The organism is Rhizorhabdus antheiae (assembly GCF_049889055.1).
In the GTDB taxonomy this organism is placed as follows: Bacteria; Pseudomonadota; Alphaproteobacteria; order Sphingomonadales; family Sphingomonadaceae; genus Rhizorhabdus.
On the sequence record NZ_JBLTWO010000001.1, the window covers coordinates 395599 to 450365 of the forward strand.

At 66.2% G+C, this 54767-nt stretch carries 57 protein-coding genes (2 of these 57 only partly in view); 33 read left to right on the forward strand and 24 right to left on the reverse strand.

Features of this window, described 5'->3' with window-relative positions; genetic code table 11:
- A protein-coding gene (locus ACNI3R_RS01770) for a carboxymuconolactone decarboxylase family protein (protein WP_426179398.1) crosses the window boundary here: on the forward strand, nt 1-539 show its 3' portion. It extends 22 nt beyond the left edge of the window; 539 of the gene's 561 nt are visible here — the last part of the coding sequence; the start codon falls outside the window, past its left edge; it ends in the stop codon at nt 537-539.
- Here the strand turns inward: ACNI3R_RS01770 and ACNI3R_RS01775 are convergent, their stop codons facing one another.
- Nucleotides 540-1505: an alpha/beta fold hydrolase gene (locus ACNI3R_RS01775; RefSeq protein WP_426179400.1), complete on the reverse strand. Its 966-nt coding sequence runs from the start codon at nt 1503-1505 to the stop codon at nt 540-542. It abuts the gene before it with no gap.
- A 1-nt stretch (nt 1506) separates the two neighbouring features.
- Nucleotides 1507-2361: a LysR family transcriptional regulator gene (locus tag ACNI3R_RS01780; RefSeq protein WP_426179402.1), complete on the reverse strand. Its 855-nt coding sequence runs from the start codon at nt 2359-2361 to the stop codon at nt 1507-1509.
- Nucleotides 2362-2467: 106 nt separating this feature from the next.
- Here ACNI3R_RS01780 and ACNI3R_RS01785 point away from each other — a divergent pair, with 106 nt between their 5' ends.
- Nucleotides 2468-3541 (forward strand): Rieske 2Fe-2S domain-containing protein, encoded by a 1074-nt coding sequence (locus ACNI3R_RS01785; RefSeq protein ID WP_426179403.1) that lies wholly within the window; start codon nt 2468-2470, stop codon nt 3539-3541.
- A 72-nt stretch (nt 3542-3613) separates the two neighbouring features.
- Here the strand turns inward: ACNI3R_RS01785 and ACNI3R_RS01790 are convergent, their stop codons facing one another.
- From ACNI3R_RS01790 to ACNI3R_RS01825, 8 genes are all read right to left on the reverse strand, one after another.
- Entirely contained in the window at nt 3614-5149 is a 1536-nt protein-coding gene (locus ACNI3R_RS01790; protein WP_426179405.1) for an AMP-binding protein, read from the reverse strand.
- A gap of 78 nt (nt 5150-5227) precedes the next feature.
- Nucleotides 5228-6340 carry a Gfo/Idh/MocA family protein gene (locus tag ACNI3R_RS01795; RefSeq protein WP_426179406.1) on the reverse strand — a complete coding sequence of 371 codons (1113 nt, stop codon included), beginning with the start codon at nt 6338-6340 and terminating at the stop codon, nt 5228-5230.
- Between the two features lies 1 nt (nt 6341).
- Complete coding sequence (locus tag ACNI3R_RS01800) at nt 6342-7184, reverse strand: sugar phosphate isomerase/epimerase family protein (protein ID WP_426179407.1); 843 nt, start codon at nt 7182-7184, stop codon at nt 6342-6344.
- Entirely contained in the window at nt 7181-7939 is a 759-nt protein-coding gene (locus ACNI3R_RS01805) for an SDR family NAD(P)-dependent oxidoreductase (protein WP_426179408.1), read from the reverse strand. The genes ACNI3R_RS01800 and ACNI3R_RS01805 overlap by 4 nt, the downstream gene beginning before the upstream one ends.
- Nucleotides 7940-7966: 27 nt before the next feature.
- Nucleotides 7967-9184 (reverse strand): hypothetical protein, encoded by a 1218-nt coding sequence (locus ACNI3R_RS01810; RefSeq protein ID WP_426179410.1) that lies wholly within the window; start codon nt 9182-9184, stop codon nt 7967-7969.
- On the reverse strand, nt 9181-10434 hold the full coding sequence (locus tag ACNI3R_RS01815; protein WP_426179412.1) for a sulfotransferase family protein: 1254 nt from the start codon (nt 10432-10434) through the stop codon (nt 9181-9183). Before ACNI3R_RS01815 ends, ACNI3R_RS01810 begins: the two co-directional genes overlap by 4 nt.
- The gene (locus ACNI3R_RS01820; RefSeq protein WP_426179414.1) at nt 10427-11440 is read right to left on the reverse strand and encodes a zinc-dependent alcohol dehydrogenase; all 1014 of its coding nucleotides are present in this window, start codon (nt 11438-11440) and stop codon (nt 10427-10429) included. Before ACNI3R_RS01820 ends, ACNI3R_RS01815 begins: the two co-directional genes overlap by 8 nt.
- Before the next feature lie 78 nt (nt 11441-11518).
- A complete protein-coding gene (locus tag ACNI3R_RS01825; RefSeq protein WP_426179415.1) occupies nt 11519-12118 on the reverse strand; it encodes a TetR/AcrR family transcriptional regulator in 600 nt (199 codons plus the stop codon).
- A 320-nt stretch (nt 12119-12438) separates the two neighbouring features.
- Between ACNI3R_RS01825 and ACNI3R_RS01830 the strand changes: the two genes are divergently transcribed.
- Genes ACNI3R_RS01830 through ACNI3R_RS01915 form a run of 18 tightly spaced genes read left to right on the forward strand, consistent with a single transcriptional unit; the run spans nt 12439 to nt 28016 of the window.
- The gene (locus ACNI3R_RS01830) at nt 12439-13332 is read left to right on the forward strand and encodes a VOC family protein (RefSeq protein WP_426179417.1); all 894 of its coding nucleotides are present in this window, start codon (nt 12439-12441) and stop codon (nt 13330-13332) included.
- Entirely contained in the window at nt 13329-14219 is an 891-nt protein-coding gene (locus ACNI3R_RS01835; protein WP_426179418.1) for a CoA transferase subunit A, read from the forward strand. The genes ACNI3R_RS01830 and ACNI3R_RS01835 overlap by 4 nt, the downstream gene beginning before the upstream one ends.
- Before the next feature lie 10 nt (nt 14220-14229).
- Complete coding sequence (locus tag ACNI3R_RS01840) at nt 14230-15027, forward strand: CoA-transferase subunit beta (protein ID WP_426179420.1); 798 nt, start codon at nt 14230-14232, stop codon at nt 15025-15027.
- Nucleotides 15024-15461, forward strand: coding sequence for a Zn-ribbon domain-containing OB-fold protein (locus ACNI3R_RS01845; protein WP_426179421.1), 438 nt, complete (start codon nt 15024-15026; stop codon nt 15459-15461). The genes ACNI3R_RS01840 and ACNI3R_RS01845 overlap by 4 nt, the downstream gene beginning before the upstream one ends.
- On the forward strand, nt 15458-16639 hold the full coding sequence (locus ACNI3R_RS01850; protein WP_426179423.1) for a lipid-transfer protein: 1182 nt from the start codon (nt 15458-15460) through the stop codon (nt 16637-16639). Before ACNI3R_RS01845 ends, ACNI3R_RS01850 begins: the two co-directional genes overlap by 4 nt.
- A gap of 3 nt (nt 16640-16642) precedes the next feature.
- A complete protein-coding gene (locus ACNI3R_RS01855) occupies nt 16643-17722 on the forward strand; it encodes an NAD(P)H-dependent flavin oxidoreductase (RefSeq protein WP_426179425.1) in 1080 nt (359 codons plus the stop codon).
- Complete coding sequence (locus tag ACNI3R_RS01860) at nt 17722-18477, forward strand: enoyl-CoA hydratase family protein (protein ID WP_426179426.1); 756 nt, start codon at nt 17722-17724, stop codon at nt 18475-18477. Before ACNI3R_RS01855 ends, ACNI3R_RS01860 begins: the two co-directional genes overlap by 1 nt.
- 2 nt (nt 18478-18479) lie before the next feature.
- Nucleotides 18480-19631: an acyl-CoA dehydrogenase family protein gene (locus ACNI3R_RS01865; protein WP_426179428.1), complete on the forward strand. Its 1152-nt coding sequence runs from the start codon at nt 18480-18482 to the stop codon at nt 19629-19631.
- Between the two features lie 13 nt (nt 19632-19644).
- Nucleotides 19645-20631 carry an acyl-CoA dehydrogenase family protein gene (locus ACNI3R_RS01870; protein WP_426179429.1) on the forward strand — a complete coding sequence of 329 codons (987 nt, stop codon included), beginning with the start codon at nt 19645-19647 and terminating at the stop codon, nt 20629-20631.
- Complete coding sequence (locus ACNI3R_RS01875; protein WP_426179431.1) at nt 20624-21778, forward strand: acetyl-CoA C-acetyltransferase; 1155 nt, start codon at nt 20624-20626, stop codon at nt 21776-21778. The genes ACNI3R_RS01870 and ACNI3R_RS01875 overlap by 8 nt, the downstream gene beginning before the upstream one ends.
- Entirely contained in the window at nt 21778-22377 is a 600-nt protein-coding gene (locus ACNI3R_RS01880; protein ID WP_426179433.1) for a gamma carbonic anhydrase family protein, read from the forward strand. Before ACNI3R_RS01875 ends, ACNI3R_RS01880 begins: the two co-directional genes overlap by 1 nt.
- Before the next feature lie 13 nt (nt 22378-22390).
- Nucleotides 22391-23305, forward strand: coding sequence for an SDR family oxidoreductase (locus tag ACNI3R_RS01885; protein WP_426179435.1), 915 nt, complete (start codon nt 22391-22393; stop codon nt 23303-23305).
- Nucleotides 23305-24423, forward strand: a complete 1119-nt coding sequence (locus ACNI3R_RS01890; protein WP_426179436.1) for an acyl-CoA dehydrogenase family protein — start codon at nt 23305-23307, stop codon at nt 24421-24423. The genes ACNI3R_RS01885 and ACNI3R_RS01890 overlap by 1 nt, the downstream gene beginning before the upstream one ends.
- Nucleotides 24420-25202, forward strand: a complete 783-nt coding sequence (locus tag ACNI3R_RS01895; protein WP_426179437.1) for an SDR family oxidoreductase — start codon at nt 24420-24422, stop codon at nt 25200-25202. The genes ACNI3R_RS01890 and ACNI3R_RS01895 overlap by 4 nt, the downstream gene beginning before the upstream one ends.
- Complete coding sequence (locus ACNI3R_RS01900) at nt 25199-25666, forward strand: MaoC family dehydratase (protein ID WP_426179439.1); 468 nt, start codon at nt 25199-25201, stop codon at nt 25664-25666. Before ACNI3R_RS01895 ends, ACNI3R_RS01900 begins: the two co-directional genes overlap by 4 nt.
- A 1-nt stretch (nt 25667) precedes the next feature.
- Nucleotides 25668-26054 carry a nuclear transport factor 2 family protein gene (locus ACNI3R_RS01905; protein ID WP_426179441.1) on the forward strand — a complete coding sequence of 129 codons (387 nt, stop codon included), beginning with the start codon at nt 25668-25670 and terminating at the stop codon, nt 26052-26054.
- Nucleotides 26047-27246, forward strand: a complete 1200-nt coding sequence (locus ACNI3R_RS01910) for a thiolase family protein (protein ID WP_426179443.1) — start codon at nt 26047-26049, stop codon at nt 27244-27246. The genes ACNI3R_RS01905 and ACNI3R_RS01910 overlap by 8 nt, the downstream gene beginning before the upstream one ends.
- A 20-nt stretch (nt 27247-27266) precedes the next feature.
- Complete coding sequence (locus ACNI3R_RS01915) at nt 27267-28016, forward strand: SDR family oxidoreductase (RefSeq protein WP_426179445.1); 750 nt, start codon at nt 27267-27269, stop codon at nt 28014-28016.
- A gap of 228 nt (nt 28017-28244) precedes the next feature.
- Here the strand turns inward: ACNI3R_RS01915 and ACNI3R_RS01920 are convergent, their stop codons facing one another.
- The 8 genes from ACNI3R_RS01920 to ACNI3R_RS01955 form a co-directional block, all read right to left on the reverse strand.
- On the reverse strand, nt 28245-30404 hold the full coding sequence (locus ACNI3R_RS01920; protein ID WP_426179447.1) for a TonB-dependent siderophore receptor: 2160 nt from the start codon (nt 30402-30404) through the stop codon (nt 28245-28247).
- Between the two features lie 165 nt (nt 30405-30569).
- On the reverse strand, nt 30570-31724 hold the full coding sequence (locus ACNI3R_RS01925; protein ID WP_426179449.1) for an acyl-CoA dehydrogenase family protein: 1155 nt from the start codon (nt 31722-31724) through the stop codon (nt 30570-30572).
- Nucleotides 31721-32191: a nuclear transport factor 2 family protein gene (locus ACNI3R_RS01930; protein WP_426179451.1), complete on the reverse strand. Its 471-nt coding sequence runs from the start codon at nt 32189-32191 to the stop codon at nt 31721-31723. Before ACNI3R_RS01930 ends, ACNI3R_RS01925 begins: the two co-directional genes overlap by 4 nt.
- Nucleotides 32184-33275, reverse strand: coding sequence for a DUF1214 domain-containing protein (locus ACNI3R_RS01935; protein WP_426179453.1), 1092 nt, complete (start codon nt 33273-33275; stop codon nt 32184-32186). The genes ACNI3R_RS01930 and ACNI3R_RS01935 overlap by 8 nt, the downstream gene beginning before the upstream one ends.
- Nucleotides 33272-34048, reverse strand: coding sequence for an SDR family oxidoreductase (locus tag ACNI3R_RS01940; RefSeq protein WP_426179454.1), 777 nt, complete (start codon nt 34046-34048; stop codon nt 33272-33274). Before ACNI3R_RS01940 ends, ACNI3R_RS01935 begins: the two co-directional genes overlap by 4 nt.
- Nucleotides 34038-35279 (reverse strand): NADH:flavin oxidoreductase, encoded by a 1242-nt coding sequence (locus ACNI3R_RS01945; RefSeq protein WP_426179456.1) that lies wholly within the window; start codon nt 35277-35279, stop codon nt 34038-34040. The genes ACNI3R_RS01940 and ACNI3R_RS01945 overlap by 11 nt, the downstream gene beginning before the upstream one ends.
- A gap of 4 nt (nt 35280-35283) precedes the next feature.
- On the reverse strand, nt 35284-36045 hold the full coding sequence (locus ACNI3R_RS01950; RefSeq protein ID WP_426179458.1) for an SDR family NAD(P)-dependent oxidoreductase: 762 nt from the start codon (nt 36043-36045) through the stop codon (nt 35284-35286).
- Nucleotides 36046-36050: 5 nt separating this feature from the next.
- The gene (locus tag ACNI3R_RS01955; protein WP_426179460.1) at nt 36051-36842 is read right to left on the reverse strand and encodes an SDR family NAD(P)-dependent oxidoreductase; all 792 of its coding nucleotides are present in this window, start codon (nt 36840-36842) and stop codon (nt 36051-36053) included.
- Nucleotides 36843-37049: 207 nt separating this feature from the next.
- Here ACNI3R_RS01955 and ACNI3R_RS01960 point away from each other — a divergent pair, with 207 nt between their 5' ends.
- From ACNI3R_RS01960 to ACNI3R_RS01980, 5 genes are all read left to right on the forward strand, one after another.
- On the forward strand, nt 37050-37790 hold the full coding sequence (locus ACNI3R_RS01960; protein ID WP_426180242.1) for an SDR family NAD(P)-dependent oxidoreductase: 741 nt from the start codon (nt 37050-37052) through the stop codon (nt 37788-37790).
- 20 nt (nt 37791-37810) lie between these two features.
- Entirely contained in the window at nt 37811-38977 is a 1167-nt protein-coding gene (locus ACNI3R_RS01965; protein ID WP_426179462.1) for a sulfotransferase family protein, read from the forward strand.
- A complete protein-coding gene (locus ACNI3R_RS01970; protein ID WP_426179464.1) occupies nt 38974-39423 on the forward strand; it encodes a nuclear transport factor 2 family protein in 450 nt (149 codons plus the stop codon). Before ACNI3R_RS01965 ends, ACNI3R_RS01970 begins: the two co-directional genes overlap by 4 nt.
- On the forward strand, nt 39423-40223 hold the full coding sequence (locus ACNI3R_RS01975) for an SDR family NAD(P)-dependent oxidoreductase (RefSeq protein WP_426179466.1): 801 nt from the start codon (nt 39423-39425) through the stop codon (nt 40221-40223). Before ACNI3R_RS01970 ends, ACNI3R_RS01975 begins: the two co-directional genes overlap by 1 nt.
- 160 nt (nt 40224-40383) lie before the next feature.
- Nucleotides 40384-41130: a helix-turn-helix domain-containing protein gene (locus ACNI3R_RS01980; protein WP_426179468.1), complete on the forward strand. Its 747-nt coding sequence runs from the start codon at nt 40384-40386 to the stop codon at nt 41128-41130.
- A 36-nt stretch (nt 41131-41166) separates the two neighbouring features.
- On the opposite strand, the gene ACNI3R_RS01985 is transcribed toward ACNI3R_RS01980, so the two are convergent.
- The gene (locus ACNI3R_RS01985; protein ID WP_426179470.1) at nt 41167-41952 is read right to left on the reverse strand and encodes an SDR family NAD(P)-dependent oxidoreductase; all 786 of its coding nucleotides are present in this window, start codon (nt 41950-41952) and stop codon (nt 41167-41169) included.
- Between the two features lie 74 nt (nt 41953-42026).
- Nucleotides 42027-42239, reverse strand: a complete 213-nt coding sequence (locus tag ACNI3R_RS01990) for a hypothetical protein (protein ID WP_426179472.1) — start codon at nt 42237-42239, stop codon at nt 42027-42029.
- Here ACNI3R_RS01990 and ACNI3R_RS01995 point away from each other — a divergent pair.
- Genes ACNI3R_RS01995 through ACNI3R_RS02005 form a run of 3 tightly spaced genes read left to right on the forward strand, consistent with a single transcriptional unit; the run spans nt 42238 to nt 46290 of the window.
- Nucleotides 42238-44631, forward strand: coding sequence for a TonB-dependent receptor (locus ACNI3R_RS01995; protein ID WP_426179474.1), 2394 nt, complete (start codon nt 42238-42240; stop codon nt 44629-44631). The two genes, ACNI3R_RS01990 and ACNI3R_RS01995, sit on opposite strands and share 2 nt — an antisense overlap.
- Before the next feature lies 1 nt (nt 44632).
- Nucleotides 44633-45532: an SDR family NAD(P)-dependent oxidoreductase gene (locus ACNI3R_RS02000; RefSeq protein WP_426179475.1), complete on the forward strand. Its 900-nt coding sequence runs from the start codon at nt 44633-44635 to the stop codon at nt 45530-45532.
- Nucleotides 45529-46290, forward strand: a complete 762-nt coding sequence (locus ACNI3R_RS02005) for an SDR family NAD(P)-dependent oxidoreductase (protein ID WP_426179477.1) — start codon at nt 45529-45531, stop codon at nt 46288-46290. Before ACNI3R_RS02000 ends, ACNI3R_RS02005 begins: the two co-directional genes overlap by 4 nt.
- A gap of 33 nt (nt 46291-46323) precedes the next feature.
- On the opposite strand, the gene ACNI3R_RS02010 is transcribed toward ACNI3R_RS02005, so the two are convergent.
- Complete coding sequence (locus ACNI3R_RS02010; protein ID WP_426179479.1) at nt 46324-46752, reverse strand: nuclear transport factor 2 family protein; 429 nt, start codon at nt 46750-46752, stop codon at nt 46324-46326.
- A gap of 172 nt (nt 46753-46924) precedes the next feature.
- Here ACNI3R_RS02010 and ACNI3R_RS02015 point away from each other — a divergent pair, with 172 nt between their 5' ends.
- From ACNI3R_RS02015 to ACNI3R_RS02030, 4 genes are all read left to right on the forward strand, one after another.
- Nucleotides 46925-47818: a hypothetical protein gene (locus ACNI3R_RS02015; RefSeq protein WP_426179481.1), complete on the forward strand. Its 894-nt coding sequence runs from the start codon at nt 46925-46927 to the stop codon at nt 47816-47818.
- Nucleotides 47819-47990: 172 nt separating this feature from the next.
- Nucleotides 47991-48398 (forward strand): DUF350 domain-containing protein, encoded by a 408-nt coding sequence (locus tag ACNI3R_RS02020; RefSeq protein WP_426179483.1) that lies wholly within the window; start codon nt 47991-47993, stop codon nt 48396-48398.
- 9 nt (nt 48399-48407) lie between these two features.
- Nucleotides 48408-48827, forward strand: a complete 420-nt coding sequence (locus tag ACNI3R_RS02025; protein ID WP_426179484.1) for a hypothetical protein — start codon at nt 48408-48410, stop codon at nt 48825-48827.
- Between the two features lie 4 nt (nt 48828-48831).
- Nucleotides 48832-49977: a glutathionylspermidine synthase family protein gene (locus tag ACNI3R_RS02030; RefSeq protein ID WP_426179486.1), complete on the forward strand. Its 1146-nt coding sequence runs from the start codon at nt 48832-48834 to the stop codon at nt 49975-49977.
- 105 nt (nt 49978-50082) lie between these two features.
- On the opposite strand, the gene ACNI3R_RS02035 is transcribed toward ACNI3R_RS02030, so the two are convergent.
- Complete coding sequence (locus ACNI3R_RS02035) at nt 50083-51831, reverse strand: N-acyl-D-amino-acid deacylase family protein (protein WP_426179488.1); 1749 nt, start codon at nt 51829-51831, stop codon at nt 50083-50085.
- A 22-nt stretch (nt 51832-51853) separates the two neighbouring features.
- Complete coding sequence (locus tag ACNI3R_RS02040) at nt 51854-53605, reverse strand: N-acyl-D-amino-acid deacylase family protein (protein WP_426179490.1); 1752 nt, start codon at nt 53603-53605, stop codon at nt 51854-51856.
- Nucleotides 53606-53857: 252 nt separating this feature from the next.
- Between ACNI3R_RS02040 and ACNI3R_RS02045 the strand changes: the two genes are divergently transcribed.
- Nucleotides 53858-54316, forward strand: a complete 459-nt coding sequence (locus tag ACNI3R_RS02045; RefSeq protein ID WP_426179491.1) for a nuclear transport factor 2 family protein — start codon at nt 53858-53860, stop codon at nt 54314-54316.
- Here ACNI3R_RS02045 and ACNI3R_RS02050 read toward each other — a convergent pair.
- Nucleotides 54265-54767: the 3' portion of a cytochrome P450 gene (locus ACNI3R_RS02050; RefSeq protein ID WP_426179493.1), read on the reverse strand. It continues 730 nt past the right edge of the window; only the last 503 of its 1233 coding nucleotides appear in the window; the start codon falls outside the window, past its right edge; its stop codon occupies nt 54265-54267. The genes ACNI3R_RS02045 and ACNI3R_RS02050 overlap by 52 nt on opposite strands.

The following is a 54767-nucleotide window of genomic DNA, read 5'->3' on the forward strand; positions in this document are numbered from 1 at the left end:
CCCAGGCCCATGATCCCTATGGCTATGCCACCGAGAATCTCGCGCCCGAAATCATGAAGGCCGGCGGGGCCTTCAGTTTCGCGGTCTATCGCCATTCCAAGCTGTCGCTGCGCGAGTTCGAGGGCGCCCGCGCGCGGACCGCCGAGATCAACGGCTGCACCATCTGCCAGCAGTTCCGCGCGGCGCGCGATCTGGGCGGCATGTTCTCGGGCACGGGCACGCGCGGCACGGTGGTCGACAATGGCCCTGCCCCCGACGAGGCCTTTTACGCTGCCGTGACCGAATGGCGCACCTCGCCGATCTACAGCGACCGCGAACGGCTGGCGATCGAGTTCGCCGAGCGCTTCGGGACCGAGCCCAAGTCGCTCGCCAGCGACGAAGAATATTGGGCCAAGGCCCGCGCCGCCTTTTCCGATGCGGAGATCGCCGACCTGGCCAATTCGGTCGCCGCCTGGGTGGGTCTCGGCCGCGTCGCCCATGTCCTCGGCTTCGACGAGGTCTGCCTGCCCTTCACCGTGCAGGCCGAAGCCGCCGAGTAATCAGAGGCTTTCGACGAACTCCCGCATCAGCCGGCTGACCTCATCCGCCCGTTCGAGCTGGATGAGGTGGCCGGCCTTGGGCAGCATCTCGATGCGACGGACGTCGGAATATTGGCGGGGGATGGCGCCCAGCGGGTCATCCCCATGCCAGGCTTCCAGGTCGACGTCATTCTCGCTGCCGATGAAGAAGAAGGGCCGGTCGATCGGCCGGTGCCGCCAGGCCGCGCGCTGCGACCAGCGCAGGTCCATCGCCCGATACCAGTTCAGCCCGCCGGTAAAACCGCTCCGGGCATAGTCGGCGGTGTACCATTCGAGCTCCCATTCGGAGAACCACGCCCAGGGCAGCGGCGGCGTTTCGGGCAGCGCGTCGAGATAGGCCATGCCCCGCGGGTTCTTCCATACGTCGAGATAGTGGAAGTCGCCCGACAGCGCGAAGAGCACCTTGCGCAGAAACTCGCGCGGCGCAGCGTTCAGCGCCGCATCGGCGGGACCGACCGGCCGGAAATAGTCGATGTGGACGAAATGCTCCTGCGCCCATTCGGCCGCCTCGGCGAGCGGCGCCTTGTCCGGCGTGTCCGGATAGGCCGGATTCTCCAGCGCGATGATCGCGCGGACGCGCTGCGGGTGGAGATAGGCCAGATCGTAGATCGCAAAGACCCCGAAATCGAGCCCGGCGAACACCGCCTCCTCGAGCCCCAGATGATCGAGCAGGCCGGTCAGGTCGCCGACGATCGCGTGGACATCATAATGACTGTGGTGCTCCGGGCCTTCGGTCTGGCCCATGCCGCGCATATCGGGAACGATCACCCGCCATCCCGCCGCAGCGAGCACCGGGATCTGGTGCCGCCAGCTCAGCCAGATATGGGGGAAGCCGTGGCAGAGGACGATCGCCGGTCCCTCCCCCTGCTCCACCCAATGCATGGCGATGCCGTTGATCCGGGCATGGTGATGCGTCCAGTCGGCCACATCATCTCTCCTCGATGAACCGCGCGACGATCTCGGGCGCCGCGTCGATCAGGGCCGCGACCGCCGGCTCTACGGCCAGGTCTGCACGGTACACGATCCAGATGTCGGCCGAAGCCGCCGGCGGGGCAGCATCGGCCAGGCGTTCGAGCCGGTCGTCGGCCTCGCCCAGCCGGTCCCACAACCAACCGCGACCCAAGCCTGCCCCGACCGCATCATGCAGGGCCGACAGGCTGTCGACCTCGACGCAATTGCTCCCCTCGGGTGCGGCATTGAGCCGCGCCCAGGGCTGCGGGTTGGCGAGCATCATCGAATGGCCCCAGACGACCTGCCGCGCGGACTTGGTGCCGCGCCGGGCGAAGGGCGTCTGGACGAAGGACGACACCCGCTGGCCCGACAGGTCGCGCGGCTTGGTACGGGCGATCGCAAAGCCGATATCGGCCTGGCGCTGCTGAATGGCGGCAAGCGCATCGCGTGCGCCGACGACTTCGAGCGAGATGGCCGGATACCGGTCGAGAAAGGGGACGAAGGCCGGCAGCAGCAGCGACGCCAGCCCCGCCGTGCCAGCGACGCGCACCGGCCCGCCGATGCGTTCGCCTTCGGGCGCGAGATCATGGTCGAGTCGCGCCATCGCCCGCTCCATCGCCGCCGCCGCGCGCAGCACCGCACGCCCCGCCTCGGTCGGACGGTAGCCGGTAGCGGTCTGCTCCCACAGCGAACGGCCCGTGGCACGTTCGAGCCGGGCGAAGCGGCGGCCGACCGTGGTGCGGTCCATGTCGAGCTTGCGCGCGGCCGTGCTATAGTCGCCGGCACGTACCGCCGACTGGAACACGCGGACATCGTCCCATTCGATCGCCATGCCGTGCATCTTTGCACAGGCGGAGTGCGGCTTCCAGTCGAACATTGCATGATATTCTTCGGGCAAATGGCTTTCGACGGCCATGTCGACACAGGAGAGTAGATCGATGGCAACCACCGCCGAATATCGCCTCGGCTCGCACACCTTCGCGCGCGGCTGGCACATGATCGCCGATGCGACCAAGCTCGGCACCGCGCCGATGCCGGTGCGCTTCTTCGCCCGCGACATGGTCCTCTATCGCGGCGAGAGCGGTACGCCGCACCTCGTCGATGCCTATTGCCCGCACATGGGCGCGCATCTCGGCAAGAACGAGACCAGCTACATCGTGCTCGACAATGAGCGCATCGAGGGCGAGTCGATCCGCTGCCCCTTCCATGGCTGGCGCTTCGGCCCCGACGGCCGCTGCAACCACATCCCCTATTCGGATCAGAAACCGCCGGCCGCTGCGCAGATCCAGACCTGGCCGGTGGTCGAGCGCGCCGGCATCATCTGGATGTGGCACGATGCCGAGGGCAACGCCCCCGACCATGAGCTCCCGCCGTTCGAGGCGTGGGACAATCCCAACTGGGTCCGCTGGGTGATCGACGATCTGGGCGAGCTGCCGCAGCATCCGATCGAGGTCGTCGACAATATGACCGACTTCGCCCATTTCGTGCCGATCCACGGCTCGCGCGACATCGAATATTTCTACAACGAGTTCGACGATCATGTGCAGTGGCAGATGTTCGGCGCCGGGCACCGCACGCTGGTGCAGGAGGGCGAGGGCCTGCTCGAGCTCGATACCTGGTATACCGGCCCGGCGATCCTCCAGTCCTTCATGCGCGGCACCTTCCCGACGCATATGCTGATCGCGCACACGCCGGTCGAGGACGGCAAGATCCAGGTCTGGCACGCGCTGATGGTCGACATGGGCCGCGAGGCGACCGAGGCCGACATCCCGATGGCCCGCGCCTATCAGGAGGCGAGCCGCCTCGCCTTCGCGCAGGATTTCGAAATCTGGAGCCACAAGCGCCCCTGCTTCGCCCCGCTTATGGTGCGCGGCGACGGTCCGACCGACAAGTGCCGCATCTGGTACCGCCAGTTCTACAACCCGATCGCCCAGGCACCCGAGTTCCAGAAGCGCGTCAACGGCCGCCACACCGTGGTCGACAAGCGCGATCCGGCCAAGCAGGTCGCCTGATCGGCGCAAGAACAGATAAGGGCGGTCCGATCGCGTGTCAGGCCGCCCTTTTCCTTGTCCCGGATCCAAAGCCTATTTCAGCAGGAAGCGCTGGACCTTGCCGGAGGCGTTGACGGGCAATTCATCGACCCATTCGACCGTGCGCGGAACCTTGTAGTTGGCCATCTGCTCGCGGCACCAGCTGATGAGCGCCTTGTCGTCGCGCGCCGCGCCTGGCTTTGGCACGATCACAGCGTGACCGACCTCACCCATCCGCTCATCCGGACGGCCCACCACGGCGACGCGCGCGACTTCGGGATGTTCGAGCAGGCGCGCCTCGATCTCGGCCGGGTAGCAATTGAAGCCGCCGCAGATGAACAGGTCCTTGGCGCGGTCGGTGATGCGCAGATAGCCGCGCTCGTCCTGCGTGGCGATGTCGCCCGTCCGCAGCCAGCCGTCGGCGTCGATCGTCTCGGCGGTCGCCTTGGGATCGTCGAGATAGCCCTTCATCACGTTGAACCCGCGCACGAGCAGTTCGCCGGGCTCCCCGGTCGCAACGTCGCGATCGTCGGCATCGACCAGACGCACCTCGACGCCGGGGATCGGCCGGCCGCAACTCGACGCGACCAGTTCGACCGGATCGCCCGCCTGGGTCGCGCTGACGCAGCCCGAGCTTTCGGTGAGACCATAGGCGGTCAGCACCTCGGCGATGCCGAGTTCGTCATGCATGCGCCGGATCAGGATCGGCGGCACGCTGGCGGCGCCGGTGACGGCGAGACGAAGGCTGGCGGTATCGTCGGGCTTGCGCCCGGCTTCGTCGAGCAGCGACTGGAAGATGGTCGGCGGTCCCGGCAGGACGGTGATCTTCTCCTGCGCGATCGTCGCGAGCACCTTCGCGGCGCCGAACTGCGCAACGGGGAACATGGTCGCGCCCTGCTGCAGCGAGACGACCCAGCCGGCCTTGTAGCCGAAGGTGTGGAAGAAGGGATTCACAATCAGATAATGATCGCCTTCGCGCAGACCGACCGCATCGGCCCAACCCTGGAAGGTGCGCAGATTCTGCGAGTGGCTGCTGAGGACGCCCTTCGGACGGCCGGTCGTGCCCGAGGTGAACAGGACGTCGACGATATCATCGGGGCCGACCGCAGCGATGGCGGCGGATAGGGCCGCGTCGTCGGCACCGACGACAGCGCCGAGCCACGCATCGAACCCCTCATCGAGGAACACCGTCTCTTCCAGATCGGGCAGATCGCGGCCCGCCAGCATCCCGGCATAGTCGAACCCGAGAAAGTCGCGCACGGTGAACAGCCAGCGCACCTTGCCGCGACCCAATATGTCCTCAGCCTCGGCACCCTTGAAGCGGGTGTTCAGCGGGATCAGTTGCAGGCCGATCTGCGTCGCGCCGGCTGCCACGATCGCCCAGGTGCCGCTATTCGGAGCCCAGATCGCGATGCGGTCCCCCTTGCGGCCACCGCGTGCGAGCAGCGCGCCCGAAACGCGCCGCGCCGCCTCCCGGAACGCCGAGAAGCTCAGCGTGCGCCCATCCTCCTCCTTCAGATAGGGGCGGTCGGGCCAGCGCGTGGCGGCCGCATCGAGAAGTCCACCCATCGTCAGCAAGTCGGGAAGCATATACCTCGCCTTTTATCGATTTGCTTTGCGCATTAGAGAGTAATCATCCCTCCATCAATGCATTATGCGTATCGATTGTCACTCCACATCAACCCATTGCCCGCGCTGCGCAGAGCGGCGTGCCGCATCGAGGACCGTCTGGTTGACAAGGGCATCGTCGAAACTGCCCGCCTGCTCGCGATCGGTCACGGCCTCTCCCGCGATCCGGCGGCGCATTTCCGAAAAGAGCCGCGCATAGGGGATCACGTCGAAGCCCATCGTGTGCCAGCGGTCCTGCTCGGTCTGGATCAGGTCGGCGATCGGGAAAGGTTCGGGCGGGGGCAGCGCCAGATCGGCGGGCATGTCGATCCGCCGCGCACCGGCGGCATCGGACACCCATACCTCTTCGGGGTCACCGAACGCCGCACCCGACTGGATCCACGCACCGCCCCGGGTGCCGACGACCTTGGTCGCCATCACCAGCGGGCCGGGCGCCGCCATCGCCGCCATCAGCGTCCCCCGTGCGCCGCTTTCGCATTCGAACTCGACGACATAGCTGTCGTCCGCCGTCATGTGCGGGCGTCCCGGCGCAAGCGTCTGCAAGGTGCAGGACAGACGGCGGATCGGGCCGAGCATGTTGACCACCTGGTCGATCATATGCGTCCCGAAGGCGCCGAGGAAGCCGCCGCCCTGACCGGCATCCTCCCACCAGTCGCTGAGTTTTTCGGTGGGGTCCTGCAGCCCCGGCTGATGATAGATGCGCAGGAACTGGCGCGGCTCGCCGATCGCGCCGTCCTGCACTACACGCCGCAGCAGTGCCTGCGCCGCATCGAACCGGAACTCCGCACCGAGCATATGGACGACACCCGCCTTCTCCGCCGCATCACGCATCTCGCGGGCCTGGGCCGCATCGCGCGCAAAAGGTTTCTCGCACACCACATGGCGCCCGGCGGCCACCGCATCCATCACCACCTGGTAATGGGCGTGCGGCGGGGTCGCCACGGTGACCAGCACGGTGCGGGGATCGACCAGTGCCTCGGCGAGGCTGTCGGTCGCGAGCGGAATGCCGAGGGGCGCGGCCCGTTCGGCCGTGCGGGCACGATTCTGCCCGACGATCGCGCGCACCTCGAACCCCGCCTCGCGCAAAGCGCGGACATGGGTGAACAGGCCGAAGCCCGTTCCAACGACGACGGCACCATATGCATCGGCCATGTCAGGCTCCTTTCAGGATCAGTCTTGCCTTGTCGGCGCAGAGCCGGGCGATCTCGTCGACAGGTCGCGTTGCCAGCGTTGCGGAAAAGACCTCGACCGAGCAGGGCGCGGTCGTGCCGGTCGCGCGGAGCGCCGCGACGAAGCCCTGGAGGTCGAGGCCCCCATCGCTCGGCAGGAGGCGGCCCTGGATCATCTCGCTGTCGAGATCGTCCGAGGCAGTTGCGGGCGCATCGCAGATCTGGACGCTCTTGATCGCCCCGGCCGGCAGCGCTGCCAGCAGGTGGAGGCTCGAACTGCTGCGGAACTGGTGCCAGCTGTCGACCAGAAGGCCACCATTATCGCGTCCGGCAAGCCTGACGAGATCCCAGGCGGTGGCGAGATCGGGAATGGTCCCGGTCGGCACATATTCCAGCGCGACGTGCAGTCCCGCAGGGGCCGCCCTGTCGCAGATCGCGGCAAAGGCCTCGACGCCCTCGTCGACGGTCCAGGCAACGCCCTGCAATTCGCCGACGCTGACGCCCCGAGCACCGACCGCCTCGGCAAGGTCGATCAGCCGTTCGGGCGTCGAGCGTTGCAACAGCGCGGCGAGCCAGCCGGGATTGGCCTTGGTGGGCGGGCCCGGAAGCCAGCTACCGACGATCTCCACCTCGTGGATGAACAGGCCGGCATCGGCCACCCGGTCGCAGACCTCGCGATGCGATACGCCCCGCTGCTCCAACTGCTCCAGGTCCGCCGCGAAGATCGATATGCCGGCAAAGCCCGCATCGCGTGCCGGCGCAAGCCGATCGAAAAAGGGCACCGCCTGCACAGTGCCTGCCGCGAGCAGCAACTGGTCCAGGCTCATCCCGCCACCGTGAAGCCGCCGTCGATCGGCAGCACCTGCCCGGTGATCCATGAGGCGGCCGAACTCGACAGGAACAGCACCGCCCCCGCTATGTCCACTGGCTCGCCGAGGCGCCCCAAGGGCGTTCGGCTCAAGGTCGGCGCAGTCCATTCGGGCGCATCGAAGGTCCCCGCCGTCATGCGGCTGCGGGTGAGGCCCGCCGCGACCGCGTTCACCCTTATGCGCTGGCTCGCCCACTCGGTCGCGAGCACGCGGGTGAGGCCGAGGAGCCCCGTCTTGGCCGAGCCATAGCCGGGGATCATCCCTATGCCGAAATAGGAGGTCATCGAGGCGATGCCGATGATCGAGGAGCCGCCCGGACGTTCGCCCCGCGCCAAGGCCGCGCGGCAGCCATGCGCCATGCGGAAGGCCGAGGTCAGGTGCATCGTGATCGACCGCTCGAAAATCGCAGGATCCCATTCGTCGAGGCCGAGCGAGCCGAGCGCGAGGCCGGCATTGTTGACGAGGATGTCGAGCCGGTCGAAGCCCGCCGCCACGGCATCGATCTGCGCGCCGTCCTCGACGTCGAGCTGGCGATAGTCGAAGCGCGACAGATCCTCGTCATAATCGCCCGGCCCGCCGCGCGTGCCGGTGATGACGACCTCGGCCCCCGCATCGGCATAGGCGCGCGCGATCGCCGCGCCGATACCGCTCGTGCCCCCGGTCACCAGCACTTTTGCGCCGGCATAGTCGAAGCGCAGATCGCTCCAGCTCATGTCCCTCTCCCCTCTTTTGTCTGTCATTCAGTCGGTGATCTCGCCGCTCTGGATCGGCGGCATACTGTCGAGCAGGGCTCGCCCCTCGGCGCGCAGCCGCGCCAGCGGCACGCGCCACAGCGACACCGGCGGCGGCTCGCCCTGCGTCTTGATCAGGCGCAGGCTCATCCCCCCATGGGCATGGCCATAGGGATCGATCGCATTGCCGCCGATGCCCGCATCGCCCGAGGCGATGACGATCAGCACCGATCCGTCCCGCTCGTAAGTGGCGCGGTATTTCTGGATATGGCCGCCGCCATCCTCATAATTGTCGAGATTTTCCTGCCAGATGTTGCACAGCTGGAAGATCCAGTAGTCGCAGGGCGTCGGCGTGAAGCGCAGCACCAGCGCTTCGTCGCGCCCGCATTGCCAGGTGCCGAAGCCATGGTGGCGATCGGGAACGCCGCCGTTCGACAGATAGACCGCCCGGCTGAAGCGGATGCGGTTCGGCCGCTTGCCGAGATTGTCCTGCCACCAGCGGCGCACCAGTTCGGCATAGCCGAGCACGACCTGCCCCGACTTGGCGAGCGCATCGGCCATGTCGGACGGCGCGATCGGCCGCGGCGCGGCGCCGTCGGCGCGGTGGATCGTCATGCGCGGGGCGACCGTCTCCTCGCGCAGATGATAAACCGTGCGCACCAGCAGGCCGACGCAGCCATCGGTGATCGGCAGCCAGGGGCGCCCGTCTGCGGGACGCTCGCGCCCGACGAACACTTCGAAGTCGCCATTGGCATCGAAGGGGATCGTATCGCTCTGCAGGAAGCCGGTCGTGGTCAGCGTCGCGGGATCGAAAGCCTTGAGGCCGCCGACGCCCTGCGCCGCCCAGTCCTGCTCGCCCGGATGCTTCGGCTGCGGCGCAGTCCAGCTCGCCATGACGAAATAGGGGATGGTGCCGCGATTGCCGCGGATCACATAGTCGTGGCGCCCATCGACGAACTCGGCGAGCAGATGATCCTGGTCGGGCGACTGGAAGTTGATCGCCTGCCGCCACGGCGCATCGCGCAGACGCGGCCGCTCGGGCTCGCAATTCTCGACGAAGCGCTCGAACCCGTTGCGCATCAGCCGGGTGACGAAACGGTACCATTCGGCACGGTCGAGTTCGTCGACCTCGCTGCCGAACCGCTCCACCGTGCGCGCGGCCATCCGCACGGTTTCGAGATAGTCCTCGAAGGCGCGGCCGGTCAGCAGGCGCTCTGCGGCGGTCATGATGTCTCTCCGAGCACGGCTTCGCGGCGCACCGGGAAGCGATCATAATAGAAGGCGAAGCGCTCCCGGAGCGCGCCGACATCGACCCCGAAATCGCCGATCAGGTCATAGACCACCCGGCCATGTTTGTTGCGCGGGTTCGCGGCGAGGAAATGGTCGATCCGCGCTTCGGCCTCGGGCGTCATCTCCAGGTCCGCCAGCGCATAGACGCGCCGCACCGTCGCCTTCTGGTCGGCCATATAGTCGTGGAAGAGGATGTCGATCGACTGCCCCGAAGGTATCGCATCACGATCGCGGACGCAGCGGCGCAGCAGTACCTCGATCCGGTCGGTCCACCAGGCGGCGAGGGCGGGCAGGTCCTGCCGCACGCGCCGCGTCCGGTCGCCATAGGCGATCATCGTGATCGCCGACTGGAGCACCGCAACAGGATCGCGGTGCGTGACCGGGACGATCGCCTTCGGATGCACCGCGATCAGAGCGGGCAGATTCTCCATGTGCGGCGGCGACTTAACGACCCAGCGATTGGGCCCCTTGAGCCAGGTCAGCGCCTGCATCACCCGTTTGGCATAGGCATAATGCGGGGTCTGGTCGGTCGCCAGATACTGGTCGCGCCAGGCCACCGGACGGCTCAGCCATTCGGGCAGATAGGAGGAAAAGTCGGGGCCCTGGAGCTCGATATCCTCATGAACATGATCGGGCGCCATTTCGTGCATCGCCGGCATCAGCGGCAGCATCGCTTCGAACGCCCCCCACATCTGTGCGGTGCGGACATGGCGCGGGTCGGGATCGCCAACATCGCCGGGTCCGGGGATCGGCTCCATCGTCTCCCACAGCGGCGTCGAGCGCAGGCGCGGGTCGGCGGCGAGAATGTTGACCAGATGGGTCGTCCCCGACCGGGGCAGGCCCGCGACCATGATCGGCCGGTCGATCTCGACCTGCTCGATCTCCGGATGGCGGCGGATCAGATCCTCAATGCGCAGCCGGGCCGAGGCATAGCGTACGCATTCCCCGAACAGGGTCGCGCGTCCGAGCGTGGTCAGGTCGCGGTCCTCGTCATAGCTGCGCAGCCACAGCGCCAGGCGCGAACGGAAGTCGTCGGGCCCGAAATCGGACAGGCCGGTCGCGGCCCGGGCCGCCGCCAGCACCGCGTCCATCTCCATCAGCACGGGTGGACAGGCCTCGATCGCCTGCTGCTGGAGCGGGGTGAGGCGGGGATTGGCGAGATCGTCGATCCGGATGTCCTCAGGCATCGCAGGCCACCATGACCTTCGCCGACAATTCCGCATCGCGCGCGACCGCGAGTGCCTCGTCGAAGCGGCTGAGCGGAATGCGGTGGCTGATGAAGGCGTCGGCATCGAAGCCGGGCTCGGAAATCGCCGCGATCACCTCCGGAAACTCGTCCGGATAGGCCATGGAGGTGATGAAGCTCATCTCCTTGCCGAGCGCCATCTTCCAGTCGATCGCGATCGGCTCGTGGTGGACCGCAACCATCACCGCGCGCGCATGGAACGGCGCCATGCCGACGATCGAGGGCAGCACCGAGGGCGCCCCGGAGGATTCGAACCACAGGCTGCTGCCGACCGTCGGCCAGCCGAAGAGATCGGCGCGGCCGTGGAGCTCACCCAGCGCGGCGGCGACATCCTCCTGGCCGGCGTCGATGACATGGTCCGCGCCCAGCCGCTTCGCGCGTTCGAGACGCTGCCGGGACCGGTCTATGGCGACCACGGAGGCGACGCCCGACCGCTTCAGGAAGAAGACGATGCCAAGGCCGATCGGCCCCACGCCAAACACCGCAACCTTGTCCTCCGGCGTGGCGCCCGCGCGATGGACGGCATGAAGCGCGACGCCGAGCGGTTCGGCGAGCGCGGCCGCATCCCAGTCGACATGATCCGGAATGGGGTGGATCGCCCCACCGACCGTGGCATTCGACACGCGCAACAAAGGTGCGAAAGCGCCCTCGGGCAGGCCAGCACCGATTCCATTGCCATCGCCCATCGGGTTGACGACGACGCGCTGGCCGGGCGCGATGCCCGTCACGTCGGCGCCCACCGCCTCGACGACGCCGGACAGTTCGTGACCGATCCCGAAGGGCGCCTCGGCCGGGGCCGCGACCCCGCCCACCTTGATATAGCCGAGATCCGAGCCACACAGGCCGCAGCGCCGGACGCGGACGATCACGTCCCGAGGCCCGGGCCGGGGCTCCTCGATCTCGTCGACGCGAACATCGCCCGCGCCGTGGATGCGCACCGCCTTCATCACGCCCCTCCTATTTTCGCTTTGCGTTTTCGTTGACCGAATCGGCTACGCATTTAATCGACAATACATTTTATATTGTCAATTATCGATAACGAACGCCGCGACCTGCTCCGCCAGAACCGCCTCATAATCCTCGACATCGGCCAGCTCGGCGAACAGCGTGACCTCGGCGCTGATACGGTCGAGCAGCATGAAGAAGATGTCCGCCCTGGCGCGCTGGCGCCGCGCCTCCGCAGTGTCGCCGATCGCCCGGCCGAAGGCCCGGACCTCGGGCGCAAGCCGCTCGATCAGCCGCTGGCGATCGTCGCGCGCCCGCTGGTGAAAAGCCTGATCGGTCGCGGCGAGTCCGTGGATGAGGACCGAGATCTGCCCCTCCTCACGATAAAAGCCGACCGCCTGATGCGCCCACCACCGCGCCGACAGCCCGCCCGTAGCGACCTCGGCCAGACGCAGGAAATGCGGCATGGCGCGCTCGAGGGTCGCCTCGTAGATGCTCAGCGCGACATCGCGACGCGACTTGAAATGGCGATAGAAGGTGGCGCGGCTGACGCCCGAGGCGGCCAGTATGTCCTCGACCGGGATCTCGTCGAACGGCCGCGATCGGAGCAACCCGCGCATCGCCTCGACCACATCCTGGCGGCTGGCGACGACCTGACCCTGCTGACGGCCGGATCGCATACCCGGCTTCGGCCCGCGTTTCCGAACTTGCGTTTCAGCCTTGTCGGGCGCGGCCAGCATCATCCCCTCCTGACGCGGCCCGACCGCCCTTCGACCGATCACTTTCGCAGGGTGCGAAACCGCTTACCAATATTAAGGCGAGAGCGATGGGCACCGCAAGCGACATAGCTCCGCTTTTCCGCGAGCTACTGGCGTTATGCCTTTTCGCTAACAATGTGCGTACCAAATTCGAATTTTCATAACGTAAAGTGCTTGAAAGGATGCGGGTGCGCCGATAGACCCGAACGCGAAAGTAAGAGGTGCGGGGAGGGGAAAGGACGATGGCCGTACGATCGCTGGCCTATATTCGCGTCGAGACACGCGATGTCGGGGCCTGGCGCCGATTTGGCGAACAGGTGGTGGGGGCTGCCGCCACGCCCGATTCGACCGAAGACCGGCTGATGCTGCGGCTCGACGGACGCCCCTGGCGCTTCCGCATCGAGAAGGGCGAGCAGGAGAAATATCTCTGCGCCGGGCTGGAATGCCCCTCGGAGGAGGCCTGGGCCGCCGTTCTGGACAAGCTCGACAAGGCCGGGGTCGCCGTGGAGCGCGGGGACGCCGCTCTGGCCGCCGACCGCCATGTGCGGGGCATCGCCTCGCTCGCCGATCCGGCCGGCAACCGGATCGAACTGGTCTGGGGCAATGTAGTGGCGGGTACGCCCTTCGTGTCGCCCGTCGGCGTGCCCGGTTTCGTCACCGGTGAGATGGGCTTCGGCCATGTGGTCGTGCCGACCAGCTGCTATGACGACACCCGCCGCTTCTACAAGGAGCTGCTCGGCTTCGGCGACAGCGACGAGATGCGCGTGCATTTCCCCGGCGGCCCCGAAACTGGCCTGGGCATATCCTTCATGCATGCCAGCGGCCCGCGCCACCACACGGTGGCCGTCGGCGAGTTTCCCGCCCCGTCGGGCCTGATCCACACGATGGTCGAGGTGCCCTCGATCGACGATGTCGGCCTGGCGCTCGACCGCGCACTGGCCGCCGGCGTGCACATCTCGTCCACGCTGGGGCGGCACACCAACGACAAGATGATCAGCTTCTACATGCGGACGCCATCCGGATTCGACATCGAATTCGGCTGTGGCGGTGAACAGACCGTTGACTGGACCACCGTGACCCCGACCTTCACTATCAAAGAGGACCTTTGGGGCCACAAATGGGATTTCGGAGCGTGACGACCAAGACTTTCGACAAGAGAACATCTGCCGACGCCGTCATCGGCAAGCTCCGCGACGGGATGACGATCGGCATCGGCGGCTGGGGCCCGCGCCGCAAGCCGATGGCGCTGGTGCGCGCCCTGCTCCGCAGCGATCTGAAAGACCTGACCATCGTCACCTATGGCGGCCCCGAAGTGGGCATGCTGCTGGCGGCGGGCAAGGTGCGCAAAGTGATCTACGGCTTCGTGTCGCTCGACGCGATCCCGCTCGAACCCTATTTCCGCAAGGCGCGCGAAGCCGGCGGGCTCGAGGTGCTCGAGCTCGACGAGGGCATGCTTCAATGGGGTCTGAAGGCTGCAGCGCTGCGCCTGCCCTTCCTGCCGACACGCGTCGGCCTGGGCACCGACGTGTTCGAGCAGGGCGGCTTCAAGACGGTCGCCTCTCCCTATGACGACGGAGAGGTTCTGCTGGCGATGCCCGCCATCCCGCTCGATTTCGCGCTGATCCACGTCCACCGCGCCGACCGCATGGGCAACAGCCAGGCTCTCGGCCCCGACACATATTATGACGACTGGTTCGCCAAGGCGGCCAAAGAAGTCGCGATTTCCGCCGAGGAGGTCGTCGACCGGCTCGACCACAGCTATCCGGAAGACGCCAAGGCCAATCTGTTCGAGCGCTGCTTCGTCCAGCATGTCGTCGAGGCGCCGGGCGGCGCGCATCCGACCTCGATGCCGCCATCCTATGGCTGGGACATGGCCGCGCTGAAGGCCTATGCCGCCAGCGCCGCCGAAGAGGGCGGCTGGGATCGCTATCGCGACGAAAAGGTCGGCCCTGACGAGGCCCATTATCTTGCGCAGGCCGGTGGGATCGAAGCGATCTCCAAGCTGCCCTTCCCGATCTTCTGAGGACGACGCGATGACCGCGCCAGACCATACACTCGCCGAACTGCTGATCGTCGCCTGCTCCGAACTCTATCGGGACAATGGCGAGATCGTCGCCACCGGCATCGGCCCGGTCCCGCGCCTCGGCGCGAGCCTCGCCAAGAGCACCCACGCGCCCGAACTGCTGATGACCGACGGCGAAGCCTATCTCGTCGAGGACCCGGTGCCGATCGGCCCGCGCGACTATGAGGACCGCAAGTCCTCCGGCTATCTGCCCTTCTCGCGCTATTTCGACAGCGCGGTGTGGACCGGAAAACGCCATGCGGTGGTTTCGCCGATCCAGATCGACCGCTTCGGGCAGATGAACCTGTCCTATATCGGCGGCAGCTTCGAGAAGCCGAAGGTCCAGATGCTGGGCGCGCGCGGCTTTCCGGGCAACACGATCCACCACATCAACTCGATGTTCGTGCCCGCCCACTCGACCCGCATCTTCGTGCCCGGCGAAGTCGATTCGGTCTCCAGCGTCGGCTACAACCCCGCGCGGCGGCTCGCCGGTGCCGATTTCAGCGGGGTCGACCTCCGCTTCATCGTCACCAATCTCTGCGTCATGGACTTCGGCGGCCCCGACCATGCAATCCGGCTCGTGTCACTGCACCACGGCGTGACCGTCGACGAGGTCAAGGCCGCGACCGGGTTCGACCTGATCGTCGACGGCACCCCGCCGACCACGCCCGCCCCGACCGCCGAACAGCTGGAGATCATCGCCCGGCTCGATCCGCACAATATCCGCGCGACCGTGATCAAGGGCAATCCTTCGGGGACGCGCGGATGAGCGAAGCCGATCCCGTCCTGCCGGGCTGGTTCACCACCGGCCCCGAACCGCATCTGATCGGCAGCCGCTGCTCGGCCTGCGGCACCTATTATTTTCCGAAGCTGGAGACGTTCTGCCGCAACCCGGCCTGCGAGAGCACGCAGTTCGAGACGGTGGAGCTGTCGCGGACGGGCAAGCTGTGGTCGTTCACCGACGCCTGCTATACCCCGCCCGAACCCTATATCGCGGCCGATCCTTTCATCCCCTACGCCATCGCCGCAGTCGAACTCGACCGCGAGAAGATGATCGTGCTGGGGCAGGTGGTCGAAGGCGTCGGCGTCGACGCGCTGCGCGCCGGCCTGCCGATGGAACTGGTCGTCGAGACGATCCCCGACGCGGTCGACCCGAAGGGCAAGCTCGTCTGGAAATGGAAGCCGATGGAGGACGCGCGATGAGCGAGGATGTCGTCATCATCGGCGCCGGCATGCACCCCTGGGGCAAATGGGGTCGCAATTTCGTCGGCTATGGCGTCGCCGCCGCGCAGGAAGCGCTGCGCGATGCGGGCATCGACTGGCGCGACGTGCAGTTCGTGTCGGGCGCCGCCACGATGCGCTGCGGCTATCCGGGCTATGTGGCGGGCGCGACCTTCGCCCAGGCGCTGGGCTGGCAGGGTGCCGAGGTCCAGACCAGCTATGCCGCCTGCGCCAGCGGATCGCAGGCGCTGACGGCTGCGCGCTCGCGCATCCTCAGCGGACAGGCGGACGTGGCCCTCGTGATCGGCGCCGACACCACACCCAAGGGATTCCTTGCTCCGGCAAAGGGCGAGCGTCCGGACGATCCCGACTGGGTGCGCTTCCGCGTCGGCATCACCAATCCGACCTATTTCGCGCTCTATGCTCGTCGCCGCATGGAAATCTACGGCGACACGCAGGACGACTTCGCGCGGGTGAAGATTAAGAATGCGCAGCATGGCCTGACCAATGAACGGGCGCGCTATCGCAAGGCGTTCACGATGGAAGACGTCGCGGCCTCGCCGATGGTCGCCAATCCGCTGCGCCTGATGGACGTCTGCGCGACCTCCGACGGTGGCGCGGCGCTGATCGTCGCCAGCGCTGCCTTCGCCCGCAAGATCGGCAAGATTGACGCGCCGAAGATCGCGGCCATCTCCACGGTCACGCCCACCTTCGCGTCGGCGATCATCGAGATGCCCGATCTCGCGACCGACAGCGCCGTGGTCGCGGAAGCGCACAGCTTCCGTGCCGCCCTGCCCGCCAAGGCCTATGCCGAAGCGGGCATGGGTCCCGAGGACGTGTCGGTCGCCGAGGTCTATGACCTGTCGACCGCGCTCGAACTCGACTGGATCGAGGATCTGGGCCTCTGCGCGCGTGGCGAGGCCGCCGGGCTGACCCGCGACGGCGCAACCCGCATCGGCGGGCGCATGCCGATCAACCCGTCGGGCGGTCTCGCCTGTTTCGGCGAGGCGGTTCCAGCTCAGGCGATCGCGCAGGTGTGCGAACTGACCTGGCAGCTGCGCGGCGAGGCCGGCGAACGCCAGGTCGAAGGGGCGAAGGTCGGCATCACCGCCAACCAGGGGCTGTTCGGGCATGGCTCCTCGGTCATCCTGAAGCGGTGAGCCATGGCTGATCCGATCGACACCCCCCTCACCCGCTTGCTCGGCTGCCGTTACCCCATCGTCCAGACGGCGATGGGCTGGGTCGCCACGCCGCCGCTCGTCATCGCGACCTCGAACGCGGGCGCCTTCGGCTTCCTCGCGGCGGCGGTGATGACGCCTGACGAGGCGCGCAAGGCGATTGCCGAGGTGCGCGCCGGGACCGACAAGCCGTTCGGCGTCAACTTCCACTCCTTCCAGCCGGGCGCGGCCGAAATCGTCGAGGCGATCCTGGAGAACGCGCCGCAGGTCCGGGCGGTAAGCTTCGGGCGCGGTCCCGACGCGAAGATGATCGCCCGCTTCAAGGAAGCCGGCATCCTCTGCATGCCGACGATCGGCGCCGCCAAACATGCCCAGAAGATGGTGCAGATGGGCGTCGACATGGTCACCGTGCAGGGCGGCGAAGGCGGCGGCCACACCGGCTCGGTGCCGACGACGATCCTGCTGCCGCAGGTGCTTGACGCCGTGCAGGTGCCGGTGATCGCGGCGGGCGGCTTCGGTGACGGTCGCGGCCTCGCTGCGGCGCTCGCCTTCGGGGCGGCGGGCATCGCGATGGGTACGCGTTTCCTGATGACCCAGGAAAGCGCGCCGCCCGACAATGTGAAGGCGCGCTACGTCAAGGCCGGGACTGACGACATTACCGTCTCGACCAAGGTCGACGGCCTGCCGCAGCGGATGATCCGCAACCAGGCGCTCGACCGGATCGAGCGATCGAGCGGGATCGGCCTGTGGCGCCGCGCGGTGGAAAGCGGCCTGCAGATGAAGCGCCAGACCAAAGCGAGCTATGCCGACATGCTCAAGGCCGCCAAGGGCATGACCAGCCATGGCGGGCTCAGCCTGCCCCAGGCGATGATGGCCGCCGCTGCGCCGATGCTGATCCAGCGCGCGGTGGTCGACGGCGATGCCGATGGCGGGCTGATGGCGACGGGCGTCGTCGCCGGTCGGCTCGGCGACCTGCCGACCTGCGAACAGCTTATCGAATCCACCATGGCCGAAGCGCACCAGAGACTGGCCGCGCTCGCCTCCCTCTCCTCCGGAGCCCGCTGATGCCGATCACGACCACCATCAAGGACCGGATCGCCGAGATCGTCTTCGACGTTCCCCCGGTCAACGCCTTCGACAGCACCACCTGGAACAGCATCCCCGCGATGGTGACCGAGGCCGGCCGCAACCCGGAGGTCAACGTCGTCCTGATCCGCGCCGCCGAAACCGCGCGCGGCTTCTGCGGCGGCGTCGACATCAAGGAGATGCAGGCCCATCCCGAGCGGATCACCGTCCTTAACCGGGGCAATTACCTGACCTTCAAGGCGGTCCGCGACTGCGAGGTGCCGGTGGTGGTCGCCGTCCACAAATTCGTGATCGGCGGCGGCATCGGCATTTGCGGTGCGTCGGACACGATCTTTGCCGCCGAAGACGCCTATTTCTCGCTGCCCGAGGTCGATCGCGGCGCTATGGGCGGCGCCAGCCATCTGTCGCGCATGCTGCCGCTGCACAAGGTGCGCGCGGCCTTCTTCACCGGCGGAAACATCCCCGCCGCCGAGATGCATCGCCTGGGCGCGGTCGAGAAGGTCGTGCCGCGCGAGGCGCTGGTTGAGGAGGCGCGCGCCTTCTGCGCGGTCGTCGCGTCGAAAAGCCGCAAGGCGCTGGTGATCGCCAAGGAGGCGCTCAACGGCCTAGAGCCGCGCGACGTCGACCATGGCTATCGCTTCGAGCAGGGCTTCACCCTGGAAATGTACATGCACGAGGACTCGCAGAAGGCGCGCGACGCCTTCGTCGAGACCGGCAAGGCGGCGACCTTCTGACCATGGACCTGACCTACACGACCGAACAGCAGGCGTTCCGCGCCGAAGTCCGCGCCTGGATGCGCGCCCATGTGCCCGCGCAGCCGCTCAAGACGCTCGAAGGCCGCGAAGGCTATGACCAGCATGTCGAGTGGGAGCGCAAGCTAGCCTCGGGCAATTGGGGCATGGTCACCTGGCCCGAAGCCTATGGCGGGCGCGGACTCGACCTGATCCGCTGGCTGATCTTCGAAGAGGAATATTGGGGCGCGGGCGCACCGCTGCGCGCGAACCAGAACGGCATATTCCTGCTCGGCCCGACGATCATGGAATATGGCACCGATGAGCAGAAGGCCCGCTTCCTGACGCCGATGGCGAAGGGCGAACTGATGTGGGCGCAGGCCTGGTCCGAACCCAATGCCGGATCCGACATGGCGGCGATCCGCACTGTCGCGGTCCGTGACGGCGACCACTATGTCGTCACCGGCCAGAAGACCTGGTCGAGCCGCGCCTCCTTCGCCGATTGGGGCTTCGGCCTGTTCCGGACCGATCCGGACTCGAAGCGGCACAAGGGCCTGTCCTTCATCCTGTTCGACCTCAACAGCCCGGGCGTCACCCGCCGCCCGATCCGCCAGCTGCATGGCGAGCCGGGCTTCGCCGAGCTCTTCTTCGACGAAGTGTGCGTGCCGGTGGCGAACCGCATCGCGGGCGAAGGCGAAGGCTGGAACGTCGCCATGGCGACCGCCGGCTTCGAACGCGGCCTGATGCTGCGCTCGCCCGCCCGCTTCCAGGCGATGGCGAAGCGGCTCGTCGAGCTCTATCGTCAGCATCGCGACACCGCGTCGCCCCAGGCGCGCGAGGCCGTACTGCAGGCCTGGCAGGATGCCGAGGCCTATACGCTCAACACCTATTCGGTCGCGGCGACGGTCATGGCGGGCGGGCATATTGGCGCGGAAGCCAGTCTCAACAAGATCTTCTGGTCGGAGCTCGACCGGGCGGCGCATCGCGCGGCGATGAGCCTGCTCGGCGCCGGGGCCGAACTGCGCTCGCTCGCCAATGGCAGCGAGAATAGCTGGCTGGAGGGCTATATCTTCTCGCTCTCCGGTCCGATCTACGCGGGATCGAACGAGATCCAGCGCAACATCATCGCCGAGCGCCTGCTCGGCCTGCCGCGCTGAGGGGGACGGCCACATGGATTTCCGTCTTACCCAGGACCAGATCGACCTCCGCGAGGCGATCCGCGACTATCTGAGCGGCGAACATGGCCCCGAGGTGCTGCGCCGCCTCGACGCCGACGGCAATCGCGATCCCGCCATCTGGGACGGCCTCGTCGGCATGGGCCTGACCGGTCTGCTCGTGCCCGAAGCCCAGGGCGGCCTCGGCATGGGGCTGGTCGAAGCCGCGCTGATCGCGATCGAGCTCGGCCGCGCCAACGTCTCCGAGCCGCTCGCCGACAGCGCCCTCGTGGCCGTGCCGCTGCTCGACGAAACACAGCAGGCCGACGTCGCGGCAGGCAGCCTCAAGGTGGCGCTGGGCCACCCGATCAATCCGTGGATTGCCGATCTCGACCAGGCGGGCCTGCTCTATGCGGGCGGTATCGCCAAGCCGGCCCCGGAGGCCGGCACGCCGATGGAAACGGTCGATCCGCTCCGCCGCCTGTTCGCGGCCCCTCCGAGCCCCGAGGATGACGCGCTGCTCGACCGGGCCGCGCTGATCTCGGCTGCACAGCTGATAGGCGCTGCCGAGCGGATGCTCGACCTCGCGACCGACTATGCCAAGACGCGCGAGCAGTTCGGCCAGCAGATCGGCCAGTTCCAGGCGATCAAGCATCATCTGGCGACCGTTGCGGTCAAGCTGGAATTCGCCCGCCCCGTCGTCCTGCGCGCGGCCTTCGCGGCGCAGAACGAGCATGCGCGGACGCCGATCCACGTCAGTCACGCCAAGATCGCGGCGACCGACGCGGCGATGCTGAGCGCCGAGACCGCGATCCAGGTCCATGGCGCGATGGGCTATACCTATGAGGTCGATCTCCATTTCTGGATGAAGCGCTGCTGGGCGCTCGCCGGCGCCTGGGGCGATCGCGCCTTCCACCAGCGCCGGATCGAGGCGGCCGTGATCGACGGCGGCATGGCGATCGGGCCCGACATGACTTTCGAAAGCGAGCTGCACCATGGCTGAAGCCTATATCGTCGATGCGATCCGGACCCCGACCGGCAAGAAGAAGGGCACGCTCGCGGGCTGGCATCCGGCCGATCTGGGCGCGATCCCGATCCAGGAGATCGTCAAGCGCACCGGCATCGATCCGAACGCGGTGGACGACGTGATCTGGGGCTGCGTCGACGCCATCGGTCCGCAGGCCGGCAATATGGGCCGCAGTTGCTGGCTCGCCGCCGGCTATCCCGAAGCAGTGCCGGGCGTCACCATCGACCGCCAGTGCGGCTCGTCGCAGCAGGCGATCCACTTCGCGGCACAGGCGGTGCTGTCGGGCACGCAGGACCTGATCGTCGCGGGCGGCGTGCAGAACATGAATGCGATCCCGATCTCGGCCGCGATGATCGCCGGCCAGGCCTTCGGCTTCGAGACTCCCTTCTCCACCTCGCCTGCCTGGGCCGCCCGCTATGGCCAGGAAGAGGTCAACCAGATCTACGCCGCCGAGAAGATCGCGCAGCAGTGGGACATCAGCCGCGAGGACATGGAAGTGTTCGCCGCCGAGAGCAACCGCCGCGCCGAAGACGCGATCGACAGCGGCCGCTTCGCTGCGGAGACCGTCGCAGTCGGCGGTCTGGCCGCTGACGAGACGGTTCGCCGGGGCACCACGCTCGCGGGCCTCGCCAACCTCAAGCCGGTCCGCGAGGGCGGCCGGATCACCGCCGGCGTATCGAGCCAGATCGCCGATGGTGCCGCAGCCGTGCTGATCGCGAGCGAGCAGGCCGTGAAGGACCATGGCCTGAAGCCGCGCGCGCGCATCCATCATCTGACGGTGCGCGGCGACAGCCCCATCATGATGCTCACCGCGCCGATTCCCGCCACGCGCCATGCGCTCGAAAAGACAGGGCTCAAGTTGTCGGACATCGACCTGGTCGAGATCAACGAGGCCTTTGCCAGCGTCGCGCTGGCCTGGGCCAAGGATCTCGGCGCTGACCTGTCGAAGGTCAACGTCAATGGCGGCGCCATTGCGCTCGGCCATCCGCTCGGCGCGACCGGTGCCAAGCTGATGACGACCCTGCTCTACGAGCTCGAGCGTCGCGGCGGCCGCTTCGGCCTGCAGACGATGTGCGAGGGCGGCGGCCTCGCCAACGTCACCATCATCGAACGGCTGGGGTGATGCCGGTCTATGCGTTCGAGGGATCGGTGCCGGTGGTCGACCCCGGCGCCTTCCTCCATCCCACCGCGTCGCTGATCGGCGACGTGATCGTCGGTCCGGGCTGCTATATCGGCCCGGGCGCGTCGCTGCGGGGGGATTTCGGACGCATAATGGTCGAGGGCAATGCCTCGATCCAGGACAATGCCACGCTGCACAGTTCGGCCGAGACCGACTGCATCGTCGGCTATGGCTGCACCGTCGCACATGGCGCGATCCTGCACGGCTGCACGCTGGGGCGACATGTGCTGGTGGGGATGAACGCAGTCGTCCTCGACGGCGCGGAGATCGGTGACGAGTCGCTCGTCGCGGCGCTCAGCCTGGTGAAATCGGGGATGCGGGCGGCCGAGCGCACGCTGCTGGCCGGCAATCCGGCGCAGGCGGTGCGGACGATCGATGCCGACAAGGTGATGTGGCGGATGGAGGAGGATGGCGAATATGTCCGCCTCGCCCGTCGCTCGCTCGCCGAACTGACCGAATGCGAAGCGCTGACCGCGCCCGAACCGGATCGCCGCCGCCCTGCGGGTGGCGCCCGTGCCGTGCGCCTGTCGCGCGCCAATTGAGAGGAAGACGCTAATGGGGATTTGCGAAGGACGGGTCGTGATCGTCACGGGTGCCGGGGGCGGCCTGGGCCGCGCCTATGCGCTCGGGCTTGCCGCCGAGGGCGCCAAAGTGATCGTCAATGATCTGGGCGTCGGTACCCATGGCGAAGCCGGCGAAACCAAGGGCGCTGCCGAGAAGGTCGTCGACGAGATCCGCGCGGCCGGCGGCGAGGCAATCGCCGACACGGCCGACGTCGCCGACTGGGAAGCGACGCGCGAAACGGTGCGCAAGGCGATCGACGCCTTCGGCAAGCTCCATGCGGTGGTGAACAACGCCGGCTTCGTCCGCGACCGCATGTTCGTCTCGGCGACGCCCGAGGAATGGGACGCGGTCACCCGCGTCCATCTGCGCGGCCATTTCTGCCTTAGCCGCCATGCGGTCGACCATTGGCGCGCGGAGCAGAAGGCGGGCCGTCCGGTCTCCGCACGCATCGTCAACACCACCTCGGGCGCCGGTCTCCAGGGCAGCGTCGGCCAGAGCGCCTATTCGGCGGCCAAGGCCGGGATCGCCACCCTGACGCTGGTGCAGGCAACCGAACTGGCGCGCTATGGCATCACCGCCAATGCGCTCGCCCCCAATGCCCGCACGCGCATGACGATGACCGCCTTTGCCGACACCATGACGTCGATGCAGGAGGCTGCCTTCGATCCCTATGCGCCCGAAAACACCGCGCCGCTCGTCGCCTGGCTGGCGAGCGAAGCGTCCGCACGCGTGACCGGGCAGGTGTTCGAGCCGTTCGGCGGCATCATCCGGATCGCTCAGGGCTGGACCGACGGGCCGACCTCGGCCGATCCGGGCCGCGCCCTTCGCGCCGATGAAGTCGGTGCCGTCGTCGAAGCGCTCGTCGCGGGCCGCGCGCCCGCCAAGCCCGTTTACGGAGCCGGCTGATGGCCCTGACGCTGACCGAAGACCAGATCGCCATTCGTGAGGCGGCGCGAGACTATCTCGCCGATCGCGCCGATTTCGAGCGGCTGCGCAAGACGATCGACAGCCAAGCCGGCTGGGACGAGGAGCTCTGGCTGGGCTTCGCACAGGAGCTTGGTTTCGCCGGCCTGGGCATCGCCGAAGAGGATGGCGGCATTGGCCTCGGCGCGATCGAACAGGCACTGATCCTCGAAGAACTCGGCCGGACGCTCGCGCCAATTCCCTGGTTCGAGAGCGTCGTCCTCGCAGGCGGCACCATCGCCCGCGCCTTTCCTGCGGACATGCGCAAGCCGCTGCTCGGGCGGATTGCCTCGGGAGAGGTCGCGACCCTCGCCCTGCGCGACGCGCGCGGCGGCGCCCTGCCCCACGGCATCGGCCCGCGCATCGTCGACGGCCGGCTGAGCGGCGAGGCCCATTATGTGTCCTTCGGCCACGCCGCCTCGATCCTGGTCGTCGCCACCGGCGGCGGCAATGGCTGGGACGATGTCGGGCTGGTCGCGATCCCCGCCGATCGGGCAGGCGTGACGGTCGATCGGGTCGTCTCGCTCGACCTCACCCGCCCGATGGCGATCGTGCGCTTCGATCGCGTAGAGCTGGCCGATGGCGAGTTTGTCGCCAATGCCGGCGCCGCGCTGCGCGAGGCGTGGACCGCTGCCGCCGGTCTGCTGGCATCCGAACAGGTCGGGGGTGCCGCGCGCACGCTCGACGAAACGGTCGCCTATTCGATGCAGCGCGTCCAGTTCGGTCGCCTGATAGGCTCCTTCCAGGCGATGAAGCATCGCATGGCCGACATGAAGCTGCTGGTCGACAGCGCCCGTTCCGCCGCCGACTGGGCCGCCCGCGCGATCGACGCCGGCGGGGATTTCGCCAAGGCCGCGCATGGCGCGCGCACCTATTGCAGCGATGCCTATCTGCGCTGCGCCGCCGACGGCATCCAGCTCCACGGCGGCATCGGATACACCTGGGAACATCACGCCCATCTTTTCTTCAAACGCGCCCGATCCTCGGCGACGCTGCTCGATCGCATCGACGAGCATCGCGACGCCATCGCCCGCGCCATCATCGACGAGGTCACCGCATGAGCCGCAGCGTTCCCCCCTATCCACCCGGTCGCAACCTGCTGGCCGGAAAGACCGTCGTGGTCACCGCCGCCGCGGGCACCGGCATCGGCTTCTCGGCCGCGAAGCGCGCCTCGGAAGAGGGCGCCACGGTGTTGATGAGCGACTTCCACGAACGCCGCCTCAACGAGGCCGCCGACCGGATCGCCGAGGCGACCGGAACGCGCCCGGCGGTCAAGCTGTGCGACGTCACCCGCGAGGAGGACGTCCTTGCCCTGCGCGATGCGGCGCTCGCCGAACTCGGCCATGTCGACGTGCTGATCAACAATGCCGGCCTCGGCGGCACGGCGAGCGTCGTCGACATGAAGGACGACGAGTGGAGCCGCGTCATCGACGTCACCCTGACCTCGGTCATGCGCATGAGCCGCGCCTTCCTGCCGCACATGTACGAGCGCGGCCAGGGAGCGGTCGTCAACAACGCCTCGGTGCTCGGCTGGCGCGCGCAGGAGGGGCAGTCGCACTATGCCGCCGCCAAGGCCGGCGTGATGGCCTTCACGCGCTGCTCCGCGATCGAGGCGGCGCGGCATGGCGTGCGGATCAACGCGGTTGCCCCGTCGATCGCGATGCACGCCTTCCTCGCCAAGGTCACGACCGACGAACTGCTCGCCGAATTGTCGAAGCGAGAGGCCTTCGGCCGTCCCGCCGAGGTGTGGGAAGTGGCGAACGTGATGATCTTCCTCGCCTCGGACCTGTCGAGCTACATGACCGGCGAAGTTCTGTCGGTGTCGAGCCAGCACGCATGACCGATACCCGCATCTTCGCCTCGCCGCGCGACCTGCTCGGCGCCGAGGGCACCCAGCTCGGCCCGACGCCCTGGCTGGTCGTCGAACAGTCGCGGATCGACCAGTTCGCCGAGGCGACCGAGGACCGCCAGTGGATCCATGTCGATCCGGAGCGCGCCGCAGCCGGCCCGTTCGGCAAGACGATCGCCCATGGCTATCTGACGCTGAGCCTCGCCAACGCCTTCCTGCCGCAGCTGATCGAAGTCCAGCGCGTCAGCCACGGCGTGAACGTCGGCATGGACCGCACCCGCTTCCTCGCCCCCGTGCCCGTCGGCTCGCGCATTCGCGGCACCGGCGAGATCGTGAAGGTCGAGGAGATCAAGGGCTCGATCCAGTCGATCGTACGGATTACCATCGAACTCGAAGGGTCGGAGAAACCGGCCTGCACAGTCGACACCATCAGTCGCTATTATCCGGAGAGCTGACATGCCCAATGCTGCAGATATGGTCCGTGCGGTCGAAACCTATGTCGCGGCGTTCGACGCCTGCGATCCCGAAATGGTGGTCGGCCTGTTCGCCGAGAACGCCACCGTCGAGGACCCCGTCGGCACTCCGCCGCATGTCGGCCATGACGCGATCCGTGCCTTCTACACCGCGTCGATGCAGGGCAAGCCCAAGCTCAATCTCGAAGGCCCGGTCCGCATTGCGGGCGACACCGCCGCCTTCGCATTCAACGTCGGCTTCGCCAAGCCCGGCATGCGGGTCGACGTGATCGATACGTTCCAGTTCAACGAGGCTGGCAAGGTCGTCTCGATGAAGGCCTTTTTCGGCCCGACCAACATGACCGGATTTGAAGGTATGCCCAATGCGTGAAGCCGTTATCGTTTCCACCGCCCGTACCGGCATCGGCCGGGCCTATCGCGGCGCGTTCAACGACACCGAGGCCCCCGTGCTGTCGGGCCATGTCGTCCGCGCAGCCGTCGAGCGGGCGGGGATCGATCCCGACCGGGTCGAGGATATCTTCCTCGGCGTCGGCACGCAGTCGGGTACGCAGAGCTATAATCTCGGCCGGCTGACGGCGGCGACTTCGGGTCTGCGCAACGCACCGGGCTTCGCGCTCGACCGCAAATGCGGGTCGGGCCTTACGGCAGTGGCGCTCGCCGCCCGCTCGATCATCGCCGACGATATAGACGTGGCAGTGGCCGGCGGCGTGGAATCGATCAGCCTGACGCTGACCAAATATGCCTCGACCTATCGCAACCGCTCGGAAGCGGTGATCGCCGCCGAACCGCATGCCTATATCCCGATGATCGAGACCGCCGAGATCGTCGCCGAACGCTATGGGATCTCACGCGAGGCTCAGGATGCCTTCTCGGCCGAGAGCCAGCAGCGCGCTGCAGCCGCGCTGGCCGAGGGCCGCTTCGCCGACGAGATCGTTCCGATCGCGGTGCGCAAGGCGCTGTTCGAGAAGGATGGCACCGCAGCCGGCCATCAGGACGTCGTGCTCGACCGTGACGAAGGCATCCGCGCCGACACGACCGCCGAAGGTCTGGCCGCGCTGAAGCCCGTCTATAAGGACGGCGCAATCATCAAGGAAGGCCGCCACATCACCGCCGGCAACGCCAGCCAGCTGTCGGACGGCGCCTCCGCGCAGGTCGTGATGTCGCGCGCGCTCGCCGAGAAGGAAGGCCTGCCGATCCTGGGCATCTATCGCGGCATGCAGGTCGCGGCCTGCGCGCCCGAGGAGATGGGCATCGGCCCGGTCTTCGCCATTCCGAAGCTGCTCGACCGCGCCGGCCTCAAGGTCGACGATATCGGCCTGTGGGAGATCAACGAGGCCTTCGCCAGCCAGCTGCTCTACTGCCGCGACAAGCTCGGCATCGATCCGGCGAAGCTCAACGTCGACGGCGGCGGCATCGCGCTGGGCCACCCGTTCGGCATGACCGGTTCGCGCCTCGTCGGCCACGCGCTGATCGAGGGCCGCCGTCGCGGCGTCCGCTACGCCGTCGTGTCGATGTGCATCGCAGGGGGCATGGGCGCCGCCGGGCTGTTCGAAATCGTCTGATAAACAAGAGGGGATACGCCATGGCAGGATTGCTAGAGAACCGCATAGCCTTCGTCACGGGCGGCGCGGGCGGGATCGGCGCGGCCACCGCGATCGCCTTCGCTGCCGAGGGCGCGAAGGTGGCGGTCGCCGATCTCAAGGACCCGTCCGAAACCGTCGCGACCATCGTGGCGGCCGGCGGCAAGGCCTATTCGATCGCGCTGGATGTCACCGACCAGGCGGCAGTCGAGGCAGCCGTCGATGGCGTGGTCGCCAAATGGGGCCGGCTCGACATCGCCTTCAACAATGCCGGCGTGTCGCTGGAGGATTATACGACCCCTTGGGAGTCGGTGGACCTCTATGACAAGGTCGTCGCGGTCAACCAGCGCGGCGTCATGCTCTGCATGGCGGCCGAACTGCGCCATATGGCTAAGCAGGGCTCCGGCTCGATCGTCAACACCGCGTCGGTTGCCGGCATGGTCGGCCTGGCCGGGGCCGGCTATTGCGGCAGCAAGCATGCCGTCGTCGGCCTTACCCGCTCGGCGGCAATGCGCTATGCCGCCGAGGGCATCCGCGTGAACTGCGTCTGCCCCGGCGCAATCAGTACGCCGATGACCGAGGCCGAGGGCCTGAGCGACCAGAGCCGGGCCTTCATGGCGCAGATGCATCCGATGAACCGCATGGGCCGCGCCGAAGAAATCGCCGACGCGGTGGTCTTCCTGGCCTCGGACAAGGCGAGCTTCATCACCGGCCATCCGCTCGCTGTCGACGGCGGCTATCTGGCGCGCTGAGTCGATCCTGGGCTTGCCGGATGGGGGGCGTCTGACCGGATGACCGGCGCGCCATCGGGCGATCCGGGCGCCCAAAACAGGCATATGTCCGCCGCTCCGCCGGCTGCTCGCCTGCCCCCGATCACCACAGCGGCTACGGGAGCGGAGGTGTCACGATGACCGCCGTCTGCGTTGCGAATAGCGCAGATGCGGCAGCCAATGTGAGAACAACCGGAAATGCCCAGCGTATCAGAAGCTGGCCCGCACTCCGACCGTAGCGGTGCGGGGAGCGCCCGGCTGCACCCACAGGGGCGAATAGCTGTTGGCATACCATTTAGTGTCGAACAGATTCTGCACCGAAGCGAAAAGATCGATGCCTTCACGAAGCTCCACATCGCCGAACAGTCGGAACAGCGTGTGCGACGGCAGGGTGAAGGCCGTCCCCGTCTCGCCCGAACGCTCGCCGACATAGTGAACGCCAGCACCCAATTGCGCCTCCCTGCCCGCGATCGCGAAACGCTTGGACAACTGAATGTTCAGACTATGATCCGGAATGTTGATGAGGGGATCGCCCGGCCGGATCTGGAAGGAGAAATTCGGGTCGCGCACGCTCGATCGCGCTTCGGCGTCGAGATAGGCGTAGCTCAGCAGCAGGTCGATGTCGCCCGGCAGGCGGCCGTTCAGGTCGAGCTCGACACCCCGGCTGCGCGCCTTTCCGATCGCGACCGAGAAGCCCGGATTGTTGGTGTCGCTGGCGAGCACGTTCGACTTTTCGAGCTGGAAGACCGCGAGCGTTCCGGTAAGGCGTCCGCCGAGCGCCGAGAGCTTCACCCCAGCTTCCATCGAGCGGCTCGTCTCGGGGTCGAAAATGCGTCCCGCGACATCGGTGCCAATGTTCGCGCGAAAGCCCTCGCCATAGGCCGCATAGAGCGTCAGCGGATCGGATAGGCGATAGACGATACCCGCCTGGGGACTGAAGCGCCCCTTGCTGCGGCGAGTGTCGATGCCGGTCAGACGATTGTCGGTGCGCAGGCGGAAATCATCATAGCGCCCGCCGATGCGGAGCTGCAGCCGGTCGGTCAGGCTCAGCTGGTCCTGGACAAAGATGCCGGTCGAACGCTGGACATCGAGCCGGTCGTTGAGCGGGGCGGGCACGGGGAGAGCGAAGCGACCATAGACCGGGTTGCGAATATCGATGACATAGCCCGCCTGGTCGGTCGTCGCGCCGGTGACGACAGGCGGGCGGAAGCGCCGGAAGTCCTGTTCATTCTCGAACACGTCATGATCCGCACCGATCAGGACGCGGTGCCGGAGACCCGCGGTCTCGAACTCGCCCGACAGCTCGGCCCGGACCACCCATTGGCGCGAATCATAGCGGCGCGACCGGCGCTGGCGCGACAGCGACTGTCCGTCGATGAACAGCTTCTGGCGCGATGGCACCAGTTCCGCGTCCGACGAGGTGCCCGTCAGCAACGTGTCGCGCAGGCTGGCGCCGACCAGCAGGCTCCAGTTGTCGCTAAGCTCATGCTGCAGGCGCAACTGATGGCCTGTTGCCCTCGCCACCGTGTCGCCGTCGCCCGGCTCGCCAAGGAAGCGGCTGCGCGGAACCGTATTGAAATTGTTGTTGAGGACGACGATCCCGCGATCGAATGGCACCTCGACCCTGGTCCATTCGAAATCATAGGTGAGACGGGTGCGCTCGCCGAGCGCAAGGCCGATCGAGGGGAGGAAGCCCCAGCGCTTCTCCTCGACGGTATCGCGGAAGGACTCCTTCTTTTCCGCATAGCCGATCAACCGCGCCGTCAGATTGCCCGAGAGCGCGACATTGGCATCGGCTTCGCCGCGAAAGCGGTCGAAGCTGCCATATTGGAGCGCCATGGTGCCGAAGCTTCGGCCTATCTCGGCCTGCTTCGTCACAAGGTTGACGGTGCCGCCCGGCTCGCCCCGCCCCAGCAGCGCCGCCGCAGGCCCCTTCAGAACCTCGACGCTCTCGATGCCAGCCACGTCGCGCTGGCCGCCGAAGCCCCGGCCACCGTTGAATCCGTTCACCAGATATCCGGTCGGAAGATTCTCGTCGCCCGCGAAGCCCCGCACCGCAAAGGAATCCCACAGACCGCCGAGCGTATTCTGTCGCGACACCGACGCGTTGAGGTCGAGCGCGTCGGTGAGCCGCAATATGACGTTCGCCTCCAACGTCTCCGCCTTGATACTGGCAATGGACTGCGGAATCTCGGCCAGGGTGAAATCGCCACGATAGGGCTGACGCACGCCATTGACGGTGATGTGCTGCTCCGTCTCCTCACCAAAGGCGTCGCCCCCGGCATCCTCCGCAAAGGCCGGAGCGCTGACGGTAGCCAGGGCAACTGCAAAGGCGCGGAGCGAATAACGGCGGCGTGACGCGAAATACATGATGTCCCCCAATCGGCTTGCACGGCGGGGACCGATGCGACCAGCCCCCGGCGGCGCCATGTGACAACATCACATTCGCGCGTCAATGAAATGTTGTCACATATCTATTGGGCATTCGAAAAAAGGCGGAGCGAGGCTATCCTCCGCTCCGCCTGACAAGGTCGGTCAAAGCTCTCCACGTGGTTCCCTGGGAAGACCAAGGCCGCGTTCTGCGATCAGGTTGCGCTGGATCTGGCTCGAGCCGGCGTAGATCGTGTCCGCACGGCTCGCCAGATGCATATGGGTCAGCTGGTTGAAGCGATAATGATCGCCCTCCGCCACCTCGCCCGAGAGGCCCTGAACATCCATCGCCAGATCGCCGAGATCGCGGTGCCAACGCGACCAATAGAGCTTAGAGGTCAGCGCCTCCTCGCCCAGTTCCTCGGTCGCCTCGTCCGACAGCGTCCGCACGAGACCATGGCGCATGACCTCCAGCCCGATCCAGGCATCTGCGATCCGGCGGCGCAGCGATGGGTCACGATCGGCGCCATTGGTGCGGGCGAGGCGGATCAGCGCCGTCAGTTCGTTGGCGAAGTGCATCTGCTGGACGACGGTCGACACGCCACGCTCGAAGCCGAGCGTCGCCATGGCGATCTGCCAGCCCTGCCCCGGCGCCCCGACGATGTTGTCGGCGTCGGTCACCGCGCCATCGAAGAACAGCTCGGCGAACTCGGCCTCGCCCGTCATCTGGCGGATCGGCCGGCGGACGATGCCCGGCTGATCGAGCGGCACGAGCAGATAGACGAGGCCCTTGGGCCCCCGGCTGCCCTCCTCACTGCGCGCGACGACGAAGGCCCAGTCGGCGATCATGCCGAGCGAGGTCCAGATCTTCTGGCCGTCGATGACCCAGCGACCGCCCTCCAGCCGTGCCTTTGTGCGGACATTGGCGAGATCGGACCCGGCATTGGGTTCGGAATAGCCCTGCGCCCAAAGTTCGCGGCCCGACACGATGCCAGGCAGGAACTTTGTCTTCTGCGCCTCGGTCCCGAAGGCGATGATCGTCGGCCCCGCCAGTTCGACCCCGACATGGGCGATGCGCGGCGGTGCGTGCAGGCGTGCATATTCCTCGGCGACCGCGACCTGCTCGGCGATGGTAGCGCCGCGACCGCCATATTCGACCGGCCAGCCGACCGCGCCCAGCCCCGCCTCGCCCAGCGCGATTTCCCACTGCTTGCGGCGATCATATTCGCTCGACAGATCCGCGATCCCGCGAATGTCGGCAAAGGGACCGTCGAGCGCCCGAGAGAGCCAGGCGCGGGCTTCTTCGCGCAGGCCGCTCATGCGAGGATCGACCGTGCGGTCACGCCGGCCTCACCCAGTTTGCCGTCCATGATGGTGCGCGGCTCATGCCGGGATTTCGACACGCGCCAGCCCTCCGGCGTGCGGACATATTCGTCATGATAGAAGCTGCCGATCAGGCGGAAGCTGCCGTCGCGCGGGTCGTAGGTCGAGAAACCCAGGCTCCAGCGCGCCTTTGCGGTGTCGGCGTCGATGACCTCGATCTCGCCATTGTGGATCTGGTGCACGTCGACGATCGGGCTGTGCAGCGCAATCTGCGTGAAGGCCTCGATCAGCCCGTCGGGACCGAATTTCCCGACGGGCTGGTAATCGAGTTCGGCATCGGGGGTGAAGCAGGCGCGGATGGCATCCACGTCCTTCGCATCGCACGCATTGAGATAACGGGCCTTCAGCCGGCGGATGTCGCTTTCCGCCTCCAGCCTTGCGATACGCTCTTCAAGATCAGCCATCTAACCTCACCACCTTGGTCTTCGGGACCGGATGCTCCTTGGCGCCGGTCCAGCGCAGCAGCATCGTTCCATGTTCGTGCCCGGCCGTGTCCACCCAATTGCCATGGCCGGGATCGCGCTCGGCGACGATGATCGTCACCGATCCGTCCGGGTTGGTCTTCGCGCTGTGCTTGTTCACATGGACGCGGTGGAAACGGTAATCGAGCGATTCCATCCAGATATTGTCGAGCTGGAAGTTCCAGAAGGTGCAGTCGGGCACCGGCGTCTCGATGACCAGAGCCTCGCCCGGCTCGAGCTTCCAATAGCCGTGCAGATAGAAGATCGTCGGATCCCCGCCGGCCTTGAAGAACATCGTCTGGTCGGTCGTCGCCAGCTGGTTGAGCTGCTCCTTCTTGAACAGGTCGGCCCAGTGCAGGAAGGTCTTCGCCGTTCCCTCGACGAAGGCCACCGCCTTGCCGAAGCTCTGCTCCAGCTTGGGCAGGCTCAGCGGCTCGGGCGTCGCGCGGGGCGGATCGATCGCCTCGATCTTCACCGTCGCCGGCTGCTCATTGTCGCGGTCGAGGAAGGTCTGGCGAACCAGCAGCATCGACGTGTCGTCGGCCAGCGGCAGCCAGTTGCCGTTCGCTTTCTCCTTCGACGCGATGATCTCGAAGCTGCCATCGGCTTCGAACACCATATCGGCGGAATCGATCTCGCCGGTCGACGCCATGGTGCCGTCGACCGCATAGCGGTTCGCCTTGGAGCCGAAGCTGAGGATCGGCACCGTGCCGCGCTTGCCGGTGATGCGATAGCGCCGCCCGCCGCTGATCGAGGCGTTCAGATAGAGATTGTCGGGATTATCCGCACCGATCTTCGCGGTCGGGTGCGACGCCTGGTAGAAGCCGGGAAAGTCGGTGTCCGAATTCTCCAGATGCATCTCCAGCGCGATCCGCATCAGGCGCGAGAGATAGCGATAGCCCTCCGCCTGATCGATCGGCGTGCCGGCAACCTCGGCGTTGAAGACGAGGTCGCCGGCCTTTTCAAGCCGGCGACAGAAATCGCGCCAGACCTCGCCCGGCGCGACCCGATCCACCCCTGCGCTCATGGCGCCATATACTGGCCGCCGTTGACGTCCAGCGACGCCCCGTTGACCACCTTGGAATAGTCGGAGACCATGAACAGGACGGCCTTTGCGCAATCCTCCTCGGGCGGGATGATGCCGAGCGGGATGCGGCCGGTGATCTCACCGACCACCTCGTCGCGGTCGCGTCCGCCAGCGACCTCGCGATCGATATGGCCCCACACCGGCGCGCCGCCGATCCAGCCCATGCGGGTGACGTTGACGCGGATGCCGTGACGCCCGAAGTCCTTTGCCATGTGGCGGGTCAGCGCATTCATGCCGCCCTTGCCGGCGGAATAGGCGCCCTCGCCCGGGAAGGGATTGACGGTCGACATGGTCGACACGTTGACGATCGCGCCCTTGGACTTCTTGAGCTCGTCGAGGCAGGCCTGCGCCATGCGCAACGCACCGGCGCAGTTGACGTTGAACACGTCGGCGAATTCCTCGGCATCGGCCATGTCGGTCGGCAGCCACTCGCCATGCATATAGGCCGAGTTGACGAGGCCATCGATGCGGCCGAACGCCTCGGCGGTCGCCTTGGCCAGCGCCTGGCACTGGTCGGCCTTGGTCACGTCGGTGGCGAGCGCGATCGCCTGGCCGCCCTTCGCCTTGATCTCGGCCACCACCTCGTCGAGGAACGCCTTGTTGCGCGCTCCGAGACCGACCTTGGCGCCTTCCGCGGCTGCGATCTTCGCCAGCGACTGACCCATCCCGGGGCCGACGCCGCTGATCACGATCACCTTGTCCTTAAGCAGCATGGTTGAGCTCCTCTCCAGCATATATTATGTTGAGCTTGGGATCGATCGCGTTGCCCGACAGGGTGCAATAGGTGCCGGCCGGGCCGTACATTACCGCCACGCAGCGATTGCAGGCGTCGCAGGCCGAGCGATGCGCGGCATCGGCCTGCCACTTCGACACCAGCGCCGGATCGTGGACGAGCGAGCGCGCCATCACGACCGCGTCGAAATTCTCGGCCAGTGCCCTTTCCGCGCCATCGAGCGACAGCACGCCGCCCAGATAACCGAGCTTGCACCTGACCGCCGCGCGCACGCGGCGTGCCGCATCGAGGAAATAAAGCTCGGAGAATTTCACCGTCTTGGGCGTCGCCATCTTGAGCAGGCGGAACTGCAGCTTGGCGAAGAAGCCGCGCTGCATCAGCGCCAGATCGTCATAAGGCAGCGGGCTGGAGAACATCACATAGCTCGACTCGATGTTCCGCCCGCCCGACAGCACCAGCATGTCCGCACCCGCCGCTTCGAGCGCTCTGGCGGTGACGATTCCGTCCTCGACCGTGGCACCGCCCTTGGCGCCGTCGTAGAGATTGATCTTGGCCAGCACAGCTATGCGATCGCCGACCGCCTGTTTCACGGCTGCAAGCACCTCGGCGGGAAAGCGTGCGCGCTTCTCGGCGGTGCCGCCATAATCGTCGCGCCGCTTGTTCGACAGCGGCGAGATATATTGGTTGAGCAGATAGCCATGCCCCATGTGCAACTCGACCGCATCGAAGCCTGCTTCGACCGCACAGCGTGCGGCGGCGACGAACTCGTCGCGCACCTGGTCCATGTCGCGGCGGTTCATCTGCCGCTGGAAGAAGCGGCCCATCATCACGCCCATCTTGTCGATGCCGCCCGAAGACGACATCGCGCGGGGCGTCGACAGCTCCTTGTGCTGCACGAAGCTGCCGCCATGGGTGATCTGGGCCGAGGCGAGCGCGCCTTCGGCGTGAACCGCGTCGGTGATCGCGCGATAGTCGGCGACGCTGTCGGCGTTCAGCACGCCCTGGCTGGCGAAGGTCCGCCCATCGGGCGACACCGCGACATAAGCCAGCGTCGTCATGCCAACCCCGCCCGCCGCCAGCCGACGATGGAACTCGAGCAGCGACTGGGTCGGCCGAGATCGATAGGTCATCATCTCGTTCGCGCCCGAACGAATGAAGCGGTTGCGGAGCGTGACGGGGCCGATCGTCACCGGGGTGAAGGCGCTGCCCATCGGATCAGTCGAAATTCGCCTGGCCGCCGTCGAGCGGGACGGTAGCGCCGGTCAGATAGCCGAACTCCGGCCCGCACAGGGCAGAGACGGCCCGGCCGATATCCTGCTCGCAACGGCCGATGCGACGCAGCGGTATCGTCCGGAAGAAGGCCTCCGCCTCCTCGGGCCGCGCCTCGATCCAGGCCTTGAGGCCCGGCGAGTCGGCATGCGGCGCGACGGTCAGCACGCGAATCCCCTCGACGCCCCATTCGGCGGCAGCGGCACGGGTCAGGACGCGGGTCGCCTCCTTGACCGCGGCATAAGTGCCGTATCCGCTCATGTCCCAACGCACCGCCGCCGAGGTGGCGAGGTTGATGATCACGCCCTCGCCCGACCTGGCGAGATGCGGGCGACACCGCTTCATCAGGCGGAAGGTGGCGAGCGGCCCCGATTCGAACCCGGCGAGGAAGGCTTCGTCGCTGACGTCGCTGAGCGGGCCGAGCGGGACTTCCTGCGCATTGTTGACGAGGATGTCGATGCCCCCGAAGGCGCCGGCGACATCCGCCACCAGCGCTTCGATCGAGCTGGCGTCCTTGACGTCGCAGTGAAAGGCGCGCGCCTTGCCACCGGCGGCCTCGATTTCCGCCGCGACCGACTGCACCTTGTCGAGCGTCCTGCCGACGGCGGCGACGCTCGCCCCATCCGCCGCCAGCGCGAGCGCGATGCCGCGACCGACGCCCTGTCCGGCGCCGGTCACGATCGCGACTTTGTTGTCGAGCCTCGCCATCGCGATCAGCGCAGGCTGTCGGGGCAGCCCGGCAGCGCGGGCTCATAATGGCCGGCCGTCCAGCCGCCATCGACGGCGATCTCGGCCCCCGAGATGTAGCTTGCCTCGTCGCTGCAGACGAACAGCGTCGCACGCGCGATTTCCTCGGGCTCGCCGATCCGCTGCAGCGGCACGCGGCGGAAGGACCGGGCGTTGACCGTCTCGACGCTCTCGCGCCCCGGATTGCCCATTTCGGTGTTCACGCCGCCGGGATGGATCGACACGACGCGGATGCCATGCGGACCGAACTCATAGGCATAGGATTTCGAGATGCCGCGCACCGCCCATTTGCTGGCGGTGTAGGCAACCAGGCCGTTGCATCCGCGCATGCCGTCGACCGACGAGATGTTCGCGATCACGCCGCCGCCATTGGCCTTGAGCGCGGGAACCGCATGCTTCACGCCCATCATCGTGCCGATGAGGTTGATGCCCAGCACCCGCTCGGCATCTTCCTTGCGTAGCTCTTCGGCAGCGCCGAAATGCGTGACGGCAGCATTGTTGACCAGGATGTCGAGCTTGCCGAAGCGGTCTGTCGCCGCCTTCACGATAGCCGCCCACTGATCCTCCTCGCGCACGTCGAGATGCTGGTAGAGCGCATTGTCCGCACCGAGCTCGGCCGCGACGGCGCGGCCCTTCTCGTCGAGCACGTCGCCCATCACGACCTTCGCACCTTCGGCCACGAAGAGTCGCGCAGTGGCCGCGCCCATGCCCTGCGCTGCGCCGCTGATGATTGCTACCTTGCCTGCCAGTCTCGCCATGTGGCCCCTCCGAATATGACCGGCTTGTGACCGGCTCTGTTACGCAAGCCTCCGCATTTCACGCTTCCATGTCAAGCTATGCGTGTTGATTTAGCCGTCTCAGTCTGCAATTCAGTGACCCAGAGATAATGGAGCGGCGCAATGCGAACCGCCATTACCATAAGGAGGGGACGCGTGAGCGATCAGATTTTTCCGGACGGTGCAACGATGGTACTCGGCGCCACGGGCGGTCTCGGCGCGGCGTCGGCGCGCGCGCTCGCGCGCGATGGAAGTGACGTGGCGCTCTGCTTCCGCAGCAAGCGGGACGCGGCCAAGGCGCTGGCCGAGGAGCTTCGTTCTCACGGCCGCAAGGTCTCGCTGCATCAGGTCGATGCGACCGACCCGGCCACGCTCGATGCCGCGCGCGATGCGGCGATCGCCGAGCATGGCCGCGTCCATGGCCTCGTCTGGGCCGCCGGTCCGCTGGTCGATCAGCTCCATCTGTCCGAAACGCCGCTCGAAAAGTGGAAGCGGGCGATCGATGTCGAGGTGCACGGCTTCTTCTCGGCGGCGCAGGCGTTGGTCCCGCATTTCCGTGCGTCGGGCGGCGGGTCCTTCGTCCATCTCGGATCGGCTGGCGATCTCTACTGGCCGCCGCGCGACGGACTGTCGGTCGCGCCCAAGGCAGCCAATGAGTCGCTGGTGCGCGGCATCGCCAAGGAAGAAGGCCGCCACGGCATTCGCGCGAACAGCGTGCTCGTCGGCGTCATCGATGCCGGCATGTTCCACGAGCTTCTGGCCCAGGGGCAGTTCGACGACGCCTGGGTCAAGGAAGTGCAATCGCAGCTGCCCCTGCGGCGCTGGGGCAAGGCGGAAGAGATCGGCCATGCCGTCTCCTTCCTGATATCGAACCGTGCGGGCTACACCACCGGACAACAGCTGGCCGTCGCCGGCGGCTACGGCGTCTGAGCCTTTTGGAGAGGAATGCAATGAGCAAGGTAAGCGACCGGGCGACGCTGGCGGCCCGTGCGATCGAAGCGACCGGCCTGTCGGACTTCGGCGATCCCTGGATCTTCGAGAATCTCGATGCACTGATACCCGTCCTGAACAGCGAGGCCGAACTGACCGAGGTCGGCGTCGGCGGGGCGGAGGCGATGATCGTCACCGCGCTGATCAACCGCCTGCGCCATGTCGACCTCATCAAGCGCCACCCCGAGATTCTCGACGAGAAGGTCGACATAGCCGCCGTCGTCGTCGGCCTGCCGCGCACCGGCAGCACGATGCTGCACCGGATGCTGTCGTCCGCACCCGGCATGACCGGGGTGAAATGGTGGGAGGCGCAGAACTACGCCCCCTTCCCCGGCGAGGAGCGCGGCCAGCCCGACGCGCGGCGCGAGGCGGCCAAACAGTATCTGGCCTATATGCTCGAACATGCGCCCGAGCTGATGTCGATCCACCCGATGAGCATCGACCAGTCAGACGAGGAACTGATCATCCTCGGCCTGCTCTTCTCGTCGACGATGATCGAGGGGATGTACCACGTACCGAGCTACGCCCGCTGGCTTGTCGAGAACAGCCGCACCCGCTGCTATGTCGATCTGAAGGAAATTCTGCAGTCGCTGCAATGGCAGGATCCGGCGCGGCGCGGCGCAAAATGGGTGCTCAAGACCCCCGGCCACCTGATGGCGCTCGACGGCGTGCTCGACACCTTCCCCGAGGCCAAGATCGTGATGACACATCGCGATCCTGTGCAGACGGTGCCGTCCTACTGTTCGATGATGACGACGCTCTATCATATGGGGTCGACCGTCGACCGCGAGCGCATCGGTGCCTTCTGGGAAAAGCGTCTGGCGGAACTGCTCGACCTGTTCATGTCGGTGCGCGCCAAGGTGGGCCCCGACAATTTCATCGACGTCCGCTACACCGACACGACGACTAAGCCGGTCGAAGAAGGCAAGCGCGTGCTGGCCGAGGCCGGCATCGCAGTGACGCCGGAAATCGAAGCCGGCATGGCCGAATGGGTCGAAGCGAACAAGCGCGAGGACCGGGCCCCGCACCGCTATGCGCTCGAGGATTTCGGGCTGACCCGCGAACTCGTCGAACAGGACTTCGCTGAATATCGCGCAGCCTATCTTGGCGAAAAGGTGACCGCATGAACCCGATCGACGTTTTGCTCGCCATTGAGGGCGTGAAGCGCTGCAAGGCCGAATATTTTCGCTGCATCGACGAACAGGATTGGGACGGTCTCGTCGCCAATTTCACGCCCGATGCCGAAACCGACATGCGCGAGGCGGTCGAGCCGCATAATCCGGACCTGCTGTCGCACGACCCCAAGGCCTTCGCGCAGAACAACGCCTATGTCCTGGGCGGGGTGAAGACCGCGCATTTCGGCTATATGCCGCGGATCGACGTCCTCTCCCCGACCGAAGCCAAGGCGATCTGGTCGATGGAAGACTGGCTCTGGACTCCCGAAGGCCATCCGGTGCTCCCGGCTGGACGCATGCATGGCTGGGGCCATTATCACGACCGCTATGTGAAGGTCGGCGAGCGCTGGCTGATGGCGGCGACGCGCCTCACCCGCATCAAGCTGGAATATAGCTGATGGCGCGGCCGCTCGAGGGCAAGCGCGCACTGATCACCGGATCGAGCGCGGGTCTGGGCGAGGGCATCGCCCTGCGCCTGGCCGAAGAGGGCGCGGCCGTCTGCCTGCATGGCCGCAACGAAGAGCGACTGGCGGCGGCGCGCGAGCGCGTCGCAGCGGCCGGCGGCCCGGTACATGCCGTGACCGGATCGCTATCCGACGATGCGGGTGCCAAGGCCGTGTTCGACGGCGCGGCTGCGGCGATGGGTGGCGTCGACATTCTCGTCAACAATGCCGGCGGTGAGTCGGCGGGCGGCGGGACCATGGCCTGGCTCGATACCGACGCCGACATCTGGAACAGCAGCTACAACTCCAACGTCGGATCGATCGTCCGTCTGGTGAAGCTTGCCGTGCCGGGCATGCGCGAGGCCGGCTGGGGCAGGCTTATCCAGCTGTCGAGCGAGTCGGCCGATTTCCCTATGGCGATCATCCCCGATTATCAGGCAGCGAAGCTCGCCATCCGCTCGCTCACCCGCAGCCTCGCCATGGCGCTGGCCCGCACCGGGATCACCTCGAACAGCATCAGCCCGGGCCTGACCCATTCGACCGGGCCCGATCGCTGGCTGAAGGAGATGGCGAAAGCCAATGGCTGGGCCGACGACTGGGACACGATCACAGCGCAGGTTCAGGACGGGATGATATCGAACTTCGCAGGCCGGATCGGCGAACCTGCCGACATCGCCCACGTCGTCGCGTTCCTCGCGGACCCGCGTGCGGGCTTCGTCAACGGGATCGACATCGCGGCGAATGGAGGCCGCTGAAGCTGAATGTAAGAGATCCGGCCGTCGCGAGCGACGGCCGGACCAGTGAGGGTCGGAAGTCCGACCGACAGCGTCGAAGGCGGCCGGACGTCGCAAAAAAGAGATTATGCTTGCCTCTCCACCGGGTCGCTCTCACTTTGCCACAATGGATCACCGAAAGATGCTGGACGACTCAGCAAATGATACCGCCGACGGAGAGGCTGCGGCGCTGCTGACAGCGCTACGGCGCGCCTTGCGAGCTGCCGGATGGACCCAGGCGAAGCTGGCCGAGGAGCTGGAGGTCGGGTCTGCCACGGTCAAACGCTGGCTCCACGGCCGCGGCCTTAGCTTCAACACGCTGGCGCAGCTGTGTCGGCTCGCGGACACCACGCTGGGGGAGCTGGCCGACAGCAGCCGCACCGCGGAGCAGGAAAAGGACCAGCTCACCCTCGCGCAAGAGGAGGCGCTGACCCAGGACAAGGATCTGTCGACGATCTTCTTCCTGGTCGTCAACGGATGGCCGCCGAGCGAGGCGACCGAAGGCTTCCACATTCCGCCCGATACGGTCGAACGGCACCTCGCCAAGCTCGAGCGTCTGGCCCTCGTCGACCGCCTGCCCGGCGGGCGGGTGCGGTCGCGGATAAGCCCGGCGCATGCATGGCAACGCGTACCGATGCGGCGACATTTCGAACGCCACCTGAAACAGCTGTTCGTAACGATCGACTACAGCGACCCGGAAACGATTTTCGGTGCCGAGACGATCAAGCTTTCACCACTCGGGGCGGCGCGCGTCCGCGAATCGATCGAGCGCTTCCGCGCCGAGTTGCGCGCGATCGCGCAGGACGACCGGCGGACCGCCGCACTGCCTGGCGAATGGCACTGCGTGCTGGCCGTCGCCCGGTCGATGCGCCCGCTGATCCGCCCCTGATATCAGGCCGGCCAGGAGATCAGGCTGGCCAATGGATCAGGCTGGGACGTAGAGCTGCTGGAGCTTGCCACCGTCGACCGGCAGGCAGGCGCCGGTGACGAAGGAGGCTTCGTCCGACAGCAGGAAGCGGACGACGCGCGCAATCTCCTCGGGCTCGCCGCCACGACGCATCGGAATGGTTTCCGAGACGCGCGCGTTGCGGTCGGGGTCGGCGGCGGCGAAAGCACGTGTCGCAGGCGTCATCACTTGTCCGGGCGCGACGACGTTCACGCGCACCCCGTGCGGCGCCGCTTCGGCCGCCGCAACTGCGCTGAAATGGACCAGCGCGGCCTTGGACGCCGAATAGCTCGCCATCCCCGGCATCGCGCGCAGGCCGTTGAGCGAGGAGATGTTGACGATCGATCCCCAACCCTGCGGCAGCATGATGCGCATTGCGGCCTGCGTACCGACGAACACCGCCTCGGCATTCACACGGAAATCATGCCGCCAGTCGTCGAGAGTCAGATCGAGCACATCCTTGTAGCTGACCGCCATGGCGTTGTTGACGAGGCCGTCGAGGCGACCGTGCCGCTTCGCGACATCCGCGATCAATCCGGCAAAGGCGGGCGCATCGCCGACATCCAGAATGTGCGACTCGACCGAGCCTGCGGCTTGCACCTCGGCATGTGCCTCCGCGAGAACATTCTCACGCCGCGCACAAATGACGACATGCGCAGCGTTTCGAGCGAGTTCCACCGCAGTTGCGCGGCCAATTCCATCGCTGCCACCGGTCACGATGACGACCTTGCCGGCCATCGCCTCGCCCATCTCCATGCTCCTCATCCAAATTATCGTTCGAATTCGTCGACTACGGTCCAGATTTGACTGGATTGGCGGTCAATCTGTCGATACATTCCTCACTTGCGTAAACGATAGACAAATATCCAGCGCAAGTCGAAAAGGAGAGCGGGGGACATGCCGAGATGTAAGGACAGGGCGAGCTGAGCCTTTAAGGGCGGCGCGGCGGCAACAGGCTGCGCGCCATCCAGACGTACCGAGCCGGTGGCGCGAACCCGAAACGGGCACGACGCCGGAGAAAAATACAGCGTCGACTCAGGAGAGGATTTCATGCGATTCACCACCACCGCGCTGGCGCTTGCCGGCGTTTCCCTTCTTGCCACCGCAGCCGTCGCGCAGGACACCGCGCCGCAGGCGTCCGAATCGGATATGGCGGGCCTCGAAGAGATCGTCGTGACCGCTCAGCGCCGCGCCGAGAGCCTGCAGAAGGTTCCCGTGGCCGTCACCGCGATCAGCAGCGAGCAGCTCGACACGCTGCGTGTCACCAACGTCAAGAATCTCGCGGGCCTGGCGCCCAGCCTTCAGATTCAGACGCAGGGCCTGCAGAGCAATCCGTCGATCGCCATCCGCGGCGTCGCTTCGGGCGTCTCGAACAATGCGGTCGATCCGAAGGTCGGTATCTATCTCGACGGCGTCTATATCGGCCGTACCGTCGGCTCGATCTTCGACCTTGCCGACATCCAGCGCGTCGAAGTGCTGCGCGGCCCGCAGGGTACATTGTTCGGTCGTAACGCCACCAGCGGCGCGATCAGTCTCGTGAGCGCGGACCCGACCGGCGAGTTCGAGGTTCGCGGCAACGTTTCCTACGGCAATTACGACCAGATCCGCAGCAAGGTCGTCGTCAACCTGCCCGCCTTCGGCCCCTTCTCGGTCAAGTTCGCCTATCTCCATGACGAGATCGCGGGCGACTACACCAACCTGCTCGGCGGCAGGACGCTCAACATGTCGCTGCGCGATCCGAAGTTTGGCACCCAGACCTTCGCCAACAAGCTTGGCGGCCGTAACATCGACGGCGGGCAGCTGGCGATCCGCGGCGAGTTCGGCAACCTGACCGCCGACTATCGCTTCGATTACACCGACTCGCGCACGGTGGGCCGTGCGATGCAGAGCTTCGGCGTGATCCCCGATCAGTCGGGCGCGCTGCTGCAGCCGATCGTCAACCTCCAGCCCTTCTTCGGCGGCATCACCAACCTTTCGCCGAACGCGCGGCTCAAGTCGGTCGCCAACGCGACCAGCGCGGAGCATGTCGTTACGCAGGGTCACAGCTTGACGCTGGCAGTCAAGCCGAACGATCTCGTCACACTGAAGAGCATCACCGCCTATCGCAAATTCAAGCAGGATCCGAACGTGTACGACCTCGCCGCCAGCGGCGGTCTGCGGTTCACCTTCGGCCAATTGGGTGCGCTCATTACGCCGGGCCTCACGCCTGCGCAGATCCAGGGAGCGCTCTTCAACCCCGCCAATCTTCCCGGCCCGAACGACTATTTCTTCTCGCTGCTCACCTCGCGTGACACCAGCCAGAAGCAGTTCAGCCAGGAGTTCCAGATCCAGCTGGACGGCGAGAACTATGAGCTGACGGCGGGTGCCTTCTACTTCCACGAGCGGTCGCCCGCGACCGACGTGCTGGGCATTCTGTCGCCGACCCCCAATGGCACGGTCGTCCCGAGCCCGCTCGATGCGGTCTTCGGCAGCGGCCTGACCGATACGTTGTCGATCAACGACTCGATCGCCGGTTACGGCCAGCTGACCGTTCATCTGGGCGATCGGATCGATATCACCGGTGGTCTCCGCTACACGATCGACGATCGCAAGCTGAACATCAACGCGATCTCCAACGCCCAGGGCGGCGCGCTCGGCGTCGGCAAATATTCGGTGTCGTTCAACAAGCTGAACTATACCGGCATCGTCACCTGGCGGCCGACCGACGACTCCACCGTCTACGGCAAGATCTCGAGCGGCTATGTCGCAGGCGGCATTCTCAGCGGCATTCCGTACAAGCCGGAATCGCTGGTCGCCTACGAGCTGGGCGCCAAGACGCAGATGTTCGACAACCGCGTCCGTCTGAATGCCGCCGCCTTCTACAGCGACTATAAGGACCTGCAGACGCAGAACTTCATCAATGGCCGCCAGTTCTTCGACAATGCGGGCAAGGCGAAGATCAAGGGCTTCGAGATCGAGGCCGACGTCATCCCGGTTCGCGGCCTCGTGCTCAGCGGCAACATCGGTTACGCCGACCTCGAGTACAAGACGTTCATCCTGAACGGCGTGGACGTCGCCAGCGTGGCGCGGACCCCCTATAACTCGAGGTGGACCGGACGGATTTCAGCGCAATATGATGCGCCTGAATTCTCGAACGGCAGCCACCTCCAGGCGCGTGTCGAAGGCCGCTATCGGAGCAGCTATTTCCTCACGGCCACCCCGTTCCGGAACCTGACCGGACAGGTCGTGCTGGAAAATGAGAACAAGCAGCCCGGCTACTGGCTCGTCGACGGCCGCGTCGGCCTGATGAACGTGCCCATCGGCAGCTCGAGCTTCTCGGTTTCGGCCTTCGGTCAGAACCTGCTCGACAAGCAATATGTGTCCTTCGGTGCACCGGTGCTGTCGCTGGTGGGCACCTATGATCGCGGTCGCACCTACGGCGTCGAATTGGGCTTCGCCTTCTAAGATGCTGCAACCGCAGCTTTCCGGTCGTGTCGCGCTGGTCACTGGTGCCAGCCGCGGCATCGGCCGGGCGGTCGCACAAAGGCTGGCGTCGGCCGGCGCGACGGTGGTCGTCACCGCGCGCTCGGTCGGCGCCCCAGCCGTTCAGAAGCGGTTCGGGGCAGACCAGCAGGTCGACGGGACGCTGAACGAGACCCTTGCCCTCATCGAGGCAGCCGGGGGCCATGCGATCGCGCTGGCAGCCGACCTGGAGGATGAATCCCAACGGAATGCGCTGATCGAACGGACGATCGCGGCAGCCGGCGGGATCGACATCCTCATCAACAATGCGGGATTCGCCGACTATGCCCGCGTCGACGCGATGAGCGACGACACCTTCCGGCGGACCTTCGTCCATTATCTCGAAGCCCCCTTCGTGCTCAGCCGCGCGGCGATCCCGGCGATGAAGGCCGCGGGCGCGGGCTGGATCGTCAATATCGGCTCGGTCACGGCGATGCCGCCGCTCAGGCCCTATGCCGATTATGCGAAGGCCAGCGGGGACACCGTCTATGCCGCGACCAAGGCCGCGCTGAACCGATTCAGCCAGGGGCTGGCCGCCGAGCTTCTCGACTGGAACATAGCGGTCAATGTGGTCGCGCCGTCGACGGCGATCCGCACGCCCGGTGCCGACCAGTTGATCCCGAGCGATTATCCCACCGAAGACGTCGCCTATATTGCCACGACCGTCCTCGACATGTGCCACCTGCCGGCCAGCGAGCGGACCGGCAAGATCGCCTATTCGATGCAATGGCCGCACGACCAGCGGCTCGATGTTCGCACGCTGGATGGCCGCGATAGCCTGCCTCCGGCGCAACCGCCGGCATGGTCGCACCCGGCGATCATCGGCATGGCGGAATGGGCATGATGCGAAGGCTGGAAGGCAAGGTTGCGATCGTCGCGGGGGCGGGCGGAATCGGAACCGCGACCGCCTTGCGGCTGGCGCAGGAAGGTGCCGGCGTGTTGCTGGGCGACCTCGACGGCGATGCCGCCCGCGCCGATGCGGAAGCGATGGCCGCCGATGGCCACAAGGTGATCGGCATGGCCTATGATCAGGCCGACGATGCCTCGGTCGCCGCGCTCGTCGCCAGGGCGGTCGAGCATTTCGGCCGGCTCGACTTCATGCATGCGAACGCCGCGAACATGAAGGCGATCCGCGAGGATGGCGATGCCATCACCCTGTCGCTCGAAACCTTCGACGATACGGTGGCGGTCAACATGCGCGGCGTACTGTCCTGCGCGCGCCACGCCCTTCCCCATCTCGTCGCCAATCGCGGCGCCTTCGTCGTCACATCCTCCTCGGCGGCGCATATGGGCGAGCCCGAGCGGGTCGCCTACGCAATGACCAAGGCAGCGGTGAACGCGCTCGTCCGCCACATCGCCAGCCGCTGGGGCAAGGAAGGCGTGCGCGCCAATGCGATCGCGCCCGGCATGGTGATGACCGCCCAGATCAAGCAGAATATGCCCGTCGAATTTCAGCAGCAGGTTCTTGCCGCGCACCGCCACTGGCGTCTGGGCGAGAGCGAGGACATCGCCGCGATGGTCGCGATGCTCTTTTCGCCCGACGGCGAATGGATCAATGGCCAGGTACTCGCGGTCGACGGCGGCGCCTCGATCCGGCCCTGAAGGCCGACCCGGCCGGGAGTCAATCAGCGAGGGTCAGTCGCCCGGCCCAAGCACGGTCGGATCACCGATATGCATCGACCAGGCGACGTCGCGGCGCACGATCTTCCACGCGCCGTCGATCCGGCGCCAGCGGTCGACATAGTCGCCATGGGTGTCGAAGATCCGGTCTGCCCGCTCGCGCCGCCCCTGATGTCGCGCCTGGACATAGGTGCGGCTCAGATAGCCCTCGCCGTCGGGTTCGATCGCGATGCTGCCGAGCAGATGCTGCGACGGCCCGCATCCATCCAGAAAGGCACGAAACTGCTCGCGCATCGCTGCGATTCCGCCTTGTTCCCGGCCATCCCCATAATGGAAACGGACCTCGTCCGCGAAGACTTCGCCGACCGAGTCCCAAGCGCGCGAGTCGAGGATGCGGGCGAATCGCGCCAGCTGATTGCGGATCGCCTCGCGCTCATTTTCCATATTTCGCTCCGAATCACCCTCTTTGCTACGCAAAAGCTAAGGACAATCGTCCCGGACTGCCATCTTCCCGGCGCATTTCCCTTGCCGCATCGATATAAGTGAAATAGGTTCCGAAATAGCTTTATGCCAACGGAGAGGCTGCCCCGCGAGGGGCTCAAGCAGGAGAGCGGACATGGAAGACAATATCGCAGCGAAAGTGAGCGACGCCGACTTCGCTTATTATAATGGCAGCGGCCCGCAGATCACGACGCAGAGCTCGACGCTGATCAGTTCGTCGCCCTATCTCAACCATGCGGAGCTCCGCACGCTGATCGCGCAGGAAATGCTGCGCCGAAACGGCCCCGAGCTGCCCAACACCGCCTATATCCCCAACGTCGTCAAGATCCTGATGGAGCTTGAGAACTGGCCGCGCATCTTCCAGCTGTTCGAGGAAGAGAAGGCGCGCCTGCCCGAGTTCAAGGCCTGGCTCGAGGGCCGCAAGATTTCGCTGTTCACGATGGACGAGCTCAAGGATCCGAAGCCCGGCACGCTGCGCTCGGTGATCCACGACTTCGTGGTCAACAGCGGCTACAATATGGATCACTTCTATCAGGGAATGGAAATCAAGACCGATTTCGATTTCTACATGAAGGAGCGGACCCACACCCACGACATCGAGCATATGATCACCGGGTTCGAGACGAACCACGCCGGTGAGATCGCGCTGCTCGCCGCCAACTCACGCGCGCTCTACAAATATTTTACGCCGGAACTCGCCGCCTTCTTCAATCGGGTCAGCACCTATCTGAAGGCGAAGACGACGATGAAGAGCGGCCTCTTCTATCCGGAGGCCTTCAAGGTCGAGCTCGACGCCGAGGACATCGGCGCCGCCCAGGGCCGCGCCTGGAAGCATCCGCTTTTCCTGATCCCCTTCCGCGACTATCTCGACTGGCAGGTGCAGGACATCCGCGAGGAATATGGCATCACCAACCCGCCGCCCCCCGGCGAGTGGGCCTGGACGACCGCCGTCAGCGAAGATCCGCGCGGCGCCAATGACGACCACGCGATGGCCACCGCCGCCGAATAATCGTCGATCCGATTTTCGTCAGGGAGGGCGTCGCCGGGCAATCGGCGGCGCCCTTTCTGCATGCCCCCCGGCGGCATCGCTCCGATCTGGAGCAATCAACCGCCTCTCGCCGTCGCAATTCCGCTTTTGTACGGTCCCCCGGCTTGTTAGCTTCGGCGGGCAAGGGGATATCATGCTGAGCTATTTCATCGCGGCTCTGCCGCATTTTCTGGCCTATTTTGCCGGCGCGCTCGGGCTCGCGCTCGCATTTCTGGTGCTCTATGTCAGGATCACCCCCCATGCCGAATTCGCGCTGATCCGCCAGGGCAACAGCGCCGCCGCGCTGCAACTCGTCGGGACCTTCCTCGGCTTCGCCATTCCCGTCGCACTCGTGATCGCGCATTCGGTCAGCCCGGTTGACATGCTTCTGTGGGGGGCGGTCGCGGCGCTCATTCAGGCGCTCGTCTTCTTCGCCATAGCCCGCCTGCTGTTCCGCGCGATCGAGGACCGGATCAGCGAAGGCTGCACCGCGTCCGGGATATTCGTCGGCGGCATCGGCCTGGGCATGGGTATCCTGCAAGCTGCCTGCATGGTTCCCTGAGCACCGACCATGGACAAGAATGTCGCCCTGACCTCCTCGGTCGCAGCCACGCTCATCGCGGTCTCCGCCTTCACACCCTCTGCCGAGCCGCAATGGGAAGATCCGGTAGCCGATCTCGACACGGCGGTCTGCGTCGACAGCAGGGGATACCGGGTCGCCGACCCCAATTGTTACGAGGGTGACAGCAGCGGAAGCGCCAGCTCGGGTCATGGCGGCGGGCGATGGTTCTACGTCAACCGCGGTGCCCGCCTGCCATTCCTGCTCGATTCCGTATCCGGAGCGGTACGGGACGGCAGCGGATCGTTCGAGCGCCGCCCCGGCATATCCTATTATCAGGCGCCATCTTCGGTGAACATGACCCGATCCAGGGCGGTATCGCGCGGCGGGCTCGGCTCCAGCGGGCGGCGTTTCGGAGGCGGCTGGTCCTGAGCCCATGGAGCGTCGCCACCGCGGAGCCCGTGCCGACTGGCGCAGGCATGTCGAGAAACTCGGACTGATCTGGCACAGCAATGGCGACACACTCTATTGGGACGAATCCGTCCACTATGCACTGAGCGCGACCGACGTCGATCGGATCGAGACAGCAACCGAAAATGTCCATGCCCTGTTCGTCGAGGCGGGTTCGCATGTGGTCCGCGATCCGACCATGATGCGGCATTTCGGCATTCCGGACTATTGCCACCAGGCGATTGCCGACAGCTGGCGGGATCGGCCGCCGGCGCTGAACATTGGCCGTTTCGACTTCGGCTATGACGGATCGGGCGAACCAAAGCTGTTCGAGTTCAACTGCGACACCCCTACCGGCATGCTCGAAGCGGCGGTTGTCCAGTGGGACTGGAAGGAGCAGTGCTTCCCCGACCATGACCAGTTCAACAGTCTTCATGACAAGCTGCTGGCGCGATGGCACCGGCTGGCCCGCTCCCTGCCGGGCCGCAGGGCCTGGTTCACCCACGCCGCCGACCCGTCGCACGAAGACACGATCACCACGACCTATCTGCGCGATCTGGCGGAGCAGGCGGGCATAGCCACGCGTGCGATCCTGATCGGCGATATCGGGACCGACGAGGACGGCCGCATCGTCGACCTCGACGACTATCTGATCACCACGATCTTCAAGCTCTATCCATGGGAATGGATTGTCGACGAGCGCTACGGGCCCGACATCGTCCGGAACCTGCCGACGACCCTGTGGATCGAGCCGATCTGGAAGATGCTCTGGAGCAACAAGGCTATATTGGAAGTTCTGTGGACCCTGTTTCCCGGTCATCCGAACTTATTGCCGGCATCGAGCATCGCTGGAGCGATCGGCGACAGCCATGTCGCCAAGCCCTTCCTCTCGCGGGAAGGGGCGAATATCCGGATCGTGGAAGCGGGACAGGTGATCGCCCAGTCCGGAGGCAATTATGCCGGCGATCGCCTGCTATATCAGCAGAGGTTCCGGTCGGACGGATTCGACGGATATCATCCGGTTATCGGATCATGGATCGTCGACGGCGAAGCTGCCGGGGTCGGTATCCGTGAGGATGGGCTCATTACCGGCAATATGGCCCGCTTCATGCCGCACATCATCGACGGTTGAGGAACCGGCCCCCGGCTCACCCAGCCCTGCGCGACGCATGAAAAAAACGGGCGGAAGCCATGGCCCCCGCCCGCGGATTCATGGCCTATCGGCCTTCAATGCCGCTCATTCGGCCGCTTCGAGCGCCCGCTGCTCGGCAGCAGCCTCGGTCGGGGCCAGATATTCGCCCGGGCGGTTGCCGGTGTACTGGCCGTCGGCGAAGGTCTTCACGCCATTGACCAGCGTCAGGCGCATCGGCGCAGCCTGACGGGTGAAGCGCCAGGTCGTGCCACCCTCGCCATCCGGCACGTCGAAGCGCTTCTCCATGTCGCGATAGGCGATCTCGTCGAGGTTGAAGACCACGACGTCGGCACGACGGCCGGCCTTGATCTCGCCGGTGTCGTGCAGGCCAAAGAAATTGGCCAGCTTGCCCGTCTTGATGTGAATCGCCTGTTCGAGCGAGATCATGTCTTTCTTCACATATTTGGTGAAGAGCAGGATATTCTCGCCGCCGCCGCACAGCATCTGCAGATGCGCGCCGGCATCGGAGATGTTGCCCACCGAACGCGGGTCGTTCATCAGCTCGACAGTCAGCCCCTCATCCTTCGGGAAGGGTGCCATGTGCACGGTCGAGCGCGTGCCGTTTTCCAGGATCCACTGCGCCATCGCATCCGAGCGGTGGAGACCGCGGCTGTCGGCGAAGTCCTTGAGCGTGATGCCGACCGGGCCGGCGCCATTCTCGCTGTCGAGCAGGTAGAGATCCTGCGGGTTGTTCATCGGCGAATGCGGCCAGGCCTTGGTATCCCAGCTTTCGCGGGCGCGGGCGCGCCAGTCCGCATCGGCCAGCAGCCGCGCCTTTTCCTCATGCGTTTCTGCCAGCACGACCTCGTGCCAGACATAGTCGTTCGACTGGGCGAAGATCAGCGACTTGATCAGGCTGAGCGTGCTCGTGGGCGACACATGGGCATAGCCCGGCCAGATGTCGGCGCCCTCGGCACGCAGGCGGCCGAGCGTCTCCTGGAGCTTCGGAAGAATGTCCTTCTGGAACTCCAGCGTCGGCACCGCACCCGCGATCTGCATGCGGATGCCGCGACCCTTGGTCAGTCGACCGAGGCGTTCGAGGCTCGCCGGCCCCGTCTTCCGCATGAAGGTATCGATGATGCACTGATAGGTCGTGCCCGGATAGCGCTGCATCACGTCGAACAGAGCCTCGAACTCGGCATCGTCGGCGAGCAACGTCGGAATGGCGCGATCGTCGCCGTCATGGTCGTGCAGATTGTCCGACATGCCGAGCGCACCGGCCGCGAGGGCATCTTCGAGCAGCTCGGCCATGCGGGCAACCTCGTCGGCGGTCGCGGCGCGTTCCCAGGCTTCGACGCCCATGGCGGCGAGACGCAACGCGATATGTCCGACATAAGCCGAATAGTTGGTCGGCACGGTGACGTTGCGCGCCATCGAGGCCTTATATTCGGACCAGGTCTCCCAGTCCCACGGCACATGCTGCAGGAAGGGCTTGAGGGGGATATCCTCGAAGAAGGAGAAGATCTTGATCATCTCCAGCTGCGCGGCCTTCTCCTTCGACAAGGGGGCAGCGGTGAAGCCGCAATTGCCGAGGATGACCGTCGTCGCGCCATTGCCCGGCAGCGGATCGAGATCGGGCTGCCACCACATCGTCGCGTCATAATGGGTGTGGCTCTCGATGAAGCCGGGCGTGACGTAGCAGCCCGAGGCATCGAACGTCTCTTCGCCGGCGCGCGGCGCGAGGCCGGCGCCGACCTCGACGATGCGGCTGCCTTCGATGCGGACGTCCGCATCGAAGGCCTCGGCGCCGGTACCGTCGATCACCTTGCCGCCACGAATAAGCATTTTGGTCATTGGGCAAACTCCACTCTTACCGTCACTCTGCGGCGATCGCGGTCGGCTCGAGCGCGGCGGCCGGCTCCAGGAAAGCGCCGGGCTTGGCGCCGGTATAGGCGCCGTTGCGGAAGGTCGCCTCGCCATTGACCAGCGTCAGCTTCATCGGCGCAGCCTTGCGGGTGTAGCGCCAGGTGATGCCGCCCTTGCCGTCGGTGACGTCATAGACCTTTTCCATGTCGTGCTGCTCGATCTCGGCGAAATCGAATACGACCAGATCGGCGCGCTTGCCGGTCTTCACCTCGCCGATGTCGGTGAGGTGGAAGTGGTTGGCCAGTTTGCCCGTCATCGAATGCACCGCTTCCTCCAGGCTGATCGCCTTCTGGTCGCGCACATATTTGGTCAGATAGACGAGGTTTTCTCCGCCACCGCAGAGCATCTGGAGATGCGCGCCCGAGTCGGTGATGTTGCCGACGGTCTTCGGGTCGCGGATCATGTCGACGACCACCTCGTCGTCCATGTCGAACGGCGCCATGCGGACCGTCGACAGCACGCCGTTGCGCAGCAGCCATTCGGCCATCGCGTCCGACCGGTGCAGGCCCAGTTCCTCGGCATATTCGAGCAGCGTGCAGAAGGGGCCTTCGCCATTGTCCGAGCCCAGCTTGGTCAGCAGCAGCATGCCGGGGTTGTTCATCGGCGACTGCGGATAGCATTGCGTGTCCCAGCTCTCACGGGCGCGGGCGCGCCATTCCGGGTCGCGCAGCAGCTTTTCCTTGGCCTCGGCGCCGTCGGCCAGCACGACCTCGTGCCAGACATAGTCGTTCGACTGGGCGAAGATCAGCGACTTGTAGAGGCTGAGCTGACCGGTCAGCGGCACATGGGCATAGCCCGGCCACACGTCGATGCCGTCCTTGCGCATCTGCTCGACACGGTCGCGCATCGGCTGCAGCAGATATTTCTGATAGGCGACCGTCGGGATCGCGCCGGTCAGCTGGGTGCGCAGAGTGCGGCCCTTCAGCAGCTTTGCCATGCGATCGGTCTGCGCCGGGCCGGTGTCGCGCATCAGGGCGACGTCGATGATGCACTGGAAGGTCGAGTTCGGATAACGATCGAGCACGTCGAACAGCGCCGAGAATTCGGCATCGTCGGCCACCAGCGTCGGGATCGGGCGATTCTCGCCGTCATGGTCGAGCAGGTTGGTCGACAAGCCGAGCGCGCCGTTGGCCAGTGCATCGTCGAGCATCGCGGCCATCACCTTGCGCTCCTCGGCCGTGGCCGGGCGCTTCCACGCATCGAGGCCCATCGAGGCCATGCGGATCGCGATATGGCCGACATAGGCCGCGTTGTTGAGCGGCAGCCGGATCTTCTCCTTGACCGACGCCTTATATTCCGACCAGGTCCGCCAGTCCCACGGCACATGCTTGAGGAAGGGCTCGAGCGGGATATCTTCGAAGAAGGAGAAGATCTTCACCATCTCCAGCTGCGCATCCTTGTCGTCCGACATCGGCGCGGCCGTGAAGCCGCAATTGCCGGTGATGATCGTGGTCGCACCGATACCGGGCAGCGGATCCAGGTCCGCCTGCCACCACATGGTCGCGTCATAATGAGTGTGCGCCTCGATGAAGCCGGGCGAGACGATGCATCCGGTCGCGTCGAATTGCTCTTCGCCCTCGCGCGGCGCCAGATTCTGTCCGATTTCGACGATCCGGTCGCCCTGGATACGCACGTCACCGGGGCGGCGGTCGGCGCCGGTGCCGTCGACGATGGTGCCGTTCTTGATCAGCATGTCGGCCATGGCCTCTTCCTCTCCAAAAAATGCATGATGTCGGCAGGTTCGCCGATCCGGTCATGCACCCCCGCACGCCGGCTTCTGATTGTGGTGGGAAGCTATCGGGAGGCTGGCCGGCGGACAAGGAAGACATCCGCCATGCGCAGCGGCAGGTATCAATCGGCGACGCACAAGCGCATACCAGATGATCCCGCCTGTGCTTAGCGCTGGCCAATGTGCGGCGATTTTGCGCACAACCCCGGTCGAAAGGGGAGAGGAATGCCGCTTACCGAACTGATCGACAAGGATGCGATCCAGCAGGTCTATATCCGCTATTGCGAGATCGTCGACGCCAAGGATTTCGACCGGATGGACGAGGTCTTCCAGGAAGACTGCGTCGGCGATTACACCCAGGCACTGGGGCCGGGCGTGATCAGCCCGAACCGCGCCAGCCTGATCGCCTCGATGCACGCCAATCTCGGTCCGGATTCGAGCTGCGGCGCCACCCACCACAATGTGCTCAACTTCCGCATCGCCGTCGACGGCGACCGGGCGACCGCGAAGGTCCATTATTATGCGGTCCATCGCGGACGCGGTCGGTGGGCCGGCGCGCTCTATTCGATGTGGGGGCAATATGCGGACGACCTCGTCCGGACGCCCGCCGGCTGGCGCGTCGCGCGGCGGGTCTACACCGTCGCCCTGACCGAGGGTCCGTCAGAAGTCGTCGCCGGCCCCTGATCGCAGGCCAGCCAGGCGTTACGAAGCTCATAGCCCGTGACCAGATCGTTCCAGGTCACGTCCGGCACCTTCTCGAAACGCAGCCCCGGTATCGCGAGGAGGCGCAGCAGGAAGATGTCGGTCTCCTGGATCGCCAGGAAGGAGCCGGGGCAGCGGTGATGGCCGTCGCCGAAGCTCAGCACCGGCCCGCCCGCGCGATCGGCCGGGCAGCGGCCGGGCTGCGCCGCTAACGGCTTATCGCCGCTGACCGCAGGATCGGCGTTGACCGCACGGACGTCGACCGCAACCAGCGCGCCCTGAGGGATCTCTGACTCGCCGACCGACACCGGGCAGGTCGTGCGGCGGAAGATGGTGCCGACTACGGGTTCGAGCCGCAGCAACTCCTCGAGCAGCGCGTATCGCGCATCCTCGTCCGAGGCGAGATAATGGTCGCGCAGCACCGGATTCTCGA

Excerpts from the sequence above, each read along its gene's own strand:
- ACNI3R_RS01780 (WP_426179402.1), bottom strand. The coding sequence starts at position 2,361 with ATGGCGATCGAATGGGACGATGTCCGCGTGTTCCAGTCGGCGGTACGT.
- ACNI3R_RS01785 (WP_426179403.1), top strand. The coding sequence starts at position 2,468 with ATGGCAACCACCGCCGAATATCGCCTCGGCTCGCACACCTTCGCGCGC.
- ACNI3R_RS01790 (WP_426179405.1), bottom strand. The coding sequence starts at position 5,149 with ATGCTTCCCGACTTGCTGACGATGGGTGGACTTCTCGATGCGGCCGCC.
- ACNI3R_RS01795 (WP_426179406.1), bottom strand. The coding sequence starts at position 6,340 with ATGGCCGATGCATATGGTGCCGTCGTCGTTGGAACGGGCTTCGGCCTG.
- ACNI3R_RS01800 (WP_426179407.1), bottom strand. The coding sequence starts at position 7,184 with ATGAGCCTGGACCAGTTGCTGCTCGCGGCAGGCACTGTGCAGGCGGTG.
- ACNI3R_RS01805 (WP_426179408.1), bottom strand. The coding sequence starts at position 7,939 with ATGAGCTGGAGCGATCTGCGCTTCGACTATGCCGGCGCAAAAGTGCTG.
- ACNI3R_RS01810 (WP_426179410.1), bottom strand. The coding sequence starts at position 9,184 with ATGACCGCCGCAGAGCGCCTGCTGACCGGCCGCGCCTTCGAGGACTAT.
- ACNI3R_RS01815 (WP_426179412.1), bottom strand. The coding sequence starts at position 10,434 with ATGCCTGAGGACATCCGGATCGACGATCTCGCCAATCCCCGCCTCACC.
- ACNI3R_RS01820 (WP_426179414.1), bottom strand. The coding sequence starts at position 11,440 with ATGAAGGCGGTGCGCATCCACGGCGCGGGCGATGTTCGCGTCGACGAG.
- ACNI3R_RS01825 (WP_426179415.1), bottom strand. The coding sequence starts at position 12,118 with ATGCGATCCGGCCGTCAGCAGGGTCAGGTCGTCGCCAGCCGCCAGGAT.
- ACNI3R_RS01830 (WP_426179417.1), top strand. The coding sequence starts at position 12,439 with ATGGCCGTACGATCGCTGGCCTATATTCGCGTCGAGACACGCGATGTC.
- ACNI3R_RS01840 (WP_426179420.1), top strand. The coding sequence starts at position 14,230 with ATGACCGCGCCAGACCATACACTCGCCGAACTGCTGATCGTCGCCTGC.
- ACNI3R_RS01845 (WP_426179421.1), top strand. The coding sequence starts at position 15,024 with ATGAGCGAAGCCGATCCCGTCCTGCCGGGCTGGTTCACCACCGGCCCC.
- ACNI3R_RS01850 (WP_426179423.1), top strand. The coding sequence starts at position 15,458 with ATGAGCGAGGATGTCGTCATCATCGGCGCCGGCATGCACCCCTGGGGC.
- ACNI3R_RS01855 (WP_426179425.1), top strand. The coding sequence starts at position 16,643 with ATGGCTGATCCGATCGACACCCCCCTCACCCGCTTGCTCGGCTGCCGT.
- ACNI3R_RS01860 (WP_426179426.1), top strand. The coding sequence starts at position 17,722 with ATGCCGATCACGACCACCATCAAGGACCGGATCGCCGAGATCGTCTTC.
- ACNI3R_RS01865 (WP_426179428.1), top strand. The coding sequence starts at position 18,480 with ATGGACCTGACCTACACGACCGAACAGCAGGCGTTCCGCGCCGAAGTC.
- ACNI3R_RS01870 (WP_426179429.1), top strand. The coding sequence starts at position 19,645 with ATGGATTTCCGTCTTACCCAGGACCAGATCGACCTCCGCGAGGCGATC.
- ACNI3R_RS01875 (WP_426179431.1), top strand. The coding sequence starts at position 20,624 with ATGGCTGAAGCCTATATCGTCGATGCGATCCGGACCCCGACCGGCAAG.
- ACNI3R_RS01880 (WP_426179433.1), top strand. The coding sequence starts at position 21,778 with ATGCCGGTCTATGCGTTCGAGGGATCGGTGCCGGTGGTCGACCCCGGC.
- ACNI3R_RS01885 (WP_426179435.1), top strand. The coding sequence starts at position 22,391 with ATGGGGATTTGCGAAGGACGGGTCGTGATCGTCACGGGTGCCGGGGGC.
- ACNI3R_RS01890 (WP_426179436.1), top strand. The coding sequence starts at position 23,305 with ATGGCCCTGACGCTGACCGAAGACCAGATCGCCATTCGTGAGGCGGCG.
- ACNI3R_RS01895 (WP_426179437.1), top strand. The coding sequence starts at position 24,420 with ATGAGCCGCAGCGTTCCCCCCTATCCACCCGGTCGCAACCTGCTGGCC.
- ACNI3R_RS01900 (WP_426179439.1), top strand. The coding sequence starts at position 25,199 with ATGACCGATACCCGCATCTTCGCCTCGCCGCGCGACCTGCTCGGCGCC.
- ACNI3R_RS01905 (WP_426179441.1), top strand. The coding sequence starts at position 25,668 with ATGCCCAATGCTGCAGATATGGTCCGTGCGGTCGAAACCTATGTCGCG.
- ACNI3R_RS01910 (WP_426179443.1), top strand. The coding sequence starts at position 26,047 with ATGCGTGAAGCCGTTATCGTTTCCACCGCCCGTACCGGCATCGGCCGG.
- ACNI3R_RS01915 (WP_426179445.1), top strand. The coding sequence starts at position 27,267 with ATGGCAGGATTGCTAGAGAACCGCATAGCCTTCGTCACGGGCGGCGCG.
- ACNI3R_RS01920 (WP_426179447.1), bottom strand. The coding sequence starts at position 30,404 with ATGTATTTCGCGTCACGCCGCCGTTATTCGCTCCGCGCCTTTGCAGTT.
- ACNI3R_RS01925 (WP_426179449.1), bottom strand. The coding sequence starts at position 31,724 with ATGAGCGGCCTGCGCGAAGAAGCCCGCGCCTGGCTCTCTCGGGCGCTC.
- ACNI3R_RS01930 (WP_426179451.1), bottom strand. The coding sequence starts at position 32,191 with ATGGCTGATCTTGAAGAGCGTATCGCAAGGCTGGAGGCGGAAAGCGAC.
- ACNI3R_RS01935 (WP_426179453.1), bottom strand. The coding sequence starts at position 33,275 with ATGAGCGCAGGGGTGGATCGGGTCGCGCCGGGCGAGGTCTGGCGCGAT.
- ACNI3R_RS01940 (WP_426179454.1), bottom strand. The coding sequence starts at position 34,048 with ATGCTGCTTAAGGACAAGGTGATCGTGATCAGCGGCGTCGGCCCCGGG.
- ACNI3R_RS01945 (WP_426179456.1), bottom strand. The coding sequence starts at position 35,279 with ATGGGCAGCGCCTTCACCCCGGTGACGATCGGCCCCGTCACGCTCCGC.
- ACNI3R_RS01950 (WP_426179458.1), bottom strand. The coding sequence starts at position 36,045 with ATGGCGAGGCTCGACAACAAAGTCGCGATCGTGACCGGCGCCGGACAG.
- ACNI3R_RS01955 (WP_426179460.1), bottom strand. The coding sequence starts at position 36,842 with ATGGCGAGACTGGCAGGCAAGGTAGCAATCATCAGCGGCGCAGCGCAG.
- ACNI3R_RS01960 (WP_426180242.1), top strand. The coding sequence starts at position 37,050 with ATGGTACTCGGCGCCACGGGCGGTCTCGGCGCGGCGTCGGCGCGCGCG.
- ACNI3R_RS01965 (WP_426179462.1), top strand. The coding sequence starts at position 37,811 with ATGAGCAAGGTAAGCGACCGGGCGACGCTGGCGGCCCGTGCGATCGAA.
- ACNI3R_RS01970 (WP_426179464.1), top strand. The coding sequence starts at position 38,974 with ATGAACCCGATCGACGTTTTGCTCGCCATTGAGGGCGTGAAGCGCTGC.
- ACNI3R_RS01975 (WP_426179466.1), top strand. The coding sequence starts at position 39,423 with ATGGCGCGGCCGCTCGAGGGCAAGCGCGCACTGATCACCGGATCGAGC.
- ACNI3R_RS01980 (WP_426179468.1), top strand. The coding sequence starts at position 40,384 with ATGCTGGACGACTCAGCAAATGATACCGCCGACGGAGAGGCTGCGGCG.
- ACNI3R_RS01985 (WP_426179470.1), bottom strand. The coding sequence starts at position 41,952 with ATGAGGAGCATGGAGATGGGCGAGGCGATGGCCGGCAAGGTCGTCATC.
- ACNI3R_RS01995 (WP_426179474.1), top strand. The coding sequence starts at position 42,238 with ATGCGATTCACCACCACCGCGCTGGCGCTTGCCGGCGTTTCCCTTCTT.
- ACNI3R_RS01990 (WP_426179472.1), bottom strand. The coding sequence starts at position 42,239 with ATGAAATCCTCTCCTGAGTCGACGCTGTATTTTTCTCCGGCGTCGTGC.
- ACNI3R_RS02000 (WP_426179475.1), top strand. The coding sequence starts at position 44,633 with ATGCTGCAACCGCAGCTTTCCGGTCGTGTCGCGCTGGTCACTGGTGCC.
- ACNI3R_RS02005 (WP_426179477.1), top strand. The coding sequence starts at position 45,529 with ATGATGCGAAGGCTGGAAGGCAAGGTTGCGATCGTCGCGGGGGCGGGC.
- ACNI3R_RS02010 (WP_426179479.1), bottom strand. The coding sequence starts at position 46,752 with ATGGAAAATGAGCGCGAGGCGATCCGCAATCAGCTGGCGCGATTCGCC.
- ACNI3R_RS02015 (WP_426179481.1), top strand. The coding sequence starts at position 46,925 with ATGGAAGACAATATCGCAGCGAAAGTGAGCGACGCCGACTTCGCTTAT.
- ACNI3R_RS02020 (WP_426179483.1), top strand. The coding sequence starts at position 47,991 with ATGCTGAGCTATTTCATCGCGGCTCTGCCGCATTTTCTGGCCTATTTT.
- ACNI3R_RS02025 (WP_426179484.1), top strand. The coding sequence starts at position 48,408 with ATGGACAAGAATGTCGCCCTGACCTCCTCGGTCGCAGCCACGCTCATC.
- ACNI3R_RS02030 (WP_426179486.1), top strand. The coding sequence starts at position 48,832 with ATGGAGCGTCGCCACCGCGGAGCCCGTGCCGACTGGCGCAGGCATGTC.
- ACNI3R_RS02035 (WP_426179488.1), bottom strand. The coding sequence starts at position 51,831 with ATGACCAAAATGCTTATTCGTGGCGGCAAGGTGATCGACGGTACCGGC.
- ACNI3R_RS02040 (WP_426179490.1), bottom strand. The coding sequence starts at position 53,605 with ATGGCCGACATGCTGATCAAGAACGGCACCATCGTCGACGGCACCGGC.
- ACNI3R_RS02045 (WP_426179491.1), top strand. The coding sequence starts at position 53,858 with ATGCCGCTTACCGAACTGATCGACAAGGATGCGATCCAGCAGGTCTAT.